Below are 45,936 nucleotides of genomic sequence, written 5' to 3'. Positions count from 1 at the left end.
TTATTGATTCAACCTATCTAATCTGTCCATCTATTCAGCGCATGCAGAGAGGATGTTTTTTTCCCGTCTTATCATGCAAAGAATTGAGCAACTGCACATTATATAACCACGATCGCTATTGGTGCTGGACGGATGATTTAATACTCGTTAAACAGTTGAGCGTCAGAATGAAAAATGACCAAGTGACGAGTGGTTCCTTAATGGGCATCGAAATCACGTCTCTTAAGTATAAATTACAATCAGAATCAACATGGATCGATTATGAATAAAATAACTTTAGCAGTGGCCTGTGCGTTAGGTGCAGTTTCAACTTCCGCCATCGCCGCAACCCAAGTGGCTGACGCGCGTAGTAATGGTATGGGTAATACTGGCGTAGTATCGGCAGACTTTCTACTCGCTCCCTTTCATAACCCAGCTTTAGGCGCGCTGCATCGTGATAGCGACGATGTCGGTATTTTATTGCCGGCATTTGGTGTCACCGTGCATGATCAAGATGAAACCATCCAAACGATAGATGATGCCCAAGATTTGTTTGCAGATATCTCCAATGGAAGTTCTTCCGATACTGCTGCTCTGGATAAATTACTGGATGATCTTGCGGGTAATGCGCCAGTTGCAGTGACCGCGGGGTTAAATTTTGCTGTCGCTATTCCCACTCGTACTCTGTCGGTCAACCTGTTTGGTGGTGGCTACACTGAAGTGATCGCTGCTACGGAAGTTTCTGATCTTAGCGATGCTGAAGATCGATACAACGACTCTACATTTAAAATGGTTGCCTTTGGCGTCACTGAAGTTGGTCTGTCTTTCGCGAAAAGCTTTGAGCTTGGCGGCCAAAATATCGCGTTTGGTATTTCACCTAAATATCAAAACTTACTGACTTACTCACAAGAAGGCAATATCGACAATTTCGATCTTGATAACTACGACGAAAGTGAGCGAAGCAAAACGGCTTTCAATCTCGATCTCGGTATGGCTTGGCACTCAGGTCCGTTACGAGCGGGTCTTGCAATGAAAAATTTATTTTCACAAGAGATTGAAACCGAGATTGGTGGTTACACGTACGAGCTTAATCCACAAGCGACAATTGGTTTGGGTTACGCCGGTGAATATCTTGCCGCCAGTATTGATTTTGACCTAACGAAACAGAAGCGTTTTAAAGAGTTGAATGATGACACGCGATTCCTCCGTTTTGGTGTCGAGGGAAATGCATGGGGTTGGGCTCAGCTTCGCGCAGGTTATGAGATCGATCTAGAAGATACGCTTGATGATTCGATTACCGCAGGTATTGGTATTAGTCCATTCGATGCCGTGAGCTTCGATATTGCAGGCTCCTATGCGGGAGAAAATCAGTTTGGTGCATCAGCGAATCTAGCATTCACTTTTTAATCCCAATGCATAGTTCAAATCACTTTCATTTTTGTAGTGAGAGAGACTAAGCACACAAGAGCGAGCGATTGGTCGCTCTTTTTGTTTATGTGCAGTGATGAATGTGTAGTGTTAAATTATTGTTATCAATAAGTGCGATCTCGATCCTTCCTCCTATCAAAAATTTGCCTTACCTTAAAAGAATCACTTAGTGTCGTTAGCCTAATTTACGCTTAACGATTTCGATACTAAGTCAGTGCCCCACGGATACCGAAGTATTACAACATGCTGAGTGACTATTGGATGCTAAGTAAAGTGAGCTAAATAGCACCTCATCATAGTGATGGATATCCATGCTCGCTATGTGCTTAGCGTATAGCGCTTAATGGTTTACACGGAGAGTTCTATGAAGTCGAATCGAGTCGTCAATGTTCTAGCAATCGCTGCGGCGTGTATTGGGTTTACCGCTCAAGCATATGCGCAAGATCGTAGTTATATTCTAGCCACGGCCTCAACGGGCGGTACCTATTATCCAGTCGGTGTTGCCTTAGCAACGCTGAGCAAAGTAAAACTAGCGCCGAAATATCAATTCTCGCTATCGGCGATCAGCTCCGCTGGCTCGGGTGAAAATGTCAAACTACTGAATGAAAACGAAGCGCAGTTTGCGATTTTACAAGGTTTGTATGGTGCATGGGCATGGAATGGTGAAGGTCCTTATAAAGCTCGACAAGATGATTTACGTTCAGTGTCTATGTTGTGGCAAAACGTAGAGCATTTTATCGTGCGCAGTGATCTGGCAAGCACTGGTACAGTGGCCGATCTGAACAACCTGCAAGATGAAAAATTTTCGATAGGGAAAAAGAATTCAGGAACAGAAAACTCAGGACGCCAGATCATGCAAGGGTTAGGTATTGAAACGGAGAGTTTCAATTTTGCCCACATGGGTTATGGCGGCAGTGCAAGTGCACTGCAAAATGGCACGATCCAAGGAATGAATACCCCAGCGGGAGTGCCTGTTGGTGCGGTAACACAAGCATTTGCGGCTTTAGGTGAAGAGATTCAGATTTTATCCTTTACCGATGAACAGATTAAGCAAGCCAACGGTGATTATAACCTTTGGACTAAGTATGAGATCCCTGCGGGCACCTATCCAAGTGTGGAAAAAAGCATTACCACGATTGCTCAGCCCAACTTTTTAGCGGTTAGAAGTGATGTGTCAGAGGAAGATGTTTACGAGTTGACCAAAGCGATTTATGAAAACTTGGCTTTCTTGCAAGGGATTCATAAAGCGACCAAAGCGATGGCATTAGAAAAAGCGATTGCCGGTTTACCGGTCCCTCTGCATCCTGGAGCGGCTAAGTATTACCAAGAAATGGGAATCGAAGTACCGAATTCATTGATACTTCAATAATAAAGTCTTTGTTGATTGGGTCGCAGCGGATCATATTGCTGATCGTGTGCGGCTCAAATCTAGAGGATAGTTAATCGTGTTTCAGCTAAAACGCTTAGTTGAAGCCGCTTGTCTCTCATTAGACATGGAGTAGTTATGAGTGACACCCAAGAAACACAATTGAGCCAGTTTGAGTTGGCGACAAGAAGTAACGTTAAATGGTTAACAGTGACACTGACCGTTTGGTGTGTATTACTGTCGCTTGTTCATATTTGGTTTAACACCTTTGCTACGACTTCTGAACTATGGATATCTGTAACCCATTTTGCCGGTTTTGCGGTGATCTGTGCTGTGTTGTACCCCCCTCATCGTCGGTTAGTCGACAGCCGTTTTGCGCTGGCTTTTGACCTGTTGCTTGCGCTTGGCGCAATCGCTTGTTTTATCTATTTGCCGCTGGCAGAAGATGCCTTGTATCAGCGTGGCGTGAAGTTTATTGCCAGTGATTGGGTGTTCGCCATTTTAGCCATCGTTATTGTGACGGAATTGATCCGCCGCACCATGGGGTGGTTTATCCCAGTGTTGATTTTGATTTGCTTAAGTTACGTAGTGTGGTGGGGGAAATGGGCAACCGGTATCTTCCATTTCCCTGGACTGAGCCTAGAAACCTTACTCTATCGCAGCTTCTATTCATCTGAAGGAATGTTTGGCCCAATTGCGCGTATCAGTTGGAGCTTTGTCTTTATGTTTATCTTGTTCGGGGCATTTTTAGTTCGCTCTGGGGTGGGAGACTACATTATCAATGTGGCTCGCGCAGCTGCGGGAAAGGTGATTGGTGGCCCTGGTTTTATCGCTGTAATTGGCAGCGGTCTGATGGGGTCGGTGTCCGGTTCAAGTGTCGCCAATACGGTTTCTACCGGTGTGATCAGTATTCCTTTGATGCGTAAAGCGGGTTTCTCGGCACGATTTGCTGCAGGGGTCGAGGCGGCGGCTTCTACTGGTGGACAGCTAATGCCACCCGTGATGGGGGCGGGGGCGTTCATTATGGCGTCTTACACTCAAATACCTTATGTCGACATTATCGCGGTATCGTTTATGCCTGCGCTGATCTATTTTCTTTCGGTGGCCTTTTTTGTACGTATTGAAGCTAAACGTACCGGTGTGCAAAAGGTCACTACGTCAGAGCAATCTTTGACGCGAGTATTACTTTCGGGTTGGCATAACCTTATCCCGCTCGCTGTACTGGTTACACTGCTTATCCAAGGATTTACCCCGACCTATGCCGCGGGTCTATCGATTCTATCGGTCGTCATAGCGAGCTGGTTCTCGAAAGACTACAAAATGGGTATCAGTGCCATTGTTGAAGCGTTAGCTCTCGGGGCGCGAAATATGGCGACAACAGCGGTGTTGCTGGTGGGTATTGGCTTAGTGGTGAATGTGATTAGTACGACCGGGATTGGTAACACATTTTCATTGATGATCGATAGTTGGGCACAAGGCGATTTGTTGTTAATGATAGCTTTGATTGCGTTGGCCTCTTTGGTATTGGGTATGGGGTTGCCCGTCACGGCGGCTTATATTGTTTTGGGTACCTTGTCTGCGCCGGCACTATACAAATTGCTAGCGGAACGTCAACTTGTTGAGCTGATGGTATTAGGCGAACTACCAGAACAAGCCAAAGCGATCTTCATGCTGGCCGCACCCGATAAATTGATGCTACTTGAAGCGCCAATGTCGATGGAGCAAGCGAAATTATTGTTAGGGGTTGTTCCTGCGGATTTTATGGCCACATTGCTTGAACAAAGCTTAGGGGTAGAGACTGTCGCACTGGCCCTTTTGTCAGCCCACCTGATCATATTTTGGCTATCGCAAGACAGTAATGTAACCCCTCCTGTGTGTTTAACTGCTTTTGCCGCTGCCACGATTGCTAAGACACCGCCGATGCGAACTGGCTTAACAGCATGGAAGATCGCCAAAGGACTTTATTTAGTGCCGCTGCTTATCGCTTATAACGGTTTAGTCAGTTGGTCGATATGGGAAGTTCTGCAAGTCGGAGTATTGGCGATTTTTGGAACGTATGCGTTGATCGCTGCAATAGAAGGTTATTTAGAAGGGCCTTTAACGTGGTGGCTGCGGAGCGGTATGGCTGTAATAGGGGTTGTCTTGATTTGGCCCGATATTGCGCTAGCGGCCAGATTAAGCGCGTTGCTACTATTTATTCTTACTTTCGTTTACAGCGCTCGGATTCAAACTGCAGTGATGAAAGAAGCTTAGAGAATAGAGAATAGAGAGTAGAGAGTAGAGAGTAGAGAGTAGAGAGTAGAGAGTAGAGAGTAGAGAGTAGAGAGTAGAGAGTGGAGAGTGGAGAGTGTGGAATGACCCCAATAAAGTGGACACTCAATATTGGAATGTTAGGTAGAGGTATAAATAAAAAAAAACCGGCGATAAACGCCGGTTTTTTATGACTAATTAGTCTTCGTTGCGAGCTGGGCGACCATGGCCACGTTCGCCACGGTGGTTGCCACGGTTGTCGCCGCCACGGTTACGGTCGAAACGACGCTCACCATTACCGCCATTACCATTGCCACCTTCACGGTTGCCACGGTAACCGCCGCCATTGCCACCTTCACGGTTGCCACGGTAGCCGCCGCCATTACCGCCTTCACGGTTACCAGCTTCGCGGTTGCTGCCTTCACGGTTACCACGGTAGCCGCCGCCATCACGACCGCCTTCACGGTTGCCACGGTGACCGCCGCCGTTACCACCTTCACGGTTGCCACGGAAACCACCTTCACGGTTACCACGGTGACCGCCGCCATCACGGTTGCCGTCACGACGACCACGAGGCTCACGGAAATCGTTGAAGTCACAAACTACTGCGCCAACTTCTTTCTGACGAATACGTAGTTTGTTTAGTTTGCCTGCTGTTTCAGAATCCATTGCTTTAGGAAGCTGAACGTAAGTTTGGCCTTGATCTAGTTTGATAGCACCGATAGAGCCTTTCACTAGACCTAGTTCGTTCGCTAGTGCGCCAACGATATCTTTAACTTGTACGCCTTGCTCACGACCCACTTGAAGTTGGTAAGTATCCCAATCTTGAGTGTTGAAGCTACGACCACCTTCACGACGACCACCTTCACGGCCATCACGACCGCCTTCACGGCGTTCAGTGCGACGTTGCTTGTCACGAGCAATTGCTTCTACCATTGGGTCTTCACCAACGTAGAACAATGGACGTTTGCCTTGTTGACGCTTAAGAAGAATCGCAGCTAGCGTATTCGCATCAATTTCTAGAGATTCTTGAAGCTTTTCTACCAGCTCAACAAATTTCTCTAGTGCTTTGTGTTCTTTCTCAGCTTCTAGCTCAGCACCTAGTTTAACTAGACGAGCTTCAGCTACTTGGTCACGCATTGGAAGTTGGATTTCTTCCATTAGTGAACGAGTTACGCGCTCGATAGTGCGAAGCATACGGATTTGGTTGCCGCGAACAAGTAGGATCGCTTTACCTTTACGACCAGCACGGCCAGTACGACCGATACGGTGGATGTATGACTCAACATCGAATGGGATGTCGTAGTTAAATACGTGAGTGATACGTGGAACGTCAAGACCACGAGCAACAACGTCAGTTGCTACTAGGATGTCGATTACGCCAGTTTTGATGTGATCAACAGTACGCTCACGTAGAGACTGAGGAATGTCACCGTGCAGTGCAGCAGCTTTAAAGCCACGTGCAGATAGCCAATCAGCTAGACGCTCGGTATCTTGACGAGTACGTACGAATACGATTGATGCGTCAGTTTCTTCAGTTTCTAGAAGACGAGACATTGCTTCGTCTTTTTCTACGCCTTTAACAACCCAGAACTGCTGTTCTACTTTGTCTACAGTGTGGTTTTTACCTGCAACGTCAACCATTACTGGTTCACGTAGGAAGCGCTCAACAATGTTTTTCAGCATTGGAGGCATAGTTGCAGAGAAAAGTACACGTTGTGCAGATTCAGGAGCGTGCTCCATGATTGCTGTAACGTCGTCAACAAAACCCATGTTCAACATTTCATCAGCTTCATCAAGGATGAAAGTGTTTACTTCGTCAAGGTGTAGACGGTCACGGTTGATAAGGTCTTGAACACGGCCAGGAGTACCAACGATCACGTGTGCGCCATTTTTAAGAGCACGCATTTGGTCAACGATTGAAGTACCACCGTAGATCTCAAGAACTTTAAGACCAGCGATGTTACGACCAAGGTTCTTCATTTCAGCCGCTACTTGGATCGCTAGTTCGCGAGTAGGAGCTAGAACAACTGCTTGTGGTTTACGTTGAGCAAGATCGATTTTGTTTAGCAGTGGTAGAGAGAATGCTGCTGTCTTACCAGTACCTGTTTGAGCTTTACCTAGTGCATCTTTACCTGCAAGAAGGTGAGGAATCGCTTCTGCTTGGATAGGAGTAGGAGAAACGAAACCCATGCTGTCAAGTGCTGAAAGAATGGCGTCGTTTAGTGCTAATTCACTAAATTGAATTACTGAGTCTGTCATTGGGATCCCATATAACAAATAAAAACAAAAGGTCCCACGAGCTCTACCAATTTCAATTACCAATCCAGATAAAGAGCTGAGTTCCGTTCAGATGCGGATAAGTCGTAAATCGCATCAAGCCGCTAGGGACATAAGGGAGGCGGATTATTCCCTAAAAGCATAAAAAAATCCAGAAAAAATTGAATTTCATCACAAAAATTTCTTCTGAAAGACAATTTTGCAGAATTTGTCGCCATACGCAGCTTGTTTTGCTGCTATTTCGCTCAGTTCTGGCGTGGTAAGGCGTGAACAAAGTCTCGCTTTAAGTAGCTTGGGCAATATCGCAATGTTATAGTGTGCGCAATTTTACAAGTGATTAAGAGTAAAAATGTTCCAAGATAATCCGCTACTGGCTCAGCTAAAACAGCAAATCCAAGAAAAGCTACCGAAAAAAGAAGGCACGATTAAAGCAACCGAGAAGGGCTTTGGCTTCTTAGAAGTAGATAGCAAGACTAGCTTCTTTATTCCGCCACCATATATGAAAAAATGTCTACATGGCGATAAAGTGAAAGCAATCATTCGCACTGACAACGATCGCGAATCGGCAGAACCAGAAGAACTATTGGAACACAATTTAGCTCGCTTTATTGGCCGTGTAAAAATGTTCAAGGGTAAGTTGAACGTTACTCCAGATCACCCGCAACTTAAAAAACAGTCTCTGAAAGCAAAAGTAATGAAGGGTCTCAACCCAAATGATTTTGCCGAAGGTGATTGGGTTGTTGCCCATCTAGTTCAGCACCCACTAAAAGGTGATGCTGGCTTCTTGGTTGAAATTTCTAAAAAGATCACTGATGCGAACGATAAGATCGCACCATGGTGGGTTACATTAGCGGAAAACGATCTGCCAAATAGTGAACCTGCGGGAATCGACAACTGGGAATTGAAAGACGATGCGGATTTAGAGCGTATCGATATGACTCATATTCCATTTGTGACTATTGATGGCCAATCAACCAAAGATATGGATGATGCGCTGTACGCGAAGAAAAATGCCAATGGTGATTTTGAGCTAACGATCGCGATTGCCGATCCTACTGCTTATATTACGCCAGACAGTGACATGGATACGGTCGCGCGTGAACGTGGTTTTACCATCTATCTGCCAGGTCGCAACATTCCTATGTTACCACGTGATCTTGCGGACGACCTCTGCTCACTGATTGAAGGTGAAGTTCGTCCAGCTCTTTGCTGTACGGTGACGGTTAGTAAAGACGGTGTTATTGGTGATGACATTCATTTCTTTGCCGCACATATCAAATCACACGCGCGTTTGGTTTATGATCATGTGTCAGATTGGCTGGAAAATGGCGAATCGCCACAATGGCAACCAAATGAAGAGATTGCTCAAATCGTTCGTGATCTCTATGAGTTCTCGCTTGCTCGTGCTGACTGGCGTCAAAACAATGCCGTGGTATTCCCAGATCGTCCAGACTATCGTTTTGAGCTGAGTGAAGACAACGATGTTGTCGCGATTCATGCGGATATGCGTCGTACTGCGAACCGCCTAGTTGAAGAATCGATGATCACGGCAAACATTTGTGCGGGCAAAACGCTGCGTGCGAACTTTGATTGTGGTGTATTTAATACTCATGCCGGTTTCAAACCTGAAAAGATTGCCGATGTAGTTGCGCTAGTGAATCCAGAAGGTGAACTGCCATTTACTGCAGAATCGATTGCAACTCTGGAAGGCTTTGCCGCACTGCGTCGTTGGTTAGGTCAACAAGATACAAGCTACCTTGATAACCGTATCCGCAAAGCGCAAGCCTATAGCGAGATGGGCAATCAGCCACTGCCACACTATGCGATGGGCTTAGATATCTACGCGACGTGGACCTCTCCAATTCGTAAGTATGGCGATATGATCAACCACCGCATGCTAAAAGCACACGTATTAGGCAAAGCGCCAGTGCAAACCGCGGATGAAACGGTCGGTGAAGAGTTGGCTCTACATCGCAAACACCACAATATGGCTGAGCGTAAAGTGGGTGATTGGTTGTATGCACGCACGTTGGCTGAAGAGCCAAGCAAAGAGACCAAGTTCGTTGGTGAAATCTTTGATATTAACCGTGCGGGTATGCGTATTCGTCTCTTGGAAAATGGCGCAGCTGCCTTTATTCCAAGTTCATTGATTATGTCTAATAAAGAACGTATCGAATGCAACGGCGAGCAAGGTACGATTTCAATCGATAAGCAACTTGAATTCCGTTTAGGCGATACGCTTGAAGTGGTATTGACCGACGTGAGTCAAGAAAACCGTAATATCGTTGCCAAGCCAACCCGCGTATTTGCTGATTTGGTTGTTGAGCCTGTAGACGAAGCGCCGGCCCAATAGACTTCATTGTTTGTTATCGCGTGATAGCGGACGTATAAATTGAATCCCCTATATCTTCTAGAGGTATAGGGGATTTTTTATGGGCGTAAGATTCTCGTTACTGATTTCTATTGTCCAATTATTGGGCACGGCACGATGGTGCATTAGAGCAGAAGGTGAGGGTAGTTGAGTAAAGTAAGGCTCTGTATTGCATTGCTCCAACAAAACATCACAGCGTTTGCTCTTACATATGAGATTCTGGTCACATCGTGGTTGATTTCTGATGAGGATTCGTACACACTAATGATAGGAATGCGATGGAGTCTAAATTATTAGATTTTTCTGTGGTTTAGGCGAAGAAATTAAGGCGTATTCCCTGCATTTTGAATGCAATCGTTTCTACTTACATAGCATGGGTTTGTCAGAGGAAAACTAACCGATGCTGTGGAAGATCCATAAAAACGACAAAGGCGACCTGCACGTCGCCTCATTGTTGCTCCACTTAACATCTTGGTTTGGCCGCCGATCAGTTAAGTTGAGTGCAAAATTGGTGTTACGCATAGCTGGCTGTTAGCTTAGATTCCTTACTAAATACAAACTAACGGTTTTTGTAACCTGCCTGGGCAATGCTCAGGCATTTCTTTTTGCAGCGTCTATATTAAATAATCGAATAATGTGCGGTAGTGTATTTGAGGGTCAATGCGACGCAGCGCTAAAAAATACGCTGTATGGTGTATTTGATTTCATTTTAACGTGGCGTGAAGTGGGTTGTAGCGCTATATGGGGAAATTTTACGCGCTTTTCGTTATGTTCTTTTTCTCTCCACCAATCATAATCTTCGTCTATTCATATACTTAATTTCATTATCTTTATTTTTATCTTTGAGAGCACTCTGGTAGATAAGATAAATGACTCGCTTGTTTATAATTCTCTATTGGATGGCGCGCAGCCTAGATATTGCAGTAATACATAAATACTTTCTTGTGAAAGCGCAACACGGCGAAAAAGGTTGGCAAAAGTGTCATCCCCTCCAAAACAGATTTGAATGTAACTGTTGATCTGTTGCTCATCATACCCTTCTGCATACATCGTTCTTACCCATTGGTATTCAACAGATTTTGGGTCGATTAACGTGCTTTCGCTTAATTTTGTTTCACTGAATGATATACGATTAATTGCCAAATCCTTGCCCTAGTGATCTTATACAGCAAAGAGTTAAACAAATTATGGTGAAAGAAAAATGACAGTGTCTGTTTTTTATTAAAAACTGACATACTGCCATTATCGATATTTGTGTGGCAGGCGTTAGGATTTGAGGTATTTGACGTGTGCTTCCATCTCTTGGCCTATTTGCTTACGCATGTTCATCAGGCGAATAGCAGACTCTCTAAGCTCGATGTCTTCTTGGTTGGTTGGCGTCCACTCAGGTACCGCCGAAGGTTTACCTTCTTCATCAACGGCAACCATAATCACAATGCAATGGGTTGTTAACCGATTAGTTAATTCTTTGGGATCACTGGCTTGAACATCAATCGCAATGTGCATCGATGAGCTACCGGTGTAGATCACCTTCGCACTCACTTCAACTAGATTGCCAACGTGAATGGGTTGGACAAAACGTATTCCTCCCGCGTAGGCCGTAATACAATACTTACCACTCCAGCCCGCTGCGCATGCATAGGCGGCGAGATCGATCCACTTCATTGCGGCACCACCATGGACCTTACCGCCAAAGTTCACGTCGCTTGGTTCAGCCAAGAAGCGTAGGGTAATATCGCGTTGTCTTTTACTCATCGTCTTACTCCATGACGGTTGTAACTACGGACACTATAACGTGTTTTTTACGGAATAACCCATTTTGAACCCAGCCACATAGCCCTGGCTCATTGCGCGTCTCATGTGTGGCTTAACAGCTAATATTGGTTATTTGCGTACTTCCTCAAATTCACCTTCAATCGCGCTGTTGTCTCTTTGTTGATTCATCGTTGAATTCTGTTGTGCTTGCATTTGTGCTCTAACGTTATCGCGTAGGCGTTTACCCGTGATCGCACCAAGAATGGCCAATGGAATCGCCAGTAGCAAACCGAACATAACCGTAAAAAATCCGATAACCAGTGTTAGGGCTGTAGTGAGCATTCTATACATCATTAATACCTCTATTGTGTAGTGCAACATAAACTCAAAAAACGCAAGGCAAGAGTTTTTCCTGCATCTTAAAGCGTCCTGAGTGTAGAAAATAAATCTTAAAATGTGTTTTGCACTCGGTTTACAGTGTACAGATTAATACCGCCAAGATGAACCAAACATGAATGTAAAAAAAACCGCTTCATAAAGAAGCGGCAGTCGATAGGCTAACGAGGTAGCTTGCTACAGACTAACAGGGAATTCATTTTAGCCGCGGTTATCTTGGTGATAGGTTGTGCGATAACAAGGCGGCTAAGGCGAGAGTCACTTTTAGGTAAACGTTTGATAGCGCACGCCCATCATTTGCTCCATGCAATGAACAACTTGGCAGCTATAGCCGAACTCATTGTCGTACCAAATATAGAGGACACAACGGTTGTCTTGTGCAATCGTCGCGGCGCCATCGACCACGCCAGCATAACGAGAACCCACTAAATCAGATGAAACGATTTCGGTCGAATCGGTGTAGTCAATTTGCGCTGATAGGTTCGACTTGAGTGCCATATCGCGTAGATATTGGTTTAGCTCGTCACGCTCCACATTGTTGGCCAAATTTAAGTTAGCGACGGCCATTGAGACATTAGGCGTCGGCACACGAATAGAATTGCCGGATAATTTACCTGCAAGTTCAGGTAGCGCTTTAGCCACGGCTTTGGCCGCTCCGGTTGAAGTTAACACCATATTGAGCGAAGCACTGCGGCCTCTGCGTTCACCACTATGGAAGTTATCGATTAAATTCTGATCGTTGGTAAATGAGTGTACGGTTTCAATGTGGCCAGATTCAATGCCATAACGGTCATTAAGCGCCTTCAGTACGGGAGTGATAGCGTTGGTGGTGCAGCTAGCGGCGGAAATAATCGTGTCTTCAGGTTGGATTACTTGTTCATTCACACCAAAAACGACGTTTTTGATATCGCCTTTACCCGGCGCGGTGAGCAACACTTTAGCTGCGCCATGAGAGGCAAGATGTTTACTCAATCCTTCGCTATCGCGCCAAACGCCTGTGTTATCGACGACGAGCGCGTTATGTATGTCATATTGGGTGTAATCGATATCTTCAGGACTATTAGCGTAAATAACTTGGATGTAATTTCCGTTGGCGATGATCGCTTTGCGCTCTTCATCAACCACAATGCTTCCATTAAATTGACCATGGACAGAATCACGACGCAAAAGGCTTGCACGCTTTTGTAAATCCCCGTGTTTCCCACCACGCACGACAATAGCGCGTAAACGTAATGGATAACCAGAGCCACTCTTCTCTACCAGTAGTCTTGTTAATAGACGGCCAATACGGCCAAAACCATATAAGACTACGTCCTTTGGTTTAGCGACACCTTCGCCATTCATTGCGTTTGCCAATGCAGAGTACAGGAAATCATCGATGCCATTTGCATCGTCATGGTTTTGCCAAAATTTATCCGCTAACTGGCCAACATCAACCCGACAAGGTGACAGTGGCATAGTGCAAAGCGCTTGAATGAATGGCAGAGTTTGATTAGGTGATAATGCGTGGCCACTATAATGACGAGCAAGACGATGGGTTTTGATGATATCGATTGTGGCCGCGTTAACCAATGTCTTACCGAACAATAATACTTCGACGCCTTTCTGGCGATAAAGCTGACCAAGGAGAGGGTAAATTGTCTCGGCTATCGTCTGGCTGGTTTGCCATTCGAGAAGATGTTTCTCAGGGCTCATGAGCATTTGACCTTTTCGTTTTGGAAGCGTGAGTGTTTTACCGCGCATTTTTCTCTCTCACCCTACGCCGGTAGGGAACGTCTGTTCGGATGAGTAATGGTAGGTAAATGAGTTGTAATTATTTTGTGGCGAGAGAGTAACCGAGGAGCAGTTATTCTGCTAGGAAAAATAAAGGCCACTTTTATCACTATAAATTAAGTAAAATTAGGCTTTTATGGCAACTTGGATAAGCATAATTCAGCATTGACAAATGCTATGGCTAGGCGCTTATTTTCCTTTAAAAAATACTCATAGCTCATTTGGCTTTGCAATCATTGCCTATGGTTGCTCAAACTTGTGATTGAGCATTGATTAGCTACGTTATTGGTGAACATAGCAGTGGATGAGAGGCTGAAAATTAGCATCCACACGCTGAGAAATTTATATGTTATTAAATGTCATGAGATACGTAACAAAATTGCGAGCTAGCTAGCAATTATTCGGACGGAAAGCTCTCTCGATTGCGTGAATATGATCAGAGGTACTTCGCATGATTTTTGTCAACACATCTTCCAATGTAGCAATAGTGAGAAGAGGAATGCGCAACGGTAAATAAAATGGTCTGAATGCTACTGATTGCTTATATTTGAGCGAATTTTGATTCACGGAATGAATCCTTTAATGATATTTGCTCGCGTGTCGATTAAATCGCGGCTATTGATACTGTGCCTCTTGCCGACATTAGTTATTTTTCTTTTTAGTGCGAATTCAGTCATCCGTATTCAGGAGCGGCTCGATAGCTATACCGTCACCAAGGCGAAAGTGGAATATATCCGTCATTTTTCAGCATTGGCGAATAAGCTCTATTTTGTCCTTTCCAATCGTCTAAAAAATCGCCCGGCTAAACAAGATATTCATCAAAGCTTACTGCAGTTAGAACAAGCAGAGGAGCTGATCAGAGCACAGCAAAAAATAAATCCGAGAAGACGGACGATATTGCTGGAAAATATTGCAGAGTTGAAAGGGGTGTTGCCGGAGCTCGAATTATCAAATGACACGAACACAATCGAACTTGGTCGTTTGATCTTTAGTATTCTTGATACACTGTTTTCCACAGTGCAACAGATCGAAAATTATCATGCGGGCATCCCGATTCAAAAATCCGAAGTGGTATTGAGCGACTTGAGTTGGCTGCATTTCTGGATGGAAAGAGAGGCGTGGCTCGCTCGTGAAATCAACAGCCTTGATTGGGGTTACATTGATTATGCAGAAGAGTATTTCCGTGTCGGAGAGCGTCAACAGTACTACCTTGATCGGTTTTTGAATAATGAGGTCAATAACCACCAAGCGGATAAATTATTGGTGTTGTTTACGAGTAGAGAATTTCGTCAAAGTCGCTATTTCAGAAACCAAATGCTGCATAATCGTGCAACGCCGTTGGATGTGAATAAATTGATTCGGGTGATTGAGAGGCGTAATCGTGGCGTGGTCGAACAACTGAATGTGTTTGCCAATGAACTTGATCGTGCTGTTGCGCTTGAAATTCATATTATCCAACGTAAATTGACCTTGCTTGCAGTGATTAGTGGTTTCATCTTTATTGTGATGGCTGCATGGGGTGCTAGCACTCTGATTCGCATCAACTCCAAGCTTACGCGTATCCTTAATACCATGGGGACGATGAAACATAGCGGTGACGTTGCTCTCATTCCTGTTGATGGAAAAGATGAATTCACGGCTTTCGCCGATAGCTTGAATCATATCATTCAAGAACAGCGCGATTATGAGCAGCAGCTAGTCGAAGCCAAAGAAAGTGCGGAAGCCGCCAACAAAGCAAAAAGTATCTTTCTTGCCAACATTTCCCATGAAATCCGCACACCTCTTAATGGCATCATTGGTATGACCGAAATTTTGTCTGATAGCCAGTTAAAGCCGAACCAAATGGAAATATTGACGGATATAGAAGGCTCATCTCAGTCTTTGCTGGTGTTGATTAATGACATTCTCGATCTATCAAAAATTGAATCTGGGCGGTTATCGCTATCGGTGGTTGAATCCAATATTAAAGAAGTTATTTATGAAACATTGGCGGTATTGCTAAATAAAGCGAGAAAACAACAAGTCTCTTTGTTTGTTGAATGGTTGACGCCAATCCCAACGACGATTTATCTAGATGAATTTCGCTTTAAACAAGTGATACTCAATTTGCTCAGCAATGCGGTTAAATTTACTCACCAAGGGAGTGTCAAAATTCAACTCTCAGTGGTAGATAATGATGGCAAAGTGACTCTAACCTGCACCGTAGTTGATACGGGGGTGGGGATAGCAAAAGACAAACTCAATGAAATATTTAAACCTTTTACTCAAGAAGATGGCGGGATCACGCGCAGTTATGGTGGCACCGGGTTGGGGCTGACGATTTGCCGGCAGTTGATTGAGTTAATGAGTGGTGAGATATACGTTGACTCGTCAGTGGGCAGAGGCAGCCGCTTTGTCGTTTCAATTCCTGTGGAGCGCTCTTCGTTTCAAGCTACGCCCATCACAATTAAAGAACATGTATTATTGGTAGTAAATAAAAGCCAATACCGCCATTTTGTTACCCAAGAATTAAATCAACTTAATGCGGTTTTTTGTTGTATAGAAAGTGTCAAACAAGCCACTAAGCTTGCGCAACAGTATGATGTTGTATTGTATTGCGATTCAAGCAACACCAGCATTGTTAAAGATCTCGCGCAACTTAGGGTATTACAGTCCAACGCAGAGATAGTTGTTCTCTTAGGCTTAGAAGGAAAACTTGCTGGGTTGGAGACCCTCGTCTCATCCAGTTTGACCTTACCGCTGCTTGGCAACCGCTTAGTCGCTGCGTTGCAAAACAAATCATACGCGCGTTTGGTTGAGCCAATGGTTAGCTCAACACCGACTAGCCTCAATTCCGATAAGTTGGCCGTCAGCAACGTTCTGATTGTTGAAGATAATCTAATGAATCAAAAAATAGCGAGCCTATTTTTAACTAAAGCGGGAATGGAATATCAAGTCGTGAACAATGGCCTTGATGCAGTGAATTTAATTCAATCGGGAGCGGTTTTTGATGCAATATTAATGGATTGTATGATGCCAGTGATGGATGGGTTAACAGCAACCCAAAAAATACGGCAATGGGAGCAGGATAATGGTAACCCTCGCATCTCGATTATTGCTCTGACAGCGAGTGTATTGCCGGAAGATATTGATAGCTGCTTTGATGCCGGAATGGATGCCTACTTAGCTAAACCGTATAAATCAAAACAGCTATTTGAAATTTTTGCGCAGTTAAAGTCGGTTACTCAACCGGTTTGCTGATATCGGCTAGCGGTAGCCAATTCACTTTAACGCCTGCTTGCAGGAACATCTCTTGGCTGATCTTGATTTTATCCCCCCAACGAGAAAGAAAATCTTCAGTTTGTTCAGGGCAATGTACGGCTGAAATTCCGGTTTGAATGATTTTTGCAGCACAGTTTGGGCATGGGAAATGCGTCACCCAAATTTCACAACCGTCCAAATCACGCTTGGCGAATAAGATGGCGTTTTCTTCCGCATGAAGTGTTTTTAAGTACTTCATTTCACGCTCATCGGTTTCCGCACTATCGGAAATGCCATGCGGATAGCCATTGAAGCCAACTGAAACGATGCGATTTTGCTTGGTAATGACCGCACCAACTTGAGTGGATGGATCTTTACTCCAAGAGCCAACAAGTTCAGCCATTTGGTAAAAGCGTTGCGCCCATTTTGAAATCATTAAAATTCCTTACAAAGAGTAAATCTGCTAACAAGTAAGCGATGACGTTGTTACATCTGTTCACTATCAAAGCACAATAATGTGATCTAGATATGGTCATAATATCTCACTTTTTAACGAGTTAGTAGCCACAATCCGCTGAGTGATTGTCCGATTTATTGCGTTTAATGGTTATGGCATGATTTGTTTGAGCAATGAGCGGGAAAAACCGCCCGTGGAGATGTAAGAGATCTCTCACAAGTGCGTGCGACACTATCGTTTTATGGTTAGGTTAATAGCGTGGTTTTTTGTTTATCTAATTGAAAATTAACGATTAAATCTAATTTTGTTACGATTTGCTGTCATTTTATAGTTGTCAAACTATTGAGACATTTAGCGAGGACGGTTAAATTAAAGTTGTCGGCAGGAAGCGGACACGGAACAGGAAAGGCCCACGGATTTGGTCATCTTCAGGACGAAGATATAGTCATCGAGGAACGATGATTAGCTAGGATAGCGTAGGACACCGCTAGGACAGCGATGTAAGGAAGTGCTGAAGGATGCAGCGTACTATCAAGGATATGATGCAGGGAGCACTTATTAGTAGCCGGATTGCTGCGAGTAAGAATAGACCCCGTTAGGCTTTGCCTAGCGGGGTTTTCTTTTATACGGACGAAATTGAATGGTTAGCGCTTAAAAGTAACCGCTTCTGTTTCAGCTAGATGGATTTGCGTCGTTGCTGGCTGCGTTTCTGCAATTACCTTACCGTGGCGCACTGAGTAACGCACAGGGACTTGACGACGCACGGCATCAAAACCATTTTCAGCTGGAAGGATCAGCAAGCTACCTGGCTTACCTAATTCGATGCCATGTTGGTCATGAATATTCAAAGTGCGTGCTGAGTTAGTGCTGATAAGATCTAAGCCGTTATTGATTTGGTCGTATCCCATCACCTGACACACATGTAGACCCATATGCAGCACTTGCATCATGTTCGCAGTACCCAGTGGATACCAAGGGTCGAAGACATCGTCATGACCAAAACAAACATTGATATTAGCAGCAAGCATCTCTTTCACTCGCGTCACACCACGACGTTTCGGGTAATCATCAAAACGACCTTGTAGGTGAATGTTCACCAGTGGGTTCGCGACAAAGTTGATGCCGGACATACGTAGCAAACGGAACAGACGTGAAGCATAGGCTCCGTTATAAGAGCCCATAGCGGTCGTATGGCTTGCTGTGACTTTATGACCCATATTGAACTTGTGCGCCAGCGCCGCTAATGTTTCGATAAAGCGTGACTGTTCATCATCAATTTCATCACAGTGCACATCGATTAGACGGTCGTATTTTTGTGCGAGTTCAAAAACGTAATGCAGTGATTCAACACCGTACTCACGTGTAAATTCAAAGTGTGGGATCGCACCGATTACGTCAGCGCCTAATTGCACTGCTTCTTCTAACAATTCTTTGCCGTTCGGGTAAGACAGAATACCTTCTTGTGGAAACGCAACGATTTGAATATCGACCCATTGTTTCATTTCTTCACGTACTTCGATCATTGCTTTCAGAGCGATCAACGTTGGATCTGAAACGTCTACGTGAGTACGTACGTGTTGCACACCGTTGGCAATTTGCCATTTAAGGGTTTGTTTAGCGCGAGATTTCACGTCTTCAATTGAAAGCAGTTCTTTGCGTTCAGCCCAACGCTCAATACCTTCAAAAAGAGTACCTGAAATATTCCAGCTAGGTTCGCCTGCGGTTTGCGTTGTGTCTAGGTGAATATGCGGTTCACAGAAAGGGGCAACGGCAAGGCCACCCTCAGCATCAAGTACGTCACCATTAAAGTTGAGCTCTGTTGTATTGTCTTCAATACGCTCGAATTGACCATCCTTAATCAGAATCTGTTTAAGACCTTCTTGTCCTTGCAGAGTTGCGTTCTTGATCAGTAGTGTTGTCATGATGGTTCCTTACGCTGGCTGTTCAGCCAGTGTCTTTTTATTAATGATAGGATTTAAAACTAAGTAGCTGATTGCACCGCCAAGTACGGCATTTACTGGTACTACACCCGGTAAGAAGTGACCCGCAGCCACGCCAATTGCAACGGCCGCGATACCTGCCCAGTTAATCGTTTGGAACTGGACTTGGTCAAAATTGAGATAACGTTTACGGTTGGCTAAGAAATCCGCAATGATCACGCCACCAATAGGTGGAATCGCCAATGATAAGAAGGTCAACCAGCCGACAAAGTTATTGTACAACCATAATGCGCAAAGTGTACCGATTACGCCGTTAAGCATAGAGATATATTTACTTGGCAGGCCGGTGATATTTGAGAAACCAAGGCCTGAAGCGTAGAGCGCGTTGTCGTTGGTGGTCCAAATATTGAGGCCCAGAACGATAATGGCAGGGATAAGAAGACCTTGTGCAATCATGACCTCAGAAATGTCCGATTGCCCAGTCACTGCGGCCCCAGCGGCGCCAAAAACAAACATCAGTGAGTTACCAATAAAGAAAGCAATCATTGTCACCATGACCGCACCCATTGGCTTTTTGCCAAAACGAACAAAATCGGCGGTCAGGGTGCCTGCGCTGACAAACGAGCCAACCACCATGGCGAGAGCGATTGAGAAATCAAGCGGTTCAGCCGGTTGTACTTTTTGAAGTTGTTCAATGCCCCCGATGCTGTTGACCGCTTCAATCACGGAGTAACCACCAAGTAGGGCAATTGCAGGGACGGCAATCGCGGACAAAATCATCAGCGCTGCAATACCAAAGTAAACCGTTGCTGTCATAAGCAGTCCGGATGCGATGATCAGAACGTTGGTATCAATCCCCGTGGCTTTATGTACTGGAATCGCAAACATGGCGACGCCCACGCCAAACCATCCTACTTGAGTGCCGCCAAGAAGAGCAGAAGGAAGCCATGAGCCTTTAGAACCAAAAGAGAAACGAGCAAGGAGGTGAGTTGAGAGACCAGTAGAAGCGCCGATGTAGCCAAGAAATGAAGTGTAGATACCGAGGATGAGGTTACCAATTAGAACAGCGAGCAAGAAATCATTGAAGGAGAGGCCAATACCTAGGGAGCCTCCGGTCCACATACTTGCGGAGAAAAAAGTGAGCCCTAGCATCACCATGGTTAACGACGCTACGCCTTTACGGGCTGAAAGTGGAACCGGTCCAAGACTATAATTATTATCTGCAGCCATTTTTACCTCTACAAGTAAGACAAGAAAACTAAATGCCATGTTTTGGTTAAACGGCGCGTATTATGATGATTGAAGTTTCTGTGTCAATGATAAAATTATAAATTAAGTGCTTTAAATTAACTTATCTTTATTATAGCTCTAATAATCAGTAACTTGCGTTTTTACAAAAGTCTAAAATTCATGGTTATGAAAACGTTTTAATAGCTGGCTTTGTTGTTTAATTTTGCCGCTTTATGGTGCTTCTCTTTAAATGTCACGTAATCAAAGTTTATTGTGTTTTGGAGAGTGTGATTAAGTCTTTTTTATGCTCATGCAAACGTTTACCATTTGTTATGCTTATTTTTGGCAAATTTAGGTTTGGATTATTGTTTTTTATTGCTGGTTTGTGCGTCTTTTTAATCAAGGATTCTATAATTATAGGTTTTCCTTGGGATTATTGACTCTATTAGGTGAGTTTTTTGTTTTTATCACCGACAGTGCGTAACCTGATGACGGTGATCGACAGAGAGTTGAATGGAGTACAAATACCTGAAGATAGTCTGGTTATCGATTCACCTTGTTTTGGTGAAATAATTGATAATGGTGTGTTAATTGAGAGGTTTGCACAGGAAAAAACACGCGATGTCAGTATAATGCGCATAGCTTTCAATAAGGAGATAAACAATGAAACTTCGTTACTTGCTTTCTGCAACAACACTATTCGCAGCGGCTTTCTCTGCTCAAGCAAGCGCAAGCTGTGAAGTAACGCTCGAAGCAAATGATATGATGAAATTCTCAACCGATGTGATCAGTGTCCCTGCAACGTGTGAAGAGGTTTCAATCACATTGAAGCACACTGGTAGCTTACCTGCGACAGCAATGGGTCACAACATTGTGATTACTGATACAGCAAACGTTCAAGCAGTTGGCACTGAAGGTATGAGCGCGGGTATTGATAATAGTTATGTGAAGCCAGGTGATGAGAGAGTTTATGCCTTCTCAGAAGTGATTGGCGGTGGAGATTCTACAACGCTTACTTTTGATACCGCGAAGCTTAAAGCGGGTGGTGACTATACATTCTTTTGTTCATTCCCAGGCCACTGGGCAATCATGAAAGGCAAGTTTGAGTTTAAATAATACTCTCAGGCAGATGATATAAAAACGCCCCGCATTGCGGGGCGTTGTTGTTATTCAGCTTTATTATCGTGATGTTAACTAACAATATCGATTAAAGATGGGAGTGGATGGCGCTACTTTACCGACCAAGTGACGTCTTCACCTGCCTTGATTGGCACCACAATATCGTTACCAAATGGCATGCTTGCAGGAACCGCCCATGCTTGCTTAGTCAGGGTGACGGTGTCTGTATTGCGTGGCTGGCCGTAAAAATCAGGGCCATTGTGGCTAGCAAAGCTTTCAAGGTTTTCTAGTTTGCCTTCTTGCTCGAAAACTTCAGCATAGAGCTCCAACGCTGCATGAGCAGTGTATGACCCTGCACAGCCACAAGCGGCTTCTTTTTTGTCTTTTGCGTGTGGTGCTGAGTCTGTGCCAAGAAAGAATTTCTTACTACCACTGGTTGCAGCAGCCACAAGCGCTTGCTGATGAGTATTGCGTTTTAGGATCGGCAAGCAGTAGAAGTGTGGCTTAATACCACCCACAAGCATATGGTTGCGGTTGTACATCAAGTGATGGGCAGTAATCGTTGCAGCGACATTATCATTAGCAGCAGTAACAAAATTTGCAGCGTCTGCGGTCGTGATATGTTCCAGAACGATTTTTAGATTAGGGAAATCGTTAACGATTGGTGCAAGAACCGTTTCTAGGAACTGTTTTTCACGGTCAAAAATGTCCACGTCGTGCGCCGTCACTTCGCCATGCACCAATAACAACATACCCACTTCTTCCATTGCTTCAAGCACCGGGTAGATGTTTTTTGCACAAGTGACTCCTGAATCAGAGTTGGTCGTTGCGCCAGCAGGATAGAGCTTTGCTGCAACAACGACGCCTGAAGCTTTAGCTTTGCGAATCTCGTCTGGGGTTGTGTTGTCAGTAAGATAAAGAGCCATCAAAGGAGAGAACTGAGCACTCGGCTTTTCCGCCATGATTCGTTCACGATAAGCAATAGCGAGTTCGGTATCGGTAACCGGTGGGATGGTGTTTGGCATGATGAGCGCGCGGCCATTGTAACGGCTGATATCGCGTACCGTGTCTTTGAGAACTTCGCCATCGCGAAGGTGTACGTGCCAGTCGTCCGGACGAGTAATTGTAATCGTTGTCATGTAAGCTCCCACCATGGAATAGTTGTCTGATTGGAGCCTAAGCATTTGTTTATATGAATAAACGCGAACGCTTAGGCGACAGGATGATAGAGGAAAGCGATGACGATTTCACCTTCTTTTTTTTATCGGCAGCGCCGAGACATACCGACAAACTAAACGTTTGCGTAATTCGTTGAGGGATTCCAAGTACTTGTCGCCAGATCGATGGCTTTACGCACTCGGCAAGTCAGAGGCAAAAAATTTCGTTATACTCGCAAGCATAACGGCCGAAGTAATACATAACTAAGGAACAGCAATGTCAGCCTCAACACTATCAAAAATTAATGTCTATCCGGTTAAGTCTGTGGCCGGTGTTTCAATGTCTACCGCTTGGGTTGAAAAACAAGGACTGATGTTTGACCGACGTTTCATGCTCGCCAAAGCAGATGGCGCGATGGTTACGGCACGAAAATACCCACATATGGTGCAGGTAAAATCAGTATTGTGCTCTGATGGCTTGTTGTTCACTGCGCCAGATCGTCCTGCGCTGCGTATTCGTTATAGTGAATTTAAAATGCAACCGACGCCCGTGACAGTTTGGGCTGACACCTTTAGTGCGTATACCACGACAGATGCAGCCGATGATTGGTTTAGTGATGTTGTAGGGTGTCGTGTTGAATTAGTGTTTACTGGGGAACAATCGCAGCGAATACGTGAGAAATTGGGCCACAATGTGAGCTTTGCTGACGGTTACCCATTATTAATTATTAGTGAAGGATCACTGGCGGAGTTAAATAAACGCAGCAGCGACACGCACACTATGGATCAATTCCGCGCTAACTTGATCGCATCTGATCTTGAGCCTTTCGCTGAAGACAGTTGGAAGCGAATTCGAATTGGGGAAGTGGAGTTTGAAGCGGTAAAGCCTTGTGAACGATGCATACTGACAACGGTTGATATTGAAACTGGCATGTTCAAAGCGAATAAGGAGCCGCTAAAAACCTTGAGCGAGTTTCGTGCCAACCAGTTTGGTGGTGTATTTTTTGGGCAAAATTTGGTGGCAAAAAATGAAGGGATGATTCGAGCCGGCGATCCTATTGAAGTGCTTGAGTTCAAAGAGAAGGAGTTTTATGCAGATAATTCACCTCAATTGCACCAACTGGTTTGTGTTGAGCGTGAAGAAATCGCTCGTGATTTCACTACGTTCTGGTTTGAAGCCCCCCAAGCAATGATTTATAAGCCCGGACAACATCTACCGATTGAAATAACAATGAACGGTGAACAATTTTCGCGCCGTTACACCCTTTCTTCTTCACCATCAAGGCCGAATAAATTAGCGATTTCGGTGAAGAAAATCGCTGGTGGCCGTGTTTCTCATTGGTTGAATGATCATCTGCAAATTGGCGATGTATTGTATTGCCAATTCCCTGATGGCGCATTTCATTTAGAGCAACACCACCAAAAACCCACTTTGCTTCTTTCGGCTGGAAGTGGCGTGACGCCAATGCTCTCAATGCTGAGATATCTGGCAGACAGCCCGCAATTAGATGATGTGGTTTTTTATCATCAGTGCAGTACTGAGGCTGACATTCCCTACCGTAGTGAGCTTGAGCAACTAGCGCAAGAGCACAGTGGATTAAAAGTGTTGTTGTCACTCTCTAAAGCACCGTTGGATTGGTTCGGCTTAAAAGGGCGTTTAAGCCCGATGCACTTAAAGCAGGTGCGAGATATTGCCGATCGAGCAGTGTATGTTTGTGGCCCAGAAGGATTCATGCAGCAAGCTAAGTCGATGCTATTACAAGCCGGCGTCAGTGCCACACAATATCATCAAGAAGCGTTTACGGCGGCGCGAGTAGAAAATACGGTAGAACAAACCCTAACGGTCAAAGTGAATCATCACGAGTTTGTTGGTGACAACCAGCGTACGATGCTTGAACAAGCTGAAGAGGCGGGTGTCAATATCCCAAATAGTTGTCGAGCGGGGCTGTGCGGCGCGTGTCGTGTGACAGTCGTGTCCGGTAAAGTCACTCATGCTCAGGTGCCGGCACTGGATCATATTGATGTTGACGGTGGCGAAGCTCTCGCGTGTTGTGCAGTGCCAGCTTCGGATATTGAAGTGAAATATTAGTTCTAATGCATCTCAAGACTTGTGCTAGTAATGTGACTAGCACAAGCGGATGAGGTTCTTGTTATTGTGTGGTTCTATATCGTCACGCTAGATCGTTATTGAGGATCGTTGGCTCGATATCGTCTTTTTTTCCACGTTTAATCTGGGCTAAAATTACGCCACTAATGACCATGATACCGCCAATGAAGTGATAGATATGCACGGTTTCACCCAGCATAGTCGCGGCAAGCGTGACCGCAACAACCGGTAAGAGATTCATAAACATAGCACTGTTGTCCGCGCCAATTACGTCGATGGATTTGATCCACATCCAAGGCGCTGCAATCGAGGCCGCAATCGAGGCAAACAAGATGATTGGCATGGCTTCAGAAGGGGGGAGTAATTGCTCGCTAGTAAGCCAAATCGGTGCCAACATGATCATCGATGCGAACCCCTGCATGTAGATCAACACACTATTAGGTAAATGCATCTTCCAACGTTTGATGAGAACGCAGTATAGGGCGTAGGCTATTGAGGCTACGACCATTAATGCGTCACCTGTGGTGATACTTTGCGATAAGAAAAACAACATATCGCCTTTGCCTAGCATGTAGGCTAAGCCAACTAAAGCAACCACACCACCCACAATACTGTTACGCGAAATTGGCTTCCCTAGTATCGGCACGCTAATAAAAATGGCAATCAGTGGTACTAACGCACTGATCAAAGACATATTAGAGGCGGTAGTGGTCAGTGCCGCATAGTAGCCACACGATTGGTTTATCACCATACCCAATAAACCAAGAATGCTGAGCTTGAGCAAATTTGGTCGGATATCACTCCACAGGCGTATTACCTTTGGTAAACAAAACGGCGTTAAAATGGCAATGGCAAACAACCAGCGATAAAAGCTCATTGCACTTGGCTCGATGAGTGAGGCGGCCATTTTACTGGCAACCGCATTGGTTCCCCAGATGAAAACGGTGAGTATCGGCAGTAAGTAGATCATGTGAGGTTTATCGCATTGTTAGAGTGGCGGGTAGTTTGTCAGGTCTGTATAATTGCAAGTATCTTTAAAACGACATCGTGCGCTCTAGGAAGACAAGTTTGAGAAAATCAGCCAAACATTTGCACCCGTCGTTATCGATCGATAAAGCGCCATCAGATGTATTTATGAATTTTGAAGCGTTTTTATCGAACACAGAGACGCGTGTACACAGCCATCCGTGGGGTCAGGTTCAATTGATCAGTGGTGGAATACTTGAAATGGAAGTCGAGGATGTTCGTTTTTTAGCGCCCCCTCATTTGGCTATTTGGGTCCCACCCGGTGTCATGCATACCAGTTTTAACCGTAAGCCATTATCTTATTGTTCCCTAAATGTGGCGTTGCACCTTACAGAAAGTTTTCCCGACAAAACCAGTTTGATCCGAGTGACGTCTATCGCGTCGTCAATCGTTGATGATTTTCGTGTGAGAAGAATTAATGTTGCCAAGAGTGACGCTGATAAGCGGCTAGTCCAAGTACTGCTCGATCAATTAGCCACGCGAGATACACAACACCACTTTTTGCCATCCACAGACAACAAGTACATTGCACCGATCCTTGCTGCGGTTGAAGAAGATCCAACCGATAACACCAGTCTCTCTGAATGGGCAGAGCGGGTGCACACCACAGAACGAACCTTAGCAAGACATTGTCAATCTGAGTTAGGCATGAGCTTTACTGAATGGCGTCTGAGAGTGCGTTATCTCTATTCCATGGAGTTGTTACAAAAGGGACACTCAGTTAAAGAGGTGGCGTTTACTTTAGGTTATAACCAAGCCAGTCCCTATATTGCGATGTTCAAAAAATATTCTGGTCAAACGCCAGAGCAATATAAGAGCAAACTGATCTATTGAGTCGTTTTCTATCCTGAGACTGAGCACGGCATTTTGGGTGATAAAGCGGGGTTGAAGTGATCCCCGTTTGCACGGGGATATTCAATTTGGGTGCGGGCGTTGATCGCTATTTGATATGAAAGATTTGTTCAGTTTCCAGCGAAGTCATCGCGCGAATTTGACGCCAAACGTAGTAAAAAATACCCAACATCATCAGCATGCTTGGAATCGCAATGATAGGGTAGCTGTATAGCGTAAGCTTACCGAGTTCTTCATTAAACTGAGCTGTACCTGCCGGACTGGTCACAATCCAAGTGGCGAGGAAATAGTTCATTGCTGAAGAAAATGCGAAGGTACTAGCGAAGAGATAGTTTGATGATGCTAGGCAACGCTCAAACGCTTCTGAGCGGCCATTTTCTTTTAGACGTTCAGTGATCAAGGTCAGGTTGAGCACTGTGTCATTGAGGATCATCTTCTGCATGAATGGGTAACGGGTAAACGTTGAACCTAATACCGCTAAGCCAATCAGGCCGGGAATCAATGCTTCTTTAAGCGCTAACCAGCGTGTATCAAGCTCTAGTAAGCCAATACCACCGGTCAATAAAACACTGACAAAGCCAAGTGCTGCGATAAAGTTGAATTTCTTGTTGCGGATAAGATCCATGCCACCGTACGCAATCGGAAAGAGCAAAGCGACAACCAGTGCCATTGCGGTTCCTAGGTGCTCTTCACCACTGAATTTCATTAAAATGAAAGATGGGATGAAGACGTTAAAGAGGATCTCGAATAGGGGATTCGACTTTTTCGCGGTCGTGTTATTCATAATATTCTACGGACTCTACTATGTCGGCTGCTATTTACATTTGAGACGAAGTGTTCATCGCCAAGCGGCAGATGTAAAGCGTTAATGCCCCAAGTTATGTAACCACTTATGAAATAATTGCCAATGCGTCTATTTTGTCGCCACATGTGCGTTGTTTTTCCATTGTTACGGTGATTTGACCTTTGCTTCATTGTGCGAAATATCAATCAAAATTGAGCTTACTCATCAATATGTGGGTGGGTGAACTGTTGATACTTGGGCAGTTGTTCCCGCAAGTTGATAAAGGTGGCACGCGCACTTTCTTTCGACAGTTTGTTCATTAACCAAGTTGGCAGTAGTCCACCGGCGTTTGCAAACGCTTGGTACTCAATCAAGGTGGTACCGTTGGTGAGTTTGTGTAGCGTCCAACTTGCATCCACGGAGTGAATACGAATATACCCCGCTTGCTTAGCAAGTGTTGCGGCTGGCGCATCTTTGATATGGATAGTAAACCCTAAGTCGTCGAGCCAATATTTTGAGTAGGTCACCATGTCACGATTTTTTGCAGGCCATGGTGCTTTAAACTGGGTGTAAACAATATTCTCATTCGCCGATATCTGTTGCAGAACTCGGCTGTGGCTGGCGTTATCAATCCAATTTGGCACGTTATTACTGTCTTCTAAGAGAGATAGAAAGGCGCCGTAACTTGTTGGGGTGAACATTTGGGCGCGAATTTCAACTAAACCTTCTTTGTGCTTGCGTGAATAAATGGTGATGCCATTGTTGTCACTTTCAAACTGCCAGTCGCTATTAACACGGGCGTTAGCAGGCGCGGAGGAGATCGCGATGACAGTAAGTATTACGGTGATAAAGACGCGGTTGCGCAGTAAATTCATGGTGGTCTATTTGAAAATGAGGCTCAATTTTTAGCATATACACTTTCACCTAGAACACCAGTGTTTGCCATCATTCTAACGTCTTGGCAATTTAAATGAATGTGAGTGTCCTCTTTTGAACTTGATTCTGGCAACAAATAGACATCACGATAGGCCACTAAAATCAAAGTATCATCTTCGCTGTAAACTCCCACCTCAAGTTTATTTTAATCAAAATCTATAAAGTCATTCCATATGAATGCCTATTATCAATGTAATGTGCCGCTGTTAGTCTCTGCCTGATAATTGAACGCATGGCCAAGCACGCCCTTTGTGCTTTGGACAGGAGAAGCAATATGCAATATGAAGGCAAAGTCTACCGACCTTGGATTGAAGCTCGTAGTATCCTTATTCAAACCACATTGGGTTGTAGCATTAACACTTGTACGTTCTGTAGTATGTTTGATGACAAACGTTTTAAGGTGCGTGATATCGATGATGTCTTCAAAGACATTGACCAAGCAAGACAGATATACCCGTATGTAGAGTCGATTTTTTTGATTGATGGCAACGTCATGGCTGCACGTACTGATTACCTGCTTAAAGTGCTAGATAAGTTACGTATGACCTTTCCTGAAGCGAAAAAAGTGTCGATGTACAGTGGGTTGAATGATTTCCGCCGTAAGTCTGTGGCTGAACTCAAGGAGATCAAAAGTGCGGGTTTGGATATGTGTTATTCAGGCCTGGAGTCTGGAGACCCTATTGTTTTGGATAAGATTCAAAAGCGTATGACGACCAAGCAAGCGATTGAAGGCATGGAAATGGCAAAAGAGGCTGGAATTGAAACGCTGCTGTCGTTTATTTTTGGCCTAGGTGGGCGCTATCGCTCTCGTGAACATATCGCGGCGACAACAGAAATCTTAAATATCACTCAACCAGAGCAAATCGCGCCGATGGCGCTGGCGATTCAACCGGGTACGGTATTAGAACAAGAAGTGCGAAGTGGTGAATTTGTCATGCCAACACAAATGCAGGTGCTGGAAGAAGAAAAATACTTGTTAGAAAACCTTAATATAGACACGTTTTATTGGGGGGATCATGGTAACAACTTATTACCTCAAAAAGGATTTTTTCTAGATTCGAAAGATCAGTTCCTCGCTAATTTAAATCGTGTGATTGCCGCCAATCCGATGGCTGAGAAGAACGTGATTCAAACGTTCTCGTGGTGATCTCTCTGTGGATCATTCTATTGATAAAAATGACTTCCAATTGGAAGTCATTTTTTTAACCGTATCAATCTTATATCCATCAACATAAGTCTTAAATTTTAATTAGAAAACCTATGGTTATTTAATTGCCCTAAAGGGTGTTAGCTATCCTTCGATCCCTGTTCCCAATAGGGTATCGGGCCCAAATAATCACTAAAGAAATCAATAAAAGCTCGCACTTTCGGCGCGAGTAATCGAGAGCTTGGGTAAACCGCCCAAATTGCCGTTTCAGAGATAAAAGGAAAATCCGTTAGAATCGGCACTAACTCTCCGCGTGCGAGGTGCTCATGACTACACCACGTCGAACTTACGGTGATCCCCAAACCATAGACGCATGCATCACGTACGGCTTCGCCATTATCCGCTTTGAACTCCCCCTTGGCTTTTACACTGATTGGGCCTTCTGGGGATTCAAAAGTCCAATGGTCAAAGCAGCTTAACGTGACACAATTATGTTTGAGTAAATCCAAAGGATGCGTTGGATTGCCGTGCTTTAAAAGGTATTCAGGTGATGCACAGGCAATACGAGTATCGGGCGCTAATTTTCGTGCTACGAGACTAGAGTCTTTTAATTCGGCATTGCGAATGGCCACATCGAATCCCCCTTCAACCAGATCGATGATGGAATCAGATAAGCGGTAGTCAACCTTTAAGCCAGGATAAGCGCTCATAAAGGCTTGCATTGCTGGGATTAAATGCATACGACCAAAAGAAGCCGGGGCTGAAACTCTTAAAACCCCACTAGGCACTTTGTCACCGACTCCAACCGATGAACGTGCCGCTTCAACACTTTCTAATAATGCTTCAGCGTGGGGTAGAAAAGCGTGCCCTTCTTCAGTTAGAGATGCCTTGCGTGTCGTCCTGTGAACTAAACGCACTCCCAAGCTATTTTCTAGTTTTCCGACATGAGCGCTGGCAACCGCTGGCGATAGCCCAAGTTCTTGCCCTGCCAGGCTAATGTTATGAGTCGCGGCCAATCGCACAAAAAGCCTAACGTGTTCAATATTCATAAATTCCCATCCGTATTGAGAGGAAGGCAAGCGATAGAAATTCTGTTGAGTTATTCACTTAATACCCACCCGCATGCGCAATTTTTCACTGTGACTTAGGAAGTAATTTGCTCGTTTTTCCTATTATTATCAACAAAAACTATAAAGTATTATCGCCGTTATCGATATTGTTGTTGCCTGAAAAGCACGCTAAATTTGTTTCATCACCACGGGATATCACATTTTCGCGAGACGTTAAGAGCCAATAATTTGGTTTATTGAAAAGGTAATTAGTATGTCTAACCAATTCTATTCAGTGCTAGAAGTTACCCCAACGAATGATGAATGGGTTGCCGATTATATTGGTCCGGCCAATAAGCTGGTGGCTCAATATGGCGGTCGATATTTAGCTCGCACGAGCAATCATGAAACGTTGGAGGGTGAGCGTGAAGCTCCGGCGCTGCGCATTGTGATTGAGTGGCCATCACGCCAAGCGGCGGTGGATTTTATGAATGACCCACAATATGTCCCACATTTACAAGCACGTACGGCCGGTTCTATTAGCCATCACGCACTCATCGAAGCCACAGACGATTTAGCATAATTTATGGAGCCTTTCATGAACAAAACGATTTTAATTACTGGTGCAACAGACGGCATCGGTTTGGAAACGGCCAAAGTATTAGTTGGTCTAAATCACCATGTGATTGTGCATGGTAGAACACCAGCGAAAGTGCAAGATGTTGAGCAACAATTGCAAGCTCTGAATGATTCAGTGCGAGTGGATTCAATTGTGGCTGATCTCTCCGATCTTACAGCAGTGCGCAATATGGCTGTGGAAGTGAGTAAGCGCTTTGATTCGCTAGATGTACTGATTAACAATGCCGGCGTCTATACGCTACCGGTTGCTAAAGGTGCTGACGGGTTAGACACTCGTTTTCTGGTCAACACCATTGCACCGTATATGCTGACAAAAGCATTGATGCCATTGCTTAAGCCAGAAGGAAGAGTGGTCAATCTTTCTTCTGCGGCGCAAACAAGCGTCAACCTAGATGCGTTAACGGGGAAACGTGCGCTCGGTGATTCAGATGCGTATGCACAGAGTAAATTGGCTCTGACGATGTGGTCGCGTTCTTTAGGCCAGCAGAATGGGCAAAAAGGCCCGATAGTCGTTTCCGTTAACCCGAAATCTTTTTTGGGTAGCAAGATGGTTAAAGATGCGTACGGCGTAGATGGTGGGGATTTGTCTCTTGGGGCGGATATCCTCGTTCGAGCGGCGGTATCGGATGAGTTTAGCCAAGCGCATGGGTTGTATTTTGATAACGATATTGAACGTTTCGCTCAGCCCCACCCAGACGCATTGAATGATGAAAAAGTGGCGCAAGTGATCGCAAATATCGACAACATTATTGCGTCAGGTACGTAAATTAAGCACTGCTACGCTCTCTCTTTCTATTGAAATATGGACAGAGAGCGTCTCTTTAGGTAGGCGCTGACGTCTATACTGGCTAGACAACATGACATTGCGCTTGGAAAGAATGCCGTGAGTTAGGTGGCTAGCGCGCAATGACCTCTTGGAAAAACACAAAGGCTAAATTCTATGAAAGCAACGGTAATTAATCAATTTGGCGGCCCTGAAGTATTTGAAAGTGCTGAACTAGTAAAACCAGAAGTCAAAGCGGGGCACATTGTCGTTAAAGTAGCGGCATCAAGTGTGAATACCGTCGATATGATGATTCGTGAAATGGGCGAGGGCCTACCTTTTCATCCATCGCTTCCGGCCGTGTTGGGTATGGACTTTGCTGGTGTGGTTGATGCGGTGGGTGAAGGCGTGACGCGCTTTGCTGTCGGTGATGAAGTTTATGGCTGCGCGGGTGGTTTGGCCGACTTACCGGGCGCGCTGGCTGAGTACATGTTGGCTGATGAGAATTTAGTGGCGCTGAAGCCTCGTAATATTTCAATGCGCGAAGCGGCTGCGTTGGGCATGTTGCATTGCAGTTGGCGAAGTATTGGAATACAGAGGTATATTCGACTGCTCGTGGCGGTGAGCAAGGCGAATTGGTGAGTCAATTGGGTGCAACAGCCATTGATTTTACAACGGAATCAGTCGCAGACTACGTTGCAAAATATACATCGGGTAATGGTTTTGACCTTATCTTTGATTCAGTGGGTGGCGCAAATTTAAATAATTCGATTGAAGCGGCGAAACTGAATGGTCAAATTGCCACGACAGTGACATTGCATGAACAAGATTTAAGTATGATTCACATGAAAGGACTGTCCCTACATGTGGTCTTTATGTTGATTCCGATGATTCATAACGTCGGTCGTGCAGAGCATCACATCATCCTTTCTGAGTTGGCAAAAATCGTCGAAGCGGGCGGCTTAACACCGATTGTCGACGTGGAGCGTTATAACTTAGCGGATGTTTCAGGCGCGCATAAGCGATTGGCGAGCGGTCAAGCTATCGGAAAGGTCGTCATTGATATTGAGTGATTCATATTGATCTCGTGAGATCGAGTAAGAGCTTATCGAAAAAAGAGCCAGCAATTTTTGCTGGCTCTTTAATGCTCAATCTGAATACGTCGACTGGCTTCAATCAGACGTGCGGCTTCAGTTGGATTGATTTACTTCGAGCGTTTCGTTATGCGTTCAAGTGATTGGCGATAACAAAATCTAAACCGCCGGTGATCGCAGCAACTTGTGCTTGATTGCATTCAGCGTCGGTTACTTTCGGGCTGTCCGGATACACCTCAGTCGTCGTATGGAATAGGCAATCTGTTACACCACCACATAGGCCAAGTTGCTTCATCGGATAGAGGATCACCCCTTCTTGTACCACTTCAGAACCAATGATCTCGCCTTTCTCATCGGCAGGTGCGATATGGGTTACTTTCGCAACAGAGGCAATGATTGCCGCTTGAAACTCTAGTTGCGGGTTTAGTGTGTCACCGACGGTGTAGAAGCCGTCAGGAATCGTGTCAGCATCGTACTCTACGCCATCGCGAGCAGCCAGTGCGGGTCTAAATTCTGATTCGTCCGTATCAGTGGTCTCGTGCAGATCAAAGTGCACTAAGAAATCGCCAAGGCTAGCAACCAATTGACGTAATGCTGCTGACTCTTCTGCTGGTGTGTCTTGGTAGAACGAACGGTTTGGATCGGTCGCGAGGGCATTCCAACGGTTAATTGTCTCATAACCCCATGGGCTTACGCAGGGCGCGATAGCGATATTGAAGGTTTCAGCGTATGGCTCTGCTTTTTGTGCGGCAAATTCTAACGCACCTTGCACACCACTTGTCTCGTAACCGTGGACACCACCAGTAATTAATACGCTTGGTTTGTCTTGTGACCAGTTTTTACTTTTGATGCAGTAAAGTGGGAAACGCTCTGCGTCATAAGAGAGCGCACCATATTGCTCAACATCAAAGCGTTGTTTCAGCGCTTCGATTTTTGGTAGCACTTCTTCACTGTATAAGCGTTTGATAGTGGTTTGCTCGCGCCATGCTTGGCGTTCTGAGTCACCCCATTTTTGACCTGGAGTACCGATTGGGTAAGTGTCGTTTACTGTCATCATTAACTTCTTATTTGATGGGAACAAAATCAGCATAGCGACGCGTCGCAAAGCGTGCAAACAGAATTCGGTATAAAATTGAAAAATGATTTTGCCACTGTGAACGTAGCACTATATCTAACGCAGTTGGGGCTGTGGTGAATCACGTAAAGGTGATGTTTGTGTTTTACCTAACAGAGCATAAATTATTTTAGGTTGTTGGCAGGATGATTGTGCGATTATGGTCAGCAGACACGTGGGGAGTGACGAAGAGACTCTTATGGATAAGATTGAAAATACGGATGTGATTTTGCATGCGTTCGATTGGCCTTATGCGCTGATTGAAGAGGAAGCGACCACTATTGCTCAACTGGGTTATCGCTCTGTGCTGATATCTCCGGCAATGAAATCCCTGAGTTTGCCGCAAGGTACGCCGTGGTGGCAGCGCTATCAACCACAAGATTATCGGGTTGTCGACAATCAACTCGGCAACTTAACTGCTTTGCGTTCGATGATAACAACGTTAGATTCGCTGGGTATTCATGTGTATGTCGATGTGGTTTTCAATCATATGGCCAATGAATCGGATATTCGCCACGATTTGCAATATCCCAATACTGATGTGCTCGCGCAATATCAACAAGATCACGATTATTATCAAGCTCAGAGATTATTTGGTGATTTAACTTTACCACTGTTTAGGGATGTCGATTTTGTTGAAGCGTTTAGAATTTCCGATTGGCGTGATAAGTGGCAAGTTCAACACGGTCGCTTGGTGGGAGATGAAAATGATCCCGGCCTTCCTACACTCAAAGATAACCCCCATGTGGTTAGCCAGCAGCGTGCTTACTTAGTCGCTTTAAAGCAATTAGGAGTCAAAGGATTTCGTATTGATGCGGCAAAGCATATGACGTTGGAGCATCTCACGCAGGTATGGAGCGCTGATATTTGTGAAGGTATGCATATCTTTGCTGAGATTATTACCGATGGTGGTGCGACGAAACAAGAGTATCAGAATTTTCTCGAACCTTATTTAGCGGCCACGCCTTTAGCGGCATACGATTTCCCCTTATTCCAAACATTATTGCAAGCTTTTCAACCGACAGGATCGCTAACCAGTTTGGTCGACCCGTACAGCTTAGGCCAAGCGTTAGCTGAAAGTCGTGCGGTCACCTTTGCCATTACCCATGACATTCCTAACAATGCCGTGTTTGCAGGATTAGTCATGGAAGAGGAGTGGGAAGCACTCGCTTACATCTATCTTCTTGGGCGCGATGGCGGCGTGCCGCTTATCTATAGCGATCTCAATACGAGTGGTATGGAAGATAAACAAGGCTCGCCCCGCTGGTTGGAGGGGTGGCAAAGCTCTGCGATGAGAGCCATGATTCAATTCCATAATCTAATGCATGGTTGCTCGATGCATGTTTTGCAGTGGGGGGATGATACTTTGGCGTTTGCTCGTGGCGATAAAGGCTTGGTTCTACTTAACAAATCCAACAAAGTTCAGCGATTTGAACTGTCGGTTGAGGGAGAGTGGCGTGATATTTTGCTCAAGAGTCGCTGTGAGCGAGAAGAGCTGCTGGTGGTTGAAGTCTCTCCTCGCAGTGGGGCAATGTTGGTGCCCGCTGTCAGTTAAGTAACTGACAGCGAGTTATTACTTACTTATAAACCCTACTCACCGAGTACTGATTGACAGATAGCGCGATAGGCGTCTTGATTGCCAGAAAAGAGTTCATTGACCACTTTTGCTTTGTCTTGTCCTGATAGCAAGCGTTTACGAGCTTCACGGACGCGCAGTGCAACTTGGACGCTCTGATCGAGTGGACTGGTGACGTTTGGCTGCCAATGGGAGATTTTCTCGCTTAACTCATCAAGATCTAACTGAGGCGAATAGAGGCCTATCTCTGCACGTAACACGGTTAGTAGATCGATTTTGGCGTGATGTTCATCTGCCATCGTCGCCATACGATTAAGTAGAGCTTGAGTGAGCTCATTGAGTTCAATGTAACCCGCTTGTTTTGGTAAAGTGCTAGTGACGCGACATGACAACTCGACGGTTTGCATTGTGGTTTGCGGTAAACAGCAAATCGACGTTAAGCAGTCAAACGGAAGCCACATTGCTTGGCCGGGCTTGACAGCATATTCATGTTTCCCCAATCGAACCAGAACTAAACCGTTGTCTACCGAAAGTAATGTGTGCTTCATCAGCTTTTTACGTGGTGTGACGGATAGAAATTGAATATCAGATGTCTGATGAGAAATAGCGTAGTGCATGGTATCGCTCGATAAATATGGGGCGCTAAGATTACCGTTTCTCGACTCAAAAAGCCAACAACAGCCGCTATTGGTGTATCAGGAATGGTTGGTTCTGGTCTGACCTTAGCAAATATGCGTGTTCTAATGCTGCCAAGAGGCGATTCTATGCGTAGAATGAGCCGCGATTTGTCACTAATGTAGACCCTAATGACTGCGAATACTGATCCTTACATTGAAATTCGTCCTTATAATGATGACGAGATTCCGGCGGCAATTGATCGCCTTATTCAAGATGAAGAGTTTATCTCAGCTATCTTACAGCACCGTTTCTCTAATCATGCACCATGGTTCAAAACCCTGATGGCGCCATTGGTTAAAGTGTATCTGAAGTTTAAATGGTCAAAACTGAATTCGATTGAAGCGATTCAGCTTGAAGTAAAAAAATATCTACATCAGACACTGAACAACACAACCCAAGGTGTCACGTACACTGGTTTAGATAAACTCGACCCTAACAGCGCATATTTGTTTGTATCAAATCATCGAGACATCGCGATGGACCCGGCGCTCGTGAACTACGGTTTGTTTAAAAACGGGCACAATACCGTTCGTATCGCGATTGGTGATAACTTGTTGAAAAAACCATGTGCGACTGAGCTCATGCGTTTGAACAAAAGCTTTATTGTGAAACGTTCAGCGAAGGCGCCTCGTGAAATGATGAAAGCGCTTAGTACGTTGTCGTCTTACATCAAGCACTCACTCGAAACGGGCAACTCAATCTGGATAGCGCAAAGAGAAGGGCGTGCGAAAGATGGCAACGATTTCACTGAACCTGCAATTCTTAAAATGTTTCACGTTGAAGGACGTAAGCAGAAAATCGAATTTTCTGAGTATATCCAGTCTTTAAAAATCGTACCGGTTTCAATTTCTTACGAGAACGACCCTTGTGATGTAGCGAAAGCGCGCGAGTTGTACGAAAAATCCGTGAACGGTCGTTATGAGAAAGGTGAGTTTGAAGATATTGAAAGTATTATCCAAGGCATTGTAGGCAACAAAGGCCATATAAACGTTGCTTTTGGTGATGTGATTGACCAAGCGTTTGCGGCACCAGATGAACTGGCGGCAGAGATCGATCGTCAAATTCACGCTAATTACAAACTGTTCCCAATTAACTTGCTCGCGGCGGGTGATGAGAGTGTTGATGACAGTGTAAAAGCCACACTACAACAAAAATTAGATGCTTTGCCACAAGGTGCGCATTCGTTTTTGATTGATAGCTACGCAAACCCGGTTAAAAACCAAGCGTAGTCGATAGAATGATGTCACGTCTGTAAGGGTAGCTTTGGCTACCCTTTTTTACGCCGTCTACCTAAGCGATTCTGGGATGTGTTAAGAAAACGAAGCTGAAGACATTAAGGGGTTAAGGTGCGACGGCACCACCAAGGGTCAGGTTAGTCGGCCATTTACTAATACGATTACCACCGAGATAAATGTTGCCATTGACCGTCATAGTATCGGGGAATTGTTCAATTTTAGAACCACTTAAAAACAAGTTGCCTTCAACTACGATGCCTTCGGGTAAGGCCGTCAGTGGCGTGCGCATGACGCTAAGATCCCCTTTAACTCTCAGACGATTGGGTAGTTTTTCCAATGGTGTATCTGTAAAGTTGAGATAACCGCCAACTTTAATACCAGCTGGCCAGCGTTTAATTTTCGCACCAAGGAAGTTAGCATAACCTTGGATGGTGGAGCCTTTACCCAGCGTGACTAATTCGCTATTGGAGGCTTCAAGGTTACCGCCAATAGTTGTGCCTTTAGGTAGGCGCTTGATCTGAGTTTTGGCGATGTTGAGGTTACCTTTAACAGTAAAGCCATCGGCAAATTCAGTATAAGGTTTATTGCGTAAATCTAAGTTGCCGTAGTTATCAAGGTGGTTAAGCGTACGGAATGAATCGAGCTTTTGTGCAGAAACCGTGCTCGTTAGCAATAAGGCTGAACACAATAGGCAAAGAGTAGGTAGAGTTCGAGTCATGATTGGTTATCTTTAGGGCCGAGTTCTTCAGTATTCCTAACCAAATAGACAAGGTCAACTTTGGCTCTCCAATGATGGGAGCAAGATAAAGCGGGCGAGCGCCCGCCTCAGAATTAACGCGCTAGAGAGCGAGTTTTTAGTTCGAAAATCAGTTTTTCAGCACTAACTTCGAATTTAAAGCGAACCGTTAATTCAGTTGAATCTGAGTTAACTTCTGTTGTTTGGTATTCAACAGCCGCATTTACTTGTTTAGCAAGATCAACGTACTTGGCTAGCTCAGCTTCTAGTAGCGCTTGATCTTGAGAAAAGATCGTTACTTCAGCTACGTCATCGCCTTCTTTAATGATAAAGCCCATTTCACCAGCACAGCCACACGCTTCACATACTTGAGCTTCTAATTCATTACTCATCGAACAATCCTCTTAAAAAAAACATGGATATTTTATCGATATATTTGAACATAATCTATAGAAATGACGAGATGGCGGCATTTGTTTTCCGTGTTGAAAAAGCGGTTATTTAATTTATTCCATGCAATTTTGCAACATAGTGTACACTTTCTTGTGTGATGCTGTTCATATAGCAATAAATTGGAATGCAATTATTACGTCAGAACAATGGGTGTTTGGTTGTAAGTAGTCTAAATTTGTAACATTATTCATAATTCAATATATATAATATTAATGACTCGCATTCCCATTTTGTTGTTTTTGCATCATTAATGAGAAAACGGTGTTCCAATAGCAATATATCGCTGATGAAATCTATCGACATGGTAAGCTGTTGTCGTCAAAATTAGCACTAACACTTTGTTACTGCTGCCAAAGAATTAGATTCCACAGATGTTGCGAGTCTCTATTTTTATGGACTCATTTTGAGTCAGACGGATTTACGAAGAGAAGAACCTAGACATGCCAAAGCGTAGTAAAGAAGATACCGAGATCACCATCCAGAAAATAATGGACGCAGTCGTTGACCAACTTCTTCGTCTTGGTTATGATAAGATGTCATATACCACTCTTAGCCAACAAACTGGCGTGTCTCGTACGGGTATTAGCCATCACTTCCCAAAGAAAACTGATTTTTCTGCCGCACTAGATGGCCGTATTTTCAAAATGTTTGTTGAACATTTGAATTTTGATGCCAGCTTAAATGATTTTTCTGACAGCTGGGTAAAGGCGTTAGATGATAGTGAGTTTCTCGCGATCTTGCGTCTACTTTTCCACCATATCGTGACTGCGGAAAGTGCGCATGAATTTGCTGCGAAGGGTATTGAGCGTTTGTACAAAACGGTGGAGCTCAAGTTCGGTGCAAACAGTGCAAAAGAGCTTGAATGGTTGCTTGGTAAGTCTCTTATCCGCATGGCGAACTAAAGCTTATTATCATCGTTTTGAAAGCCAGCTTGTTACGCTGGCTTTTTTGTATGGCGAATCTAATTTAAGCGTCATATCTCAATATCCATAGGTTGGCTTGGCCAGTCTATTGTTCAAAATTTTCATCATCGAGATTTGATTTTCTCATCGTCGAGAGTGTGATTTGACCTCTTATTGATGATACTTAGAGTCTTCGTTGTGCATGGATCTTCATTTCATGCGCTATAACTATTTAGAGTTATAAGTTGAGTGGTTTTTCTCCGATTAAACCGTATCTGACCCTATAACTATCTGTTACAATTTGAATATAAATTAAACCAATAGCAGTAGGTACAACGATGTCTTATCCCGTTTTAATCTGTGATGATTCGGCGTTAGCACGCAAACAGATGGCTCGCTCATTACCTGCTTCACTGAATGCTGAAATAACTTTTGCCATTCATGGCTTAGATGCGTTAGAAAAGCTTGCGAACCAATCATTTAAAATAATGTTTTTGGACTTAACCATGCCAGAGCTTGATGGCTTTGGTACGTTAGAAGAGATCCAAAAACGTGGCCTAAATATTAACGTTGTCGTTGTCTCTGGGGATATTCAGCCCAAGGCTAAAGAACGTGTGATGTCGCTTGGTGCCAAAGCGTTCATTCAAAAGCCGATAGATCAGACGGTACTTAAAAGTGTTCTGAGAGAGTTGGTTGAGCCTGCTGAAAGTCGTCCAACCGCACCGGTAATGATGACGCCTGTTCATATTCCTAACTTGCGTCGTCGCGATATATATATGGAAGTGGCCAACGTTTCAATTGGCCGAGCAGCGGATGCACTTGCACGTCACTTTGATGTATTTGTTCATTTACCGCTACCGAATGTTGCCATTCTAGAAGTCAGCGAGCTGCACATGGCGCTGCGTGATCTGGCGAACAACGATCAAGTATCGGGTGTGTGCCAAGGATTTAGTGGTGAAGGTATTGCTGGTGAAGCACTGGTGCTCCTTAGTGATTCGAGTGTTTCAGATCTTAAGAAATTAATGAAAGTGCCGGCTGACAGCGAGGAGCTTGAAGAGCTTGAACTGCTGATGGATGTCTCTAATATCCTCGTCGGTTCTTTCCTAAATGGACTGGGCGCGCAAGCGGAAGTTCGTTTTTTCCAAAGCTCTCCGGTATTGCTTGGTCAGCATATTTCAATTGATTCGGTTATCGAATCTACCAGCGGCTCATTTAGCAAAACGATGACGTTTGAGGTGAGCTATGCGATTAATGGTACTTCGATCCGCTGTGATCTTCTGTTTATGTTTGTCGATGAATCTCTGTCGCTACTGGATAGTAAGCTGTCGTACTTAATGGAGGACTTCTAATGTTACATCTTCCTGCAGAGTTTGAGCAGTTCCACTGGATGGTGGATATGGTACAAAACGTTGATTTAGGCCTAGTTGTGCTCGATCGCGATCATAATGTACAAGTGTGGAATGGTTTTATGACTCACCACAGTGGTATTCAAGCCCATGATGCGATTGGTAAGTCGATCTTTGTTTTGTTTCCTGAGATCCCTCAAGAGTGGTTTAAGTTGAAAACGAAACCGGTATACGATCTTGGTTGCAGAAGCTTCATTACTTGGCAACAACGTCCGTATTTGTTTAAGTGTCGAAACGTGCGCCCAATAACACAGCAGGCGGATTTTATGTATCAGAACATCACGCTAAACCCGATGCGTACTCCAACGGGCGAGATTCGATCTTTGTTCCTATCGATACAAGATGCGACTGCAGAAGCGCTCTCTTCTAAAGCACGTTAAACCAGGCGCAGTGAGCGCCTAATGTCTGTTTTGGGTCGAGAACCACGAAAGTAAAGGCTAGCTTATGCTAGCCTTTTTGTTATCTACAGTCTTGAAAGCCATAAGGAATCACTATGTATCAACCTGAACCTCTATACTGCGCCCAGCAAGTAAAGCAGGTGAGGTTGTTGCAGCCAAATTAGCAGGATATGAACTGTATCAGTTGATGCTCGCTGCTGGTAATGAGGTCTTCAAGTTGCTGATGAATCATTACGGTAAGCAGGCGAGGCTCTTAATTCTATGTGGTGGTGGTAATAACGGTGGTGATGGCTATGTTGTGGCTAAACTGGCCCTTGAACAGGGAATGAGTGTCACCGTTAAAGCGGTAAAACAGCCTGGCTTGCTACAAGGGGATGCATTCACGGCTTATCAAGATTTTGTTGCCGTTGGCGGTGAAATCCAAAGCGGTGAAGCGCTTGAAATAAAAGGGTTTGATGTGGTGGTTGATGCGCTACTCGGCATCGGTGTTAGAGGTGCAGTGCGCGCTGAAGTGGCAAAGGTAATTGAAGCGGTTAATCAATCATTATTGCCAGTAGTGGCTGTCGATCTCCCTTCTGGTTTGTGCAGTGATACGGGAAGAGTGCTTGGTGTGTGTATCCAAGCTAAACATACAGTGACGTTTATCGGGATAAAGCAGGGTCTAGTCACCGGGCAAGCTCGTCGTTATGTGGGTGTGCTGCACTACGCTAGCTTGGGTATTAAGCCGGAGTTTGACCAAGTCCAGTCAGCGCAAGCTCATTTGGACTCTCCAAGTATTATTAAACAGATCGCAAGCAGGGACCCCTGTGCTCATAAAGGCTTACAGGGTAAAGCATTGCTGGTGGGCGGAGATTACGGTTTAGGTGGTGCAATTCTTATTGCTACGCGAGCGTGTTTGAAATCAGGAGCGGGCCTAACGGCCTGCTTAACAGAACAACGAAACATTTCCGTAGGATTAGTGACAAGCCCAGAAGCGATGTTCGCCAATTGGAAACTGCATGCTCTAGAGCAGCGTTTAACGTGGTGTGATGCCATTGCACTTGGTCCTGGCTTGGGGCAAGGTGAGCACGCATTGCAGTTGTTTTCTCGCACCTCTCGTTCGAACAAGGTAAAAGTGCTCGATGCTGATGCCCTTAAGTTACTCGCGCGCGAATCCAATATCGATAATTCGAGAATCATTACACCCCACCCAGGTGAAGCCGCTGAATTGCTCGCATGCACCATTGCTGAAATAGAAAGCGACCGATATCGAGCCAGTCGAGCGTTGCAAACACAATACGGCGGTGTTGTGGTGCTAAAAGGCGCCGGCACTATTGTTACCGATAGCGATTGTCATTATGTATGTCGCGCGGGTAATGCAGGCATGGCAACAGGGGGAATGGGAGATGCATTAAGCGGTATTTTAGTTGCTTTGTTAGCGCGGGGAATAGAGATAACCATGGCGGCTCGACTTGGGGTTATGTTACATAGTCACGCAGCGGATCTGAATGTGTCCGCTCATGGTATGTGTGGGTTAACCGCTTCCGATGTGGTTGACACGTTAAGGGAAGCGATTTTCCAAGCTGAAGTAATGGCTAAAGATATTTAACTAGAAAGAGTAGTGGCCATTGAGAGAAAAAGTGGAAATATCCCAAACGTCATTGGCGAGTTGATAGTTGTAGTTAAGGCTAATATTCAAGTTTTTAGTCCAAGGTGACATCATACCTATACCTACTTCAATGTAAGGGCTGGTAATGCTCTCTTTATTTTTCTCAAACTGAAGAGTTTCTGAATCCCAGTATTCCTCCGTGATACGTAATGCGCTTACCCCTGTTTTTGCGAGCAAATTGACTCGACCAATGTAATGTTCGAGTTTAACCCCAGCACCAACCCCGTCTGCTTCAACGGTAAAGTCATGGCTTGAGGCAGAGAGATCAGAATTAAAAGAATTAGCACGAGTGTAATGCAAATCTAATGCAAGAAAAGGGGTGAGATTGAAGTTATAGCCACCTTGAAAATAGAGTCCACTTTGAGAATGGTCTTCTTTTTTAAAGGTTGAAACGCCGGTTTTACCATAGAAGGAGTGACGGCTAGCTGCGAAGGCTTGGGAGCTTAGTGCGGTAAAAATGAACGCCGCTAACACTAGATTTAGCGTGTTTAAGTAAAATTGTCGGGTCATATTCTATTCTCAGTAGGTTTATAACATAGCTAAAGTTCCATTATATAGAGTGGCGTTCTAATTAAAGTGAAATTTAGTCCGTTTTGGACAAAAAAACTTTGCGAAAAACGCATCTAAATGTTGTCTGCCGAGAGGGAGAGTTGACCAGGAATGAGTGATGTTTGTCACACTTACTTAACTTTGGCTGCTTGGTAGCCTCAAAGCTGACGCAAACCATTGCGCAAAGGAGTGCGTTAAAAATGGTTTAAGTTAATGAAAGATATGGGATTGTTAGAAATAGAAGAGGTTTTAGGATTGCGAGATATGCAAGGAAGCCCAACTGTAGCATAAAAAAAATAGAATTATCAGACTTGCGAGAAAGAAATCACGACCTATAATGCTGAAAACCGGAGCGTCTGCAAACGCTCCGGTTTTTTTTGTGTCCGACAAACAGTAACTTCGTCTGCAAACGAAATTACTGACGCACTCTGCAGTGACACATAGCTATATGAATCAAGGAATTACACAATGCGTATCGAACAAGAACTTAAGTTAGGTTTTAAAGATGTACTGTTTCGCCCGAAACGTTCTACCTTAAAAAGTCGTTCTCAAGTAAATTTAACCCGCGATTTTACATTCAAGCATAGCGGTCGTCAATGGTCTGGTGTACCTGTAATTGCAGCGAATATGGACTCAGTGGGAAGCTTCGCAATGGCTAAAGCCCTAGCAGAGCATGGTGTAATGACCGCCGTTCACAAACACTACACAGTTGCTGACTGGGCTGAGTTTGTTGAAGGCGCAGAAAAATCGCAGTTGAACAACGTAATGGTCTCTACCGGTACGTCAGAAGCTGACTTCCAGAAGACGAAAGACATCATGGCGCTTTCTGATGAACTTATCTTCATCTGTGTTGATATTGCGAACGGTTACTCTGAGCATCTTGTTGAGTACGTAGAAAAAGTACGTGCTGAATTTCCTGACAAAGTCATTTCAGCTGGTAACGTAGTTACTGGTGATATGTGTGAAGAACTTATTCTTGCAGGTGCTGACATTGTTAAAGTCGGTATCGGTCCTGGTTCAGTATGTACCACTCGTGTTAAAACGGGTGTCGGTTACCCACAACTTTCTGCAATCATCGAGTGTGGTGATGCGGCACACGGCCTAGGCGGCATGATCATCGGTGACGGCGGTTGTTCTTGTGCGGGTGACGTATCAAAAGCATTTGGTGGCGGCGCTGATTTCGTAATGCTTGGCGGTATGCTTGCAGGTCACGAAGAGTCAGGCGGTGAAGTGATCGAACAAGATGGCAAGATGTTCATGAAATTCTATGGAATGTCTTCACAGTCAGCAATGGCGAAGCACTCTGGCGGCGTTGCAAAATACCGCGCAGCTGAAGGTAAAACCGTACTATTGCCATTCCGTGGCACAGTGCACGACACCATTTCAGACATCCTTGGCGGCGTACGTTCAACGTGTACATACGTAGGCGCAGCAAAGCTTAAAGAGCTAACGAAGCGTACGACATTCATCCGCGTGCAAGAGCAAGAGAACAACGTATTCGGCAAAGAGTGATTAGAAAACTTTTCCTAAAAAACGAACAATTGAGAGCCGCTTATAGCGGCTCTTTTTTTTGTTAGAATTTGGTAAGTGGCGGCAAAGTGGCGGCAGAGGAAAAATTTTTTAGTGGTTTTAGAGATTGGCGATAGGGTTATGAGTGAGCGCTTCAGATAAATGATCGGGAGCAAAGTGAGCGTATCGCATTGTCATGGTGATATCAGCATGGCCAAGGATATCTCTTAATACCAATATATTGCCGCCGTTCATCATAAAGTGACTGGCAAACGTGTGTCGCAAAACGTGCGATGCTTGGCCGGAAGGCAAAGTGATGCCTAATTTGTTTTTCAGAATGTAGCAGAACGGCGTGTAGCACTGTTCAAACAATTCACCTGAGGTTGGTTTATAGATCTCTTCATATAACTCTTTAGAAATCGGTACAGAGCGATTTTTCTTGGTTTTAGTGTTAGTGAACGTCACTTTATATGCTGTTAACTGAGAGTTTTTGAGTTTTGCTGCTTCGTTCCAACGGGCGCCAGTAGAAAGACACAACTTTACGATTTTAAGCATGTCACTGCGTTCATGTTGCCCAACAATATCGAGTATGAT

The 45,936-nt window shown here is 44.6% G+C and carries 39 protein-coding genes; 20 read left to right on the top strand and 19 right to left on the bottom strand.

Translation table 11 applies throughout. The annotated features are described in order from the left end of the window. Positions 1-261: 261 nt before the first annotated feature. The 3 genes from RH85_RS08490 (at position 262) to RH85_RS08480 (ending at position 5,026) form a co-directional block, all read left to right on the top strand. Positions 262-1,386 carry a conjugal transfer protein TraF gene (locus RH85_RS08490; RefSeq protein ID WP_006711811.1) on the top strand — a complete coding sequence of 375 codons (1,125 nt, stop codon included), beginning with the start codon at positions 262-264 and terminating at the stop codon, positions 1,384-1,386. 385 nt (positions 1,387-1,771) lie between these two features. Then, a complete protein-coding gene (locus RH85_RS08485; RefSeq protein ID WP_006711810.1) occupies positions 1,772-2,776 on the top strand; it encodes a TAXI family TRAP transporter solute-binding subunit in 1,005 nt (334 codons plus the stop codon). A 135-nt stretch (positions 2,777-2,911) separates the two neighbouring features. After that, entirely contained in the window at positions 2,912-5,026 is a 2,115-nt protein-coding gene (locus RH85_RS08480; protein WP_006711809.1) for a TRAP transporter permease, read from the top strand. 195 nt (positions 5,027-5,221) lie between these two features. Here RH85_RS08480 and RH85_RS08475 read toward each other — a convergent pair whose 3' ends face one another. Then, positions 5,222-7,285, bottom strand: a complete 2,064-nt coding sequence (locus RH85_RS08475; RefSeq protein WP_006711808.1) for a DEAD/DEAH box helicase — start codon at positions 7,283-7,285, stop codon at positions 5,222-5,224. A 367-nt stretch (positions 7,286-7,652) separates the two neighbouring features. On the opposite strand from RH85_RS08475, the gene rnb reads away from it, so the two are divergent. Further along, positions 7,653-9,656, top strand: a complete 2,004-nt coding sequence (rnb, locus tag RH85_RS08470; protein ID WP_006711807.1) for an exoribonuclease II — start codon at positions 7,653-7,655, stop codon at positions 9,654-9,656. 900 nt (positions 9,657-10,556) lie between these two features. On the opposite strand, the gene RH85_RS08465 is transcribed toward rnb, so the two are convergent. The 4 genes from RH85_RS08465 to RH85_RS08450 all read right to left on the bottom strand — a co-directional run bounded on the left by RH85_RS08465 (position 10,557) and on the right by RH85_RS08450 (position 13,520). Beyond that, positions 10,557-10,817 (bottom strand): hypothetical protein, encoded by a 261-nt coding sequence (locus RH85_RS08465; protein WP_006711805.1) that lies wholly within the window; start codon positions 10,815-10,817, stop codon positions 10,557-10,559. A 123-nt stretch (positions 10,818-10,940) separates the two neighbouring features. After that, positions 10,941-11,429 carry an acyl-CoA thioesterase gene (locus tag RH85_RS08460; protein WP_006711804.1) on the bottom strand — a complete coding sequence of 163 codons (489 nt, stop codon included), beginning with the start codon at positions 11,427-11,429 and terminating at the stop codon, positions 10,941-10,943. Between the two features lie 129 nt (positions 11,430-11,558). Further along, positions 11,559-11,783, bottom strand: coding sequence for a hypothetical protein (locus tag RH85_RS08455; RefSeq protein WP_241210373.1), 225 nt, complete (start codon positions 11,781-11,783; stop codon positions 11,559-11,561). Between the two features lie 306 nt (positions 11,784-12,089). After that, positions 12,090-13,520, bottom strand: coding sequence for a glyceraldehyde-3-phosphate dehydrogenase (locus RH85_RS08450; RefSeq protein ID WP_006711802.1), 1,431 nt, complete (start codon positions 13,518-13,520; stop codon positions 12,090-12,092). Between the two features lie 660 nt (positions 13,521-14,180). On the opposite strand from RH85_RS08450, the gene RH85_RS08445 reads away from it, so the two are divergent. Beyond that, positions 14,181-16,838 carry a hybrid sensor histidine kinase/response regulator gene (locus RH85_RS08445; RefSeq protein ID WP_039948895.1) on the top strand — a complete coding sequence of 886 codons (2,658 nt, stop codon included), beginning with the start codon at positions 14,181-14,183 and terminating at the stop codon, positions 16,836-16,838. On the opposite strand, the gene RH85_RS08440 is transcribed toward RH85_RS08445, so the two are convergent. The 3 genes from RH85_RS08440 to codB form a co-directional block, all read right to left on the bottom strand. Next, positions 16,819-17,274, bottom strand: coding sequence for a dCMP deaminase family protein (locus tag RH85_RS08440; RefSeq protein ID WP_006711800.1), 456 nt, complete (start codon positions 17,272-17,274; stop codon positions 16,819-16,821). The two genes, RH85_RS08445 and RH85_RS08440, sit on opposite strands and share 20 nt — an antisense overlap. Before the next feature lie 665 nt (positions 17,275-17,939). Continuing rightward, the gene (locus RH85_RS08435; RefSeq protein WP_006711799.1) at positions 17,940-19,217 is read right to left on the bottom strand and encodes a cytosine deaminase; all 1,278 of its coding nucleotides are present in this window, start codon (positions 19,215-19,217) and stop codon (positions 17,940-17,942) included. A 9-nt stretch (positions 19,218-19,226) separates the two neighbouring features. Further along, on the bottom strand, positions 19,227-20,465 hold the full coding sequence (gene codB, locus RH85_RS08430; RefSeq protein WP_006711798.1) for a cytosine permease: 1,239 nt from the start codon (positions 20,463-20,465) through the stop codon (positions 19,227-19,229). A 663-nt stretch (positions 20,466-21,128) separates the two neighbouring features. Between codB and azu the strand changes: the two genes are divergently transcribed. Beyond that, positions 21,129-21,581, top strand: a complete 453-nt coding sequence (gene azu / locus RH85_RS08425) for an azurin (RefSeq protein WP_006711797.1) — start codon at positions 21,129-21,131, stop codon at positions 21,579-21,581. 113 nt (positions 21,582-21,694) lie between these two features. Here azu and pyrC read toward each other — a convergent pair whose 3' ends face one another. After that, entirely contained in the window at positions 21,695-22,723 is a 1,029-nt protein-coding gene (gene pyrC / locus RH85_RS08420) for a dihydroorotase (RefSeq protein ID WP_006711796.1), read from the bottom strand. 295 nt (positions 22,724-23,018) lie between these two features. Between pyrC and RH85_RS08415 the strand changes: the two genes are divergently transcribed. Then, positions 23,019-24,830: a hybrid-cluster NAD(P)-dependent oxidoreductase gene (locus RH85_RS08415; RefSeq protein ID WP_006711795.1), complete on the top strand. Its 1,812-nt coding sequence runs from the start codon at positions 23,019-23,021 to the stop codon at positions 24,828-24,830. Positions 24,831-24,912: 82 nt separating this feature from the next. Here the strand turns inward: RH85_RS08415 and RH85_RS08410 are convergent, their stop codons facing one another. Beyond that, positions 24,913-25,818, bottom strand: coding sequence for a DMT family transporter (locus RH85_RS08410; RefSeq protein WP_006711794.1), 906 nt, complete (start codon positions 25,816-25,818; stop codon positions 24,913-24,915). Positions 25,819-25,916: 98 nt separating this feature from the next. Here RH85_RS08410 and RH85_RS08405 point away from each other — a divergent pair, with 98 nt between their 5' ends. After that, complete coding sequence (locus RH85_RS08405) at positions 25,917-26,708, top strand: AraC family transcriptional regulator (RefSeq protein ID WP_006711793.1); 792 nt, start codon at positions 25,917-25,919, stop codon at positions 26,706-26,708. 106 nt (positions 26,709-26,814) lie between these two features. Here the strand turns inward: RH85_RS08405 and RH85_RS08400 are convergent, their stop codons facing one another. Both RH85_RS08400 and RH85_RS08395 read right to left on the bottom strand, forming a co-directional pair. Next, the gene (locus tag RH85_RS08400) at positions 26,815-27,510 is read right to left on the bottom strand and encodes a VC0807 family protein (protein WP_006711792.1); all 696 of its coding nucleotides are present in this window, start codon (positions 27,508-27,510) and stop codon (positions 26,815-26,817) included. A gap of 218 nt (positions 27,511-27,728) precedes the next feature. Further along, positions 27,729-28,385, bottom strand: a complete 657-nt coding sequence (locus RH85_RS08395) for an START domain-containing protein (protein ID WP_006711791.1) — start codon at positions 28,383-28,385, stop codon at positions 27,729-27,731. A 335-nt stretch (positions 28,386-28,720) separates the two neighbouring features. Between RH85_RS08395 and RH85_RS08390 the strand changes: the two genes are divergently transcribed. After that, positions 28,721-29,593: a radical SAM protein gene (locus tag RH85_RS08390; protein ID WP_006711790.1), complete on the top strand. Its 873-nt coding sequence runs from the start codon at positions 28,721-28,723 to the stop codon at positions 29,591-29,593. Positions 29,594-29,733: 140 nt separating this feature from the next. On the opposite strand, the gene RH85_RS08385 is transcribed toward RH85_RS08390, so the two are convergent. Then, a complete protein-coding gene (locus RH85_RS08385; RefSeq protein ID WP_006711789.1) occupies positions 29,734-30,642 on the bottom strand; it encodes a LysR family transcriptional regulator in 909 nt (302 codons plus the stop codon). A gap of 274 nt (positions 30,643-30,916) precedes the next feature. On the opposite strand from RH85_RS08385, the gene RH85_RS08380 reads away from it, so the two are divergent. From RH85_RS08380 to RH85_RS23430, 4 genes are all read left to right on the top strand, one after another. Further along, positions 30,917-31,225, top strand: coding sequence for a DUF1330 domain-containing protein (locus RH85_RS08380; protein ID WP_006711788.1), 309 nt, complete (start codon positions 30,917-30,919; stop codon positions 31,223-31,225). 15 nt (positions 31,226-31,240) lie between these two features. Next, positions 31,241-32,047, top strand: a complete 807-nt coding sequence (locus RH85_RS08375) for an SDR family NAD(P)-dependent oxidoreductase (protein ID WP_006711787.1) — start codon at positions 31,241-31,243, stop codon at positions 32,045-32,047. 174 nt (positions 32,048-32,221) lie between these two features. After that, positions 32,222-32,686, top strand: coding sequence for an alcohol dehydrogenase catalytic domain-containing protein (locus RH85_RS23435; protein WP_241210372.1), 465 nt, complete (start codon positions 32,222-32,224; stop codon positions 32,684-32,686). Then, on the top strand, positions 32,614-33,117 hold the full coding sequence (locus tag RH85_RS23430; RefSeq protein ID WP_338131542.1) for a zinc-binding dehydrogenase: 504 nt from the start codon (positions 32,614-32,616) through the stop codon (positions 33,115-33,117). Before RH85_RS23435 ends, RH85_RS23430 begins: the two co-directional genes overlap by 73 nt. Before the next feature lie 148 nt (positions 33,118-33,265). Here the strand turns inward: RH85_RS23430 and RH85_RS08365 are convergent, their stop codons facing one another. Further along, a complete protein-coding gene (locus tag RH85_RS08365; RefSeq protein WP_006711786.1) occupies positions 33,266-34,192 on the bottom strand; it encodes a M14 family metallopeptidase in 927 nt (308 codons plus the stop codon). Positions 34,193-34,451: 259 nt separating this feature from the next. On the opposite strand from RH85_RS08365, the gene RH85_RS08360 reads away from it, so the two are divergent. Further along, on the top strand, positions 34,452-35,807 hold the full coding sequence (locus RH85_RS08360; RefSeq protein WP_006711785.1) for an alpha-amylase family glycosyl hydrolase: 1,356 nt from the start codon (positions 34,452-34,454) through the stop codon (positions 35,805-35,807). Positions 35,808-35,842: 35 nt separating this feature from the next. On the opposite strand, the gene RH85_RS08355 is transcribed toward RH85_RS08360, so the two are convergent. After that, complete coding sequence (locus RH85_RS08355; RefSeq protein ID WP_006711784.1) at positions 35,843-36,445, bottom strand: cupin domain-containing protein; 603 nt, start codon at positions 36,443-36,445, stop codon at positions 35,843-35,845. Between the two features lie 189 nt (positions 36,446-36,634). On the opposite strand from RH85_RS08355, the gene RH85_RS08350 reads away from it, so the two are divergent. Further along, positions 36,635-37,735: a 1-acyl-sn-glycerol-3-phosphate acyltransferase gene (locus RH85_RS08350; RefSeq protein ID WP_006711783.1), complete on the top strand. Its 1,101-nt coding sequence runs from the start codon at positions 36,635-36,637 to the stop codon at positions 37,733-37,735. 112 nt (positions 37,736-37,847) lie between these two features. Here the strand turns inward: RH85_RS08350 and RH85_RS08345 are convergent, their stop codons facing one another. Beyond that, the gene (locus RH85_RS08345) at positions 37,848-38,459 is read right to left on the bottom strand and encodes a hypothetical protein (protein ID WP_006711782.1); all 612 of its coding nucleotides are present in this window, start codon (positions 38,457-38,459) and stop codon (positions 37,848-37,850) included. A gap of 113 nt (positions 38,460-38,572) precedes the next feature. Continuing rightward, positions 38,573-38,869 (bottom strand): YfcZ/YiiS family protein, encoded by a 297-nt coding sequence (locus RH85_RS08340; RefSeq protein WP_006711781.1) that lies wholly within the window; start codon positions 38,867-38,869, stop codon positions 38,573-38,575. A gap of 501 nt (positions 38,870-39,370) precedes the next feature. Here RH85_RS08340 and RH85_RS08335 point away from each other — a divergent pair. The 4 genes from RH85_RS08335 (at position 39,371) to RH85_RS08320 (ending at position 43,224) form a co-directional block, all read left to right on the top strand. Continuing rightward, on the top strand, positions 39,371-39,832 hold the full coding sequence (locus RH85_RS08335; RefSeq protein ID WP_006711780.1) for a TetR/AcrR family transcriptional regulator: 462 nt from the start codon (positions 39,371-39,373) through the stop codon (positions 39,830-39,832). 338 nt (positions 39,833-40,170) lie between these two features. Beyond that, positions 40,171-41,181, top strand: a complete 1,011-nt coding sequence (locus RH85_RS08330; RefSeq protein WP_006711779.1) for a response regulator — start codon at positions 40,171-40,173, stop codon at positions 41,179-41,181. Next, a complete protein-coding gene (locus RH85_RS08325; protein ID WP_006711778.1) occupies positions 41,181-41,618 on the top strand; it encodes a PAS domain-containing protein in 438 nt (145 codons plus the stop codon). The genes RH85_RS08330 and RH85_RS08325 overlap by 1 nt, the downstream gene beginning before the upstream one ends. 205 nt (positions 41,619-41,823) lie before the next feature. Further along, positions 41,824-43,224, top strand: coding sequence for a bifunctional ADP-dependent NAD(P)H-hydrate dehydratase/NAD(P)H-hydrate epimerase (locus RH85_RS08320; RefSeq protein WP_006711777.1), 1,401 nt, complete (start codon positions 41,824-41,826; stop codon positions 43,222-43,224). On the opposite strand, the gene RH85_RS08315 is transcribed toward RH85_RS08320, so the two are convergent. Beyond that, positions 43,225-43,794 carry an outer membrane beta-barrel protein gene (locus RH85_RS08315; RefSeq protein WP_006711776.1) on the bottom strand — a complete coding sequence of 190 codons (570 nt, stop codon included), beginning with the start codon at positions 43,792-43,794 and terminating at the stop codon, positions 43,225-43,227. Between the two features lie 507 nt (positions 43,795-44,301). Here RH85_RS08315 and RH85_RS08310 point away from each other — a divergent pair. Continuing rightward, positions 44,302-45,345, top strand: coding sequence for a GMP reductase (locus RH85_RS08310; protein ID WP_006711775.1), 1,044 nt, complete (start codon positions 44,302-44,304; stop codon positions 45,343-45,345). A 117-nt stretch (positions 45,346-45,462) separates the two neighbouring features. Here RH85_RS08310 and RH85_RS08305 read toward each other — a convergent pair. Continuing rightward, positions 45,463-45,936 (bottom strand): tyrosine-type recombinase/integrase (locus RH85_RS08305; protein ID WP_006711774.1); only part of this gene is annotated, 474 nt, incomplete at its 5' end.

The organism is Vibrio ichthyoenteri ATCC 700023 (assembly GCF_000222605.1).
Lineage (GTDB): Bacteria > Pseudomonadota > Gammaproteobacteria > Enterobacterales > Vibrionaceae > Vibrio > Vibrio ichthyoenteri.
This window is presented reverse-complemented; position numbering and strand designations above follow the sequence as displayed.

What these genes read in the sequence shown, in the direction of transcription:
- RH85_RS08490 (WP_006711811.1), top strand. Translation starts at nt 262, where the DNA reads ATGAATAAAATAACTTTAGCAGTGGCCTGTGCGTTAGGTGCAGTTTCA.
- RH85_RS08485 (WP_006711810.1), top strand. Translation starts at nt 1,772, where the DNA reads ATGAAGTCGAATCGAGTCGTCAATGTTCTAGCAATCGCTGCGGCGTGT.
- RH85_RS08480 (WP_006711809.1), top strand. Translation starts at nt 2,912, where the DNA reads ATGAGTGACACCCAAGAAACACAATTGAGCCAGTTTGAGTTGGCGACA.
- RH85_RS08475 (WP_006711808.1), bottom strand. Translation starts at nt 7,285, where the DNA reads ATGACAGACTCAGTAATTCAATTTAGTGAATTAGCACTAAACGACGCC.
- rnb (WP_006711807.1), top strand. Translation starts at nt 7,653, where the DNA reads ATGTTCCAAGATAATCCGCTACTGGCTCAGCTAAAACAGCAAATCCAA.
- RH85_RS08460 (WP_006711804.1), bottom strand. Translation starts at nt 11,429, where the DNA reads ATGAGTAAAAGACAACGCGATATTACCCTACGCTTCTTGGCTGAACCA.
- RH85_RS08455 (WP_241210373.1), bottom strand. Translation starts at nt 11,783, where the DNA reads ATGATGTATAGAATGCTCACTACAGCCCTAACACTGGTTATCGGATTT.
- RH85_RS08450 (WP_006711802.1), bottom strand. Translation starts at nt 13,520, where the DNA reads ATGAGCCCTGAGAAACATCTTCTCGAATGGCAAACCAGCCAGACGATA.
- RH85_RS08445 (WP_039948895.1), top strand. Translation starts at nt 14,181, where the DNA reads ATGATATTTGCTCGCGTGTCGATTAAATCGCGGCTATTGATACTGTGC.
- RH85_RS08440 (WP_006711800.1), bottom strand. Translation starts at nt 17,274, where the DNA reads ATGATTTCAAAATGGGCGCAACGCTTTTACCAAATGGCTGAACTTGTT.
- RH85_RS08435 (WP_006711799.1), bottom strand. Translation starts at nt 19,217, where the DNA reads ATGACAACACTACTGATCAAGAACGCAACTCTGCAAGGACAAGAAGGT.
- codB (WP_006711798.1), bottom strand. Translation starts at nt 20,465, where the DNA reads ATGGCTGCAGATAATAATTATAGTCTTGGACCGGTTCCACTTTCAGCC.
- azu (WP_006711797.1), top strand. Translation starts at nt 21,129, where the DNA reads ATGAAACTTCGTTACTTGCTTTCTGCAACAACACTATTCGCAGCGGCT.
- pyrC (WP_006711796.1), bottom strand. Translation starts at nt 22,723, where the DNA reads ATGACAACGATTACAATTACTCGTCCGGACGACTGGCACGTACACCTT.
- RH85_RS08415 (WP_006711795.1), top strand. Translation starts at nt 23,019, where the DNA reads ATGTCAGCCTCAACACTATCAAAAATTAATGTCTATCCGGTTAAGTCT.
- RH85_RS08410 (WP_006711794.1), bottom strand. Translation starts at nt 25,818, where the DNA reads ATGATCTACTTACTGCCGATACTCACCGTTTTCATCTGGGGAACCAAT.
- RH85_RS08400 (WP_006711792.1), bottom strand. Translation starts at nt 27,510, where the DNA reads ATGAATAACACGACCGCGAAAAAGTCGAATCCCCTATTCGAGATCCTC.
- RH85_RS08395 (WP_006711791.1), bottom strand. Translation starts at nt 28,385, where the DNA reads ATGAATTTACTGCGCAACCGCGTCTTTATCACCGTAATACTTACTGTC.
- RH85_RS08390 (WP_006711790.1), top strand. Translation starts at nt 28,721, where the DNA reads ATGCAATATGAAGGCAAAGTCTACCGACCTTGGATTGAAGCTCGTAGT.
- RH85_RS08385 (WP_006711789.1), bottom strand. Translation starts at nt 30,642, where the DNA reads ATGAATATTGAACACGTTAGGCTTTTTGTGCGATTGGCCGCGACTCAT.
- RH85_RS08380 (WP_006711788.1), top strand. Translation starts at nt 30,917, where the DNA reads ATGTCTAACCAATTCTATTCAGTGCTAGAAGTTACCCCAACGAATGAT.
- RH85_RS08375 (WP_006711787.1), top strand. Translation starts at nt 31,241, where the DNA reads ATGAACAAAACGATTTTAATTACTGGTGCAACAGACGGCATCGGTTTG.
- RH85_RS23435 (WP_241210372.1), top strand. Translation starts at nt 32,222, where the DNA reads ATGAAAGCAACGGTAATTAATCAATTTGGCGGCCCTGAAGTATTTGAA.
- RH85_RS08365 (WP_006711786.1), bottom strand. Translation starts at nt 34,192, where the DNA reads ATGACAGTAAACGACACTTACCCAATCGGTACTCCAGGTCAAAAATGG.
- RH85_RS08360 (WP_006711785.1), top strand. Translation starts at nt 34,452, where the DNA reads ATGGATAAGATTGAAAATACGGATGTGATTTTGCATGCGTTCGATTGG.
- RH85_RS08355 (WP_006711784.1), bottom strand. Translation starts at nt 36,445, where the DNA reads ATGCACTACGCTATTTCTCATCAGACATCTGATATTCAATTTCTATCC.
- RH85_RS08350 (WP_006711783.1), top strand. Translation starts at nt 36,635, where the DNA reads ATGACTGCGAATACTGATCCTTACATTGAAATTCGTCCTTATAATGAT.
- RH85_RS08345 (WP_006711782.1), bottom strand. Translation starts at nt 38,459, where the DNA reads ATGACTCGAACTCTACCTACTCTTTGCCTATTGTGTTCAGCCTTATTG.
- RH85_RS08340 (WP_006711781.1), bottom strand. Translation starts at nt 38,869, where the DNA reads ATGAGTAATGAATTAGAAGCTCAAGTATGTGAAGCGTGTGGCTGTGCT.
- RH85_RS08335 (WP_006711780.1), top strand. Translation starts at nt 39,371, where the DNA reads ATGCCAAAGCGTAGTAAAGAAGATACCGAGATCACCATCCAGAAAATA.
- RH85_RS08330 (WP_006711779.1), top strand. Translation starts at nt 40,171, where the DNA reads ATGTCTTATCCCGTTTTAATCTGTGATGATTCGGCGTTAGCACGCAAA.
- RH85_RS08325 (WP_006711778.1), top strand. Translation starts at nt 41,181, where the DNA reads ATGTTACATCTTCCTGCAGAGTTTGAGCAGTTCCACTGGATGGTGGAT.
- RH85_RS08320 (WP_006711777.1), top strand. Translation starts at nt 41,824, where the DNA reads ATGCTCGCTGCTGGTAATGAGGTCTTCAAGTTGCTGATGAATCATTAC.
- RH85_RS08315 (WP_006711776.1), bottom strand. Translation starts at nt 43,794, where the DNA reads ATGACCCGACAATTTTACTTAAACACGCTAAATCTAGTGTTAGCGGCG.
- RH85_RS08310 (WP_006711775.1), top strand. Translation starts at nt 44,302, where the DNA reads ATGCGTATCGAACAAGAACTTAAGTTAGGTTTTAAAGATGTACTGTTT.